At 41.8% G+C, this 57,671-nt stretch carries 58 protein-coding genes, 1 other RNA gene and 1 riboswitch (1 of these 60 running past the window's edge); of the genes, 14 read left to right on the forward strand and 45 right to left on the reverse strand.

The annotated features are described in order from the left end of the window. From NSS65_RS15970 to NSS65_RS16020, 11 genes are all read right to left on the reverse strand, one after another. Window positions 1–85: the 5' portion of an ABC transporter substrate-binding protein gene (locus NSS65_RS15970; RefSeq protein WP_326135288.1), read on the reverse strand. Its footprint begins 866 nt before the window's first position; only the first 85 of its 951 coding nucleotides appear in the window; the start codon lies at window positions 83–85; its stop codon lies off the left edge, out of view. 147 nt (window positions 86–232) lie between these two features. Continuing rightward, window positions 233–1,648 (reverse strand): glycoside hydrolase family 28 protein, encoded by a 1,416-nt coding sequence (locus NSS65_RS15975; RefSeq protein ID WP_326135287.1) that lies wholly within the window; start codon window positions 1,646–1,648, stop codon window positions 233–235. 20 nt (window positions 1,649–1,668) lie between these two features. Continuing rightward, window positions 1,669–3,162 carry an altronate dehydratase family protein gene (locus NSS65_RS15980; RefSeq protein ID WP_061110078.1) on the reverse strand — a complete coding sequence of 498 codons (1,494 nt, stop codon included), beginning with the start codon at window positions 3,160–3,162 and terminating at the stop codon, window positions 1,669–1,671. Beyond that, window positions 3,159–4,616: a tagaturonate reductase gene (locus NSS65_RS15985; RefSeq protein WP_070326019.1), complete on the reverse strand. Its 1,458-nt coding sequence runs from the start codon at window positions 4,614–4,616 to the stop codon at window positions 3,159–3,161. The genes NSS65_RS15980 and NSS65_RS15985 overlap by 4 nt, the downstream gene beginning before the upstream one ends. Before the next feature lie 58 nt (window positions 4,617–4,674). Beyond that, a complete protein-coding gene (locus tag NSS65_RS15990; RefSeq protein ID WP_034280892.1) occupies window positions 4,675–5,685 on the reverse strand; it encodes a LacI family DNA-binding transcriptional regulator in 1,011 nt (336 codons plus the stop codon). 57 nt (window positions 5,686–5,742) lie between these two features. Further along, the gene (uxaC, locus tag NSS65_RS15995) at window positions 5,743–7,182 is read right to left on the reverse strand and encodes a glucuronate isomerase (protein WP_176967220.1); all 1,440 of its coding nucleotides are present in this window, start codon (window positions 7,180–7,182) and stop codon (window positions 5,743–5,745) included. 135 nt (window positions 7,183–7,317) lie between these two features. Continuing rightward, window positions 7,318–9,072 (reverse strand): HAMP domain-containing sensor histidine kinase, encoded by a 1,755-nt coding sequence (locus NSS65_RS16000; protein ID WP_034280895.1) that lies wholly within the window; start codon window positions 9,070–9,072, stop codon window positions 7,318–7,320. A 3-nt stretch (window positions 9,073–9,075) separates the two neighbouring features. Beyond that, entirely contained in the window at window positions 9,076–9,798 is a 723-nt protein-coding gene (locus NSS65_RS16005) for a response regulator transcription factor (RefSeq protein ID WP_024423448.1), read from the reverse strand. Between the two features lie 175 nt (window positions 9,799–9,973). Beyond that, the gene (locus tag NSS65_RS16010; protein ID WP_041115691.1) at window positions 9,974–10,789 is read right to left on the reverse strand and encodes an ABC transporter ATP-binding protein; all 816 of its coding nucleotides are present in this window, start codon (window positions 10,787–10,789) and stop codon (window positions 9,974–9,976) included. 20 nt (window positions 10,790–10,809) lie between these two features. After that, window positions 10,810–11,832, reverse strand: a complete 1,023-nt coding sequence (locus NSS65_RS16015) for an iron ABC transporter permease (RefSeq protein ID WP_034280896.1) — start codon at window positions 11,830–11,832, stop codon at window positions 10,810–10,812. Continuing rightward, on the reverse strand, window positions 11,833–12,885 hold the full coding sequence (locus tag NSS65_RS16020; protein WP_034280897.1) for an iron ABC transporter permease: 1,053 nt from the start codon (window positions 12,883–12,885) through the stop codon (window positions 11,833–11,835). 258 nt (window positions 12,886–13,143) lie between these two features. Between NSS65_RS16020 and NSS65_RS16025 the strand changes: the two genes are divergently transcribed. Further along, a complete protein-coding gene (locus NSS65_RS16025) occupies window positions 13,144–14,082 on the forward strand; it encodes an iron-hydroxamate ABC transporter substrate-binding protein (protein WP_342467315.1) in 939 nt (312 codons plus the stop codon). 243 nt (window positions 14,083–14,325) lie between these two features. Here NSS65_RS16025 and NSS65_RS16030 read toward each other — a convergent pair whose 3' ends face one another. From NSS65_RS16030 to NSS65_RS16040, 3 genes are all read right to left on the reverse strand, one after another. Then, complete coding sequence (locus NSS65_RS16030; protein WP_034280899.1) at window positions 14,326–15,732, reverse strand: amino acid permease; 1,407 nt, start codon at window positions 15,730–15,732, stop codon at window positions 14,326–14,328. Between the two features lie 192 nt (window positions 15,733–15,924). Beyond that, a riboswitch (Lysine riboswitch) is annotated at window positions 15,925–16,103 on the reverse strand. Window positions 16,104–16,366: 263 nt separating this feature from the next. After that, a complete protein-coding gene (gene sspJ / locus NSS65_RS16035) occupies window positions 16,367–16,510 on the reverse strand; it encodes a small acid-soluble spore protein SspJ (protein WP_034280900.1) in 144 nt (47 codons plus the stop codon). Between the two features lie 81 nt (window positions 16,511–16,591). Continuing rightward, window positions 16,592–17,020, reverse strand: a complete 429-nt coding sequence (locus NSS65_RS16040) for a MarR family transcriptional regulator (protein ID WP_034280901.1) — start codon at window positions 17,018–17,020, stop codon at window positions 16,592–16,594. Window positions 17,021–17,191: 171 nt separating this feature from the next. Between NSS65_RS16040 and NSS65_RS16045 the strand changes: the two genes are divergently transcribed. The 4 genes from NSS65_RS16045 to modB all read left to right on the forward strand — a co-directional run bounded on the left by NSS65_RS16045 (window position 17,192) and on the right by modB (window position 21,211). Further along, window positions 17,192–17,677 carry a metal-dependent hydrolase gene (locus NSS65_RS16045; RefSeq protein ID WP_065215168.1) on the forward strand — a complete coding sequence of 162 codons (486 nt, stop codon included), beginning with the start codon at window positions 17,192–17,194 and terminating at the stop codon, window positions 17,675–17,677. A gap of 123 nt (window positions 17,678–17,800) precedes the next feature. After that, complete coding sequence (locus NSS65_RS16050) at window positions 17,801–19,651, forward strand: LTA synthase family protein (RefSeq protein WP_098677561.1); 1,851 nt, start codon at window positions 17,801–17,803, stop codon at window positions 19,649–19,651. A 115-nt stretch (window positions 19,652–19,766) separates the two neighbouring features. Further along, complete coding sequence (modA, locus tag NSS65_RS16055; RefSeq protein WP_326135286.1) at window positions 19,767–20,546, forward strand: molybdate ABC transporter substrate-binding protein; 780 nt, start codon at window positions 19,767–19,769, stop codon at window positions 20,544–20,546. Beyond that, a complete protein-coding gene (gene modB, locus NSS65_RS16060) occupies window positions 20,546–21,211 on the forward strand; it encodes a molybdate ABC transporter permease subunit (RefSeq protein ID WP_034280906.1) in 666 nt (221 codons plus the stop codon). Before modA ends, modB begins: the two co-directional genes overlap by 1 nt. Before the next feature lie 39 nt (window positions 21,212–21,250). Here modB and NSS65_RS16065 read toward each other — a convergent pair whose 3' ends face one another. From NSS65_RS16065 to NSS65_RS16095, 7 genes are all read right to left on the reverse strand, one after another. After that, on the reverse strand, window positions 21,251–22,096 hold the full coding sequence (locus NSS65_RS16065; protein ID WP_034280907.1) for an aldo/keto reductase: 846 nt from the start codon (window positions 22,094–22,096) through the stop codon (window positions 21,251–21,253). A gap of 69 nt (window positions 22,097–22,165) precedes the next feature. Next, complete coding sequence (locus NSS65_RS16070; RefSeq protein WP_326135285.1) at window positions 22,166–23,035, reverse strand: ROK family protein; 870 nt, start codon at window positions 23,033–23,035, stop codon at window positions 22,166–22,168. Between the two features lie 62 nt (window positions 23,036–23,097). After that, entirely contained in the window at window positions 23,098–25,113 is a 2,016-nt protein-coding gene (locus NSS65_RS16075; RefSeq protein WP_326135284.1) for a Na+/H+ antiporter, read from the reverse strand. Window positions 25,114–25,423: 310 nt separating this feature from the next. Further along, a complete protein-coding gene (locus NSS65_RS16080) occupies window positions 25,424–26,035 on the reverse strand; it encodes a trimeric intracellular cation channel family protein (protein ID WP_024423463.1) in 612 nt (203 codons plus the stop codon). Between the two features lie 149 nt (window positions 26,036–26,184). Further along, entirely contained in the window at window positions 26,185–26,598 is a 414-nt protein-coding gene (locus NSS65_RS16085) for a disulfide oxidoreductase (protein WP_024423464.1), read from the reverse strand. After that, window positions 26,595–27,281: a DsbA family protein gene (locus NSS65_RS16090; RefSeq protein ID WP_034280910.1), complete on the reverse strand. Its 687-nt coding sequence runs from the start codon at window positions 27,279–27,281 to the stop codon at window positions 26,595–26,597. Before NSS65_RS16090 ends, NSS65_RS16085 begins: the two co-directional genes overlap by 4 nt. 141 nt (window positions 27,282–27,422) lie before the next feature. Continuing rightward, the gene (locus NSS65_RS16095) at window positions 27,423–29,522 is read right to left on the reverse strand and encodes a heavy metal translocating P-type ATPase (RefSeq protein ID WP_326135283.1); all 2,100 of its coding nucleotides are present in this window, start codon (window positions 29,520–29,522) and stop codon (window positions 27,423–27,425) included. A 412-nt stretch (window positions 29,523–29,934) separates the two neighbouring features. Between NSS65_RS16095 and NSS65_RS16100 the strand changes: the two genes are divergently transcribed. The 3 genes from NSS65_RS16100 to NSS65_RS16110 are packed head-to-tail and all read left to right on the forward strand — an operon-like array spanning window position 29,935 to window position 32,502. Further along, the gene (locus NSS65_RS16100; protein WP_024423467.1) at window positions 29,935–30,678 is read left to right on the forward strand and encodes a metal ABC transporter ATP-binding protein; all 744 of its coding nucleotides are present in this window, start codon (window positions 29,935–29,937) and stop codon (window positions 30,676–30,678) included. Next, window positions 30,678–31,550, forward strand: coding sequence for a metal ABC transporter permease (locus tag NSS65_RS16105; RefSeq protein WP_024423468.1), 873 nt, complete (start codon window positions 30,678–30,680; stop codon window positions 31,548–31,550). Before NSS65_RS16100 ends, NSS65_RS16105 begins: the two co-directional genes overlap by 1 nt. Window positions 31,551–31,563: 13 nt before the next feature. Beyond that, on the forward strand, window positions 31,564–32,502 hold the full coding sequence (locus NSS65_RS16110) for a metal ABC transporter substrate-binding protein (protein WP_041115667.1): 939 nt from the start codon (window positions 31,564–31,566) through the stop codon (window positions 32,500–32,502). 37 nt (window positions 32,503–32,539) lie between these two features. On the opposite strand, the gene NSS65_RS16115 is transcribed toward NSS65_RS16110, so the two are convergent. After that, entirely contained in the window at window positions 32,540–33,088 is a 549-nt protein-coding gene (locus tag NSS65_RS16115; RefSeq protein ID WP_034280914.1) for a hypothetical protein, read from the reverse strand. An 88-nt stretch (window positions 33,089–33,176) separates the two neighbouring features. Here NSS65_RS16115 and NSS65_RS16120 point away from each other — a divergent pair, with 88 nt between their 5' ends. Then, a complete protein-coding gene (locus NSS65_RS16120; protein WP_034280915.1) occupies window positions 33,177–33,782 on the forward strand; it encodes a TetR/AcrR family transcriptional regulator in 606 nt (201 codons plus the stop codon). A gap of 19 nt (window positions 33,783–33,801) precedes the next feature. On the opposite strand, the gene NSS65_RS16125 is transcribed toward NSS65_RS16120, so the two are convergent. The 10 genes from NSS65_RS16125 to NSS65_RS16170 form a co-directional block, all read right to left on the reverse strand. Then, window positions 33,802–34,734, reverse strand: a complete 933-nt coding sequence (locus NSS65_RS16125) for a response regulator (RefSeq protein WP_034280916.1) — start codon at window positions 34,732–34,734, stop codon at window positions 33,802–33,804. Then, complete coding sequence (locus tag NSS65_RS16130) at window positions 34,731–36,047, reverse strand: sensor histidine kinase (RefSeq protein WP_034280917.1); 1,317 nt, start codon at window positions 36,045–36,047, stop codon at window positions 34,731–34,733. The genes NSS65_RS16125 and NSS65_RS16130 overlap by 4 nt, the downstream gene beginning before the upstream one ends. 116 nt (window positions 36,048–36,163) lie before the next feature. After that, entirely contained in the window at window positions 36,164–37,609 is a 1,446-nt protein-coding gene (gene aspA, locus NSS65_RS16135) for an aspartate ammonia-lyase (protein WP_024426050.1), read from the reverse strand. An 18-nt stretch (window positions 37,610–37,627) separates the two neighbouring features. Continuing rightward, on the reverse strand, window positions 37,628–38,905 hold the full coding sequence (locus NSS65_RS16140) for a cation:dicarboxylase symporter family transporter (RefSeq protein ID WP_024426051.1): 1,278 nt from the start codon (window positions 38,903–38,905) through the stop codon (window positions 37,628–37,630). A gap of 175 nt (window positions 38,906–39,080) precedes the next feature. Next, window positions 39,081–39,215 (reverse strand): hypothetical protein, encoded by a 135-nt coding sequence (locus NSS65_RS16145; protein ID WP_257788743.1) that lies wholly within the window; start codon window positions 39,213–39,215, stop codon window positions 39,081–39,083. Beyond that, a complete protein-coding gene (locus tag NSS65_RS16150; RefSeq protein WP_342467316.1) occupies window positions 39,212–41,647 on the reverse strand; it encodes a heavy metal translocating P-type ATPase in 2,436 nt (811 codons plus the stop codon). The genes NSS65_RS16145 and NSS65_RS16150 overlap by 4 nt, the downstream gene beginning before the upstream one ends. Before the next feature lie 80 nt (window positions 41,648–41,727). After that, entirely contained in the window at window positions 41,728–41,934 is a 207-nt protein-coding gene (gene copZ / locus NSS65_RS16155; RefSeq protein ID WP_024423475.1) for a copper chaperone CopZ, read from the reverse strand. A gap of 72 nt (window positions 41,935–42,006) precedes the next feature. Beyond that, a complete protein-coding gene (locus NSS65_RS16160) occupies window positions 42,007–42,312 on the reverse strand; it encodes a metal-sensing transcriptional repressor (RefSeq protein ID WP_012011272.1) in 306 nt (101 codons plus the stop codon). 104 nt (window positions 42,313–42,416) lie between these two features. Continuing rightward, complete coding sequence (locus tag NSS65_RS16165; protein WP_034280921.1) at window positions 42,417–42,872, reverse strand: DUF6376 family protein; 456 nt, start codon at window positions 42,870–42,872, stop codon at window positions 42,417–42,419. 257 nt (window positions 42,873–43,129) lie between these two features. After that, on the reverse strand, window positions 43,130–44,731 hold the full coding sequence (locus tag NSS65_RS16170) for a histidine kinase N-terminal 7TM domain-containing protein (RefSeq protein WP_070326024.1): 1,602 nt from the start codon (window positions 44,729–44,731) through the stop codon (window positions 43,130–43,132). Window positions 44,732–44,970: 239 nt separating this feature from the next. On the opposite strand from NSS65_RS16170, the gene NSS65_RS16175 reads away from it, so the two are divergent. Beyond that, the gene (locus NSS65_RS16175) at window positions 44,971–45,210 is read left to right on the forward strand and encodes a hypothetical protein (RefSeq protein ID WP_034280923.1); all 240 of its coding nucleotides are present in this window, start codon (window positions 44,971–44,973) and stop codon (window positions 45,208–45,210) included. A gap of 330 nt (window positions 45,211–45,540) precedes the next feature. After that, window positions 45,541–45,663 (forward strand): hypothetical protein, encoded by a 123-nt coding sequence (locus NSS65_RS16180; RefSeq protein ID WP_326135281.1) that lies wholly within the window; start codon window positions 45,541–45,543, stop codon window positions 45,661–45,663. A 45-nt stretch (window positions 45,664–45,708) separates the two neighbouring features. On the opposite strand, the gene NSS65_RS16185 is transcribed toward NSS65_RS16180, so the two are convergent. The 9 genes from NSS65_RS16185 to NSS65_RS16225 form a co-directional block, all read right to left on the reverse strand. Continuing rightward, complete coding sequence (locus NSS65_RS16185; protein ID WP_326135280.1) at window positions 45,709–46,209, reverse strand: hypothetical protein; 501 nt, start codon at window positions 46,207–46,209, stop codon at window positions 45,709–45,711. A gap of 109 nt (window positions 46,210–46,318) precedes the next feature. Beyond that, on the reverse strand, window positions 46,319–46,522 hold the full coding sequence (locus NSS65_RS16190; protein WP_075621765.1) for a hypothetical protein: 204 nt from the start codon (window positions 46,520–46,522) through the stop codon (window positions 46,319–46,321). A gap of 605 nt (window positions 46,523–47,127) precedes the next feature. Then, window positions 47,128–47,491, reverse strand: a transfer-messenger RNA (tmRNA) gene (gene ssrA / locus NSS65_RS16195). 174 nt (window positions 47,492–47,665) lie between these two features. Beyond that, window positions 47,666–48,136 (reverse strand): SsrA-binding protein SmpB, encoded by a 471-nt coding sequence (gene smpB / locus NSS65_RS16200; protein WP_012011279.1) that lies wholly within the window; start codon window positions 48,134–48,136, stop codon window positions 47,666–47,668. Window positions 48,137–48,275: 139 nt separating this feature from the next. After that, entirely contained in the window at window positions 48,276–50,618 is a 2,343-nt protein-coding gene (gene rnr, locus NSS65_RS16205; RefSeq protein ID WP_326135279.1) for a ribonuclease R, read from the reverse strand. A 19-nt stretch (window positions 50,619–50,637) separates the two neighbouring features. Further along, a complete protein-coding gene (locus NSS65_RS16210) occupies window positions 50,638–51,384 on the reverse strand; it encodes a carboxylesterase (RefSeq protein ID WP_034280925.1) in 747 nt (248 codons plus the stop codon). Between the two features lie 124 nt (window positions 51,385–51,508). Continuing rightward, window positions 51,509–51,742 carry a preprotein translocase subunit SecG gene (gene secG, locus NSS65_RS16215; protein ID WP_003212746.1) on the reverse strand — a complete coding sequence of 78 codons (234 nt, stop codon included), beginning with the start codon at window positions 51,740–51,742 and terminating at the stop codon, window positions 51,509–51,511. Window positions 51,743–51,928: 186 nt separating this feature from the next. After that, on the reverse strand, window positions 51,929–52,219 hold the full coding sequence (locus NSS65_RS16220; RefSeq protein ID WP_024423481.1) for an AbrB/MazE/SpoVT family DNA-binding domain-containing protein: 291 nt from the start codon (window positions 52,217–52,219) through the stop codon (window positions 51,929–51,931). A gap of 37 nt (window positions 52,220–52,256) precedes the next feature. Beyond that, window positions 52,257–52,490 (reverse strand): helix-turn-helix transcriptional regulator, encoded by a 234-nt coding sequence (locus NSS65_RS16225; RefSeq protein WP_024719830.1) that lies wholly within the window; start codon window positions 52,488–52,490, stop codon window positions 52,257–52,259. 154 nt (window positions 52,491–52,644) lie between these two features. On the opposite strand from NSS65_RS16225, the gene NSS65_RS16230 reads away from it, so the two are divergent. From NSS65_RS16230 to NSS65_RS16240, 3 genes are all read left to right on the forward strand, one after another. Next, on the forward strand, window positions 52,645–53,040 hold the full coding sequence (locus NSS65_RS16230; protein WP_034280928.1) for a helix-turn-helix transcriptional regulator: 396 nt from the start codon (window positions 52,645–52,647) through the stop codon (window positions 53,038–53,040). Between the two features lie 138 nt (window positions 53,041–53,178). Beyond that, window positions 53,179–53,580 carry a transcriptional regulator gene (locus NSS65_RS16235; protein ID WP_034280930.1) on the forward strand — a complete coding sequence of 134 codons (402 nt, stop codon included), beginning with the start codon at window positions 53,179–53,181 and terminating at the stop codon, window positions 53,578–53,580. A gap of 70 nt (window positions 53,581–53,650) precedes the next feature. After that, window positions 53,651–53,971 (forward strand): helix-turn-helix domain-containing protein, encoded by a 321-nt coding sequence (locus tag NSS65_RS16240; RefSeq protein ID WP_024423485.1) that lies wholly within the window; start codon window positions 53,651–53,653, stop codon window positions 53,969–53,971. 77 nt (window positions 53,972–54,048) lie between these two features. On the opposite strand, the gene NSS65_RS16245 is transcribed toward NSS65_RS16240, so the two are convergent. The 4 genes from NSS65_RS16245 to NSS65_RS16260 are packed head-to-tail and all read right to left on the reverse strand — an operon-like array spanning window position 54,049 to window position 57,506. Further along, window positions 54,049–54,738: an ABC transporter permease gene (locus NSS65_RS16245; protein ID WP_034280931.1), complete on the reverse strand. Its 690-nt coding sequence runs from the start codon at window positions 54,736–54,738 to the stop codon at window positions 54,049–54,051. 21 nt (window positions 54,739–54,759) lie between these two features. Continuing rightward, window positions 54,760–55,677 (reverse strand): osmoprotectant ABC transporter substrate-binding protein, encoded by a 918-nt coding sequence (locus NSS65_RS16250; RefSeq protein WP_120207697.1) that lies wholly within the window; start codon window positions 55,675–55,677, stop codon window positions 54,760–54,762. Window positions 55,678–55,690: 13 nt separating this feature from the next. Next, the gene (locus tag NSS65_RS16255) at window positions 55,691–56,344 is read right to left on the reverse strand and encodes an ABC transporter permease (protein ID WP_034280933.1); all 654 of its coding nucleotides are present in this window, start codon (window positions 56,342–56,344) and stop codon (window positions 55,691–55,693) included. A 13-nt stretch (window positions 56,345–56,357) separates the two neighbouring features. Next, on the reverse strand, window positions 56,358–57,506 hold the full coding sequence (locus NSS65_RS16260; RefSeq protein ID WP_025094044.1) for a betaine/proline/choline family ABC transporter ATP-binding protein: 1,149 nt from the start codon (window positions 57,504–57,506) through the stop codon (window positions 56,358–56,360). Window positions 57,507–57,671 lie beyond the last annotated feature (165 nt).

Below are 57,671 nucleotides of genomic sequence, written 5' to 3' on the forward strand. Positions count from 1 at the left end.
TGTGATCTGTCTCAGCGCCTGCACATCCTGCTAAAACACCCATCACAAGCAATAACGATAGCCAAATAGCTGTTAACTTTTTCATGAGTAACCCCCTGGTTTATGTACTGCTTAACGAAATCTCTTTCGTCAATTCTTTTCTAATTTCGGGAATATTATACTACAGTGCAGATAGGTTGTATATGTGATTTCTAAAAGCGTCTTTTCTGTTCATAAAACAAAAAAACAGCCTCTAAAAAGACTGTTTTTCACTCTTCAATGAATTAATTTGTTCTCCATTGATGACGACTTTCTGAAAAGCAGGAGAAACGGCATGCTCTAAAGATAATGGATACGCCACATCATCTATGACACAATCTTTCATTTTAAAGTGAGTCACAGGAGAATGTGCGTATGCGGCTATTTTCACACCATATCGTCCGCCGCTGCTTTTGAGTCCTTCCACTTCAATATGACGTACAACAGGACGATGCGGACCAGCATCTCCTTCCTCATACATCATGTCGATACAGACCACTTCATGCTTTAGACTTTTGACTGTATTGTTTTTAAAATAAATATGTTCAATGGTGCCGCCTCTGACAGAGTTGGTTTTAATACGCAGTGCCCGGTCAAGGTTAGGACTGTCCATGACATTATCTTCTGCATAAACATGCCTTACTCCGCCAGAGATTTCGCTCCCGATCGTCACACCGCCGTGTCCATCCCGCATCTCATTTCTACGAATGACAATGTTTTCAGATGGAATCCCTATTCTCCGTCCATCCTCGTTTCTGCCCGATTTGATGGCAATACAATCATCTCCGTTATCAAAATAACAATCTTCAATGAGCACATTCCGGCAAGATTCCGGATTGACACCATCTGTGTTTGGTCCATGCCCAATGATTTTAACGCCGCGGACGATGACGTTATCACTTAACACAGGATGAATTTGCCACATCGGTGAATCCTTCACTGTCACTCCTTCGATTAGCACATGCTGACATTGGTATGGCTGAATAAAGCTCGACCTTAAATAATGACCTTCTCCAAATACCCTTTCTTCTACCGGTATTCTCTTTTCCGCCATTTCAAACAAAAGCTGGCGATCCCGATCCTGAGAGGGCTGGCCATTTGTCCCATACTTCCAAGGCCACCAATGATGCTCATCCCCTCTGCCATCAAGGGTTCCGGCTCCAGTTATAGCGATGTTTTCTGCATGGTGTGCATAAATGAGAGGTGAATAATTATAAAGTTCAACCCCTTCATATCTTGTCAGTACAAGAGGCAAGTAATCCTTTGGGTCTTGGCTGAATGTCACATAGGCTTTCTCATGCAGATGAAGTTCTACATTGCTTTTCAATTCTAAAGCACCTGTCATAAATGTCCCTGCTGGGATCAGCACCCGTCCCCCTTTCAACCGGTGGGCATCATCAATGGCAGACTGAATAGCATTTGTAGAAAGCTCTTGCCCTTCCGCATCTGCTCCATAATGCACCACATTCAATTCACGATCTGGGAACTGCGGTGCTTTTATCTGCTTTAGCACTTGATCAATTCCGTTTACTTTTTTATCTTTCTTCCCTTGCTTTGCTAAACGAGCAATTCCAACTCCAGTTAGTACCGTTCCTGCTGCGATATACATCAAATCCCGTTTTTTAGACACGTACTCATCCCCCAGTCGCCTTAAAGTGTGACACCTGTTTTGAAAATAGCCAGCTCTCTAAAATTGTTTTTTTCATGATTTAACAGCTTCCCGCTCGCCACATCAATGACAGTTGAAATGAATTTTTCTAATACAACATCTTCCGGTACATCTTCAAGCAGTTCTCCGGCATTAAAGTCAATCCAGTGCTTTTTTGTTTCATATAAGGCTGTGTTGGTCGAGATTTTCATTGTTGGCACAAACGTACCAAAGGGTGTCCCCCTGCCTGTTGTAAAAAGCACCATTTGACAGCCAGAAGCAGCAAGTGCAGATGAAGCAACCAAATCATTACCAGGTGCACTTAATAGGTTCAATCCCTTTTGTTTCAGCAGCTCTCCATATTTCAATACATCTTTAATATCAGAAGTACCTGCTTTTTGTGTACAGCCAAGAGATTTATCCTCTAATGTCGAAATTCCACCTGCTTTATTTCCCGGGGAAGGATTTTCATATACCGGCTGTCGATGATCCATGAAGTATTGTTTAAAGTCATTGATCATTTGCACAATATTGTCGAAAGTCGCTTCTGATGCTGCTCTCTCCATTAAAATCGTTTCAGCACCAAACATTTCGGGCACTTCTGTTAACACTGTCGTGCCGCCTTGAGCGACAAGAAAATCGGACAGTCTGCCTAAAAGCGGATTTGCGGTAATACCAGAGAATCCATCTGATCCTCCGCACTTCAAGCCAATTTTCAGCTCAGATAACGGAATGTCTTCACGATGATCTTCTTTCGCCGCATCATAAATTTCCTTGAGTAAAGCGACTCCCGTCTCAATCTCATCTCCTACTTCTTGGCTTCTTAAAAATTTCACTCTCGTACGGTCATATTCACCTAATGTGGACTGAAAATCTTCAATGTCATTGTTTTCACAGCCAAGTCCAAGAACGAGTACTCCTCCAGCATTAGGGTGCTTCACCGCATTTTGTAAAATGGTTTTGGTATTTTCATGATCGTCCCCAAGCTGTGAGCAGCCATAATTGTGCTTTAATACAAGGGCTGTTTCAAAAGGATGGATGTTTCCACCCATTTCAGCGGTGAATATTTGGATCATTTGATCGGCGATGCCATTCACGCATCCAACGGTAGGAACAATCCAAAGCTCATTGCGGATTCCGCTTCCGCCATTTTTTCGTTTATACCCTTTAAATGTAAGATTCGTTTTTTCATAGGGGTTTTCTGATAATGAAGGCTGGTATTCGTATTCCAGCTTGCCAGATAGATTGGTTTTGATATTATGCGTATGCACCCATTCTCCAGCAGAAATGGCAGTCACTGCATGACCAATGGGATAGCCATATTTGATAATATTCTCTCTTTGCTTGATTTCAGCCAATGCAAACTTATGACCTTTGGCGACGGTCTCTTTTAAGATAATCGTATGTCCTTGATGCTGCAGCTCCTCCCCTTGCTCAAGTCCTTTTAAAGCAATACCGACATTATCTGAAGGGTGGATGACAATAAAGTCTTTCATGCTTTCTCCCCCTGACTTTCATATTGATGAAGCATCATTCGATGAACAGCTGCTCTCATCCCATGCGTCTGTATGAGGGTAAGCTGATCAGCTACAGCTTGACTCAATCCATTTATATCTGTTAAATCTCTGCCCCATAATGACTCGCATGAAAGAATTTTCGCTGCAACTCCTTCATTAGAATGGTTTTCCTCGTCCCATGCTTCCTTCATGAGCGTTAGCACAGTTTCATCATCCTTTACCCTTCCTGCATGTGCTCTGTAGAAATAAATGAGACTGCTAAGTGAAAACACAAGTTTCATTGGCAGCTGTTTCTTTCGCTCGACATAATCAAGCAATGACGGAAGATTACGGGTTCGGAATTTGGATACCCCATTCAGCGCAATATCCAGCAATTGATGCTTTACAAATGGATTGCAAAAACGATCCCAAACGGATTGTGTATAAAGAAGAAGCTCATCTTCAGGGAGTTCAAGCCCTGGCAATACTTCCTCCTCCAGCATACGCCGGATGAACGGACCAACATGCTCATCATCCACAGCTTCCTTTACAGTTTCTAAACCGCATGAATAGGCAATCGGCACCATCGCCGTATGTGCACCATTTAAAATTCGTACCTTGCTCATACGATAAGGCGCAATATCCTCTACAAAAAGTACATTTAATCCTGCTTCTTGAAAGGGGAGCTCCTTTTTCACAAAAGCGGGCGCTTCAATGACAAAAAGATGATAATATTCTGCCGTGACAAGCAATTCGTCGATATACCCTTCTTCCTTTCGTACGATGTCAGCCGCTTTCTTAGAGAATCCAGGGACAATCCGGTCCACAAGCGTATTACAAAACGTGTTGGCTTCCTTAATCCATGTAAAAAACGCAGGCGGCAGTTCCCACTCAGCTGCCATACTGATCACATATTCCTTCAATCGATCACCATTTTGTTCAACCAATTCACAAGGCAGAATGATCAGTCCTTTCTGCTCATCTCCAGCAAATGCTTTAAACCGGTGATACAAGAACGCTGTCAGCTTTCCTGGAAAACTGGCTTGCGGCCGATCCTCCAAACGATCCTCCTTTCTGAGCACAAGTCCTGCCTCTGTCGTGTTTGAGAAAACAAAGCGGAGATCCGGGTTTTCCGCTACGTGTAAAAATTCCTCGTAATCCGTATACGTACTAATTCCTCTGCTAATCGATTGGATGATCATACGTTCATTCATTTCTTGCTGGTCATGATATCCCTGAATACATAATGTGTACAAGCCATCTTGTTCATTTAATGCTGCTACTGATCCTTTTCGAGGAGGAACAACAACCGCTCTTCCTTTAAAATCTGTGCAGTCGTTCAGCTTCTGGATGTGCCAATTGATAAATCCTCGCATAAAATTTCCTTCACCAATCTGCAAAATCGTTTCCGGATACTCAGGTGCCGGGTATATGGCTTCTGATAATCGTTTCAAATGGATTCCCCTCTCCAAGTATTATGCACACGTGAACATTTTTCTGAGAAGGTGCTGATTACTGCACCTTTTTGACTGAATCTCTGATCATCAGCTCTGTGTGGACATACACTTTTTCCATATGATCTTCTTCTTGCTCTTCACCGTTTATCACTGAAAGGATAGCTTCTGCTCCAAGTGCACACATTTTTTCAATCGGTTTTTTCACCGTTGTCAATGCAGGTGTGGTATAGGATGAAAAGGCAATATCATCAAAACCAATAATAGAAATATCACCTGGACACGTTTTGCCTTTTGCAAATAATGCATTCATTGCACCAATCGCCATGTCATCGTTTGAGCAAAAGAGCGCTGTTGGCGGATCATCAAGGGCCAGCAGCGATTCCATTGATTCATAGCCGCTTTTCATGTGATAGTCGCCTTTCATCATATATTCTTTCTTCATAGGTATTTGGTGATCAATTAACGCTTGCAGGAAACCAGCTTTTCTTTCTTGAGTTGATTTAAAGCCTTCTTTCCCTTCAATGATGGCGATTTGTTCATGACCTTGCTGAATGAAATGGTGTGCAGCCTGGTAAGCTCCTTGACTATCATCTGCTAATATATTCATGACCTCATGACTTTCTACACGGCGATTCAGCACAATGATGGGAATGCCCTGTTTCTTCACATGATGGATAAATGCTTCATCGTGTTCGCTTTGACTCATGAGCAAAATGCCATCGTAGCGTTGTTTATGAATGGTTGTGTAATCGTGAAAGTCGTCAATTCCTCTTACAAAGAGATTATAATACTCTGTCATGACGCTGTTGACACCTTTTAACGCATCCACAAAGAAGCTTGAAGATGTGCCTTCTGTTAAACTCGTAAAAAACAGACCAATTGTGAATGATTTTTGTGATACTAGGCCTCTCGCATGGACATTCGGTGAATAATTCAGCTGTTTTGCAATCGACAAAATCTTTTGTTTTGTCTTCTCTTTAATAAAAGGACTGTTATTCAAAGCCCTTGATACCGTGGTATGAGAGACGTTTGCCAATTTTGCTATGTCTTTAATTGTGACTGTCATGCTATTCCGCCTTTTATGATTTTTTACCATCTTATCATAAAACCGCTTTCATTTTCTTTATGTCATTTTGTTTGGGTGATGCTTGAGCTGATTTGCCCGGTCAAATTGGAAATACTGTCTGGCATTTTCATAGCTGATTCCTTTCACGATTCCCCCTAACAGCTCAAGATCATAAGGGGCTTCTCCTTTTTCTACCCAATCTCCAATGATATCGCAAAGCAGTCTTCGAAAATATTCATGTCTTGTATACGACAAAAAGCTTCGTGAATCTGTCAGCATCCCAATGAAACGGCTGATCAGCCCAATACTGGATAGAGCCATCATCTGCTCTGTCATCCCTTGTTTCGTATCATTAAACCACCAAGCTGTGCCGTGCTGGATCTTCCCAGGTGTCGTCCCGTCTTGAAAGCTTCCAGCCAATGTGGAAATCACAACATGATCCCTAGGATTCAAGGAATAAAGAATGGTTTTTGGCAGTGCCTGTTCTTGTTCTAAACGGTCCAATATTCTGCAAAGCGGCTTGGCAATGTCTTCATCATTCATCGCATCATACCCTGTATCTGGCCCAAGCCGCTCAAACATTTTCGTATTGTTGTTCCTAAGCGCATTGATATGAAGCTGCATCGCCCAGCCCCGCTCATAGTAAGCCTGACCTAGCTTTATGAATGTTTGTGTTTTAAATTTGATCTTCTCTTTTTCCGTCAATGAATGCCCAGACATTCTTTTATGAAAGATGGCTTCCACTTCTTCTTCCGTCGTTTCTTCAAACGTCATTTCGTTAATGGCATGATCTGAGATCAGGCAGCCCTGTTTATGGAAAAAATCAATTCTTGTACGGAGTGCTTTCAAAAAGTCTTGGTAGGATTGGATTGGAGTAGATGAAGCCTCTGCCAGTTCGTGAACATACGCTATAAATAGGTGATTCGTTATATCAAGTGCCTTATCAGGCCGAAATCCGGGCAGTACTTGCACAGTGAATCCTTCTTCCCGCAGTTTTTGATGATAGCAAAGCGAGTCGACTGGATCATCTGTTGTCACGACTGTTTCAACGTTCGATTTCACAATGAAATCTCTTGCACCAAAACCCTCTCCTTGCAGCTTTTCATTTACTTTTTGCCAGATGATGTGTGCGGTTTTTTCGTTTAAAAGTTCTTCAACTCCAAAATATCGTCTCAGCTCTAAATGAGTCCAGTGATAGAGCGGGTTTCCAATGGTCATGGGAACGGTCTTCGCCCACGCCAGAAATTTCTCATAGTCTGAGGCATCCCCTGTGACGTGCGATTCGGGTATGCCATTTGCTCTCATGGCACGCCATTTGTAATGATCTCCGTAAAGCCATGCTTCGGTGATATTATGGAAGGTTTTATTTTCATAGATTTCTTTGGGGCTTAAATGACAATGGTAATCTATAATTGGAAGGTCCTTAGCAAACTCATGGTATAGCTTTTCCGCCGTCTGACTGTTGAGTAAAAACTGTTCATCTAAAAAGGCTTTCATCAAACTCCCCCATTTCTCTTATAGATAAAAATAATTTGTTCACGTTAACAATTTTATTGTAATCGTTTACAAAATTGATTTCAATCCTAAAACAGGAAAAAACGATCTCCTTTAGAAAAGAAAATCGTTTTTTGGCTATTTTACAGGTGATGATTTTTTTAGGATAATCGCAATAGTTGTTCCAGTGCCTAGTTCACTTTCAACTTGAATATCACCGTCATGCAGCAAGACGAGCTCTTTTGCTATCGCAAGCCCGAGACCTGTTCCGTTCGTTGGATCATTTGTATTTGTCCCTCTGTAATAGCGGTTAAATAGGTGATCCACCGTTTCCTGTGCCATTCCGCGGCCATTGTCTTTCATTTCGATCCGAACTTCTTCCTCTGTTTCAGATAAAACAGCTGTAATATGGGTGCCTTTTTCGTTATGCTTCACTGCATTCGCCAGCAGGTTCTCAATCACTCGTCTGAACCATGCTTTATCGATCTCAAATATGACACCATCTGTTTGATCTTCAAAGGAGCATGGATAATCCTCAGATGAAGAGCTTCTTGAAAACTCGTCCATAATGGAAGTTAAAAATTCACTGAGTTCAACCGGTTTCCGATTAATAGGCAGGGCACCATTCTTCAATCGGTACGTGAGGTTTAAATCCTCAATCAGTGTCGACATGTATTCTGATTTCTCACGAATCACCTGTCCCATTTCCATGACTTCTTCTTTGGACCATTGATATTGATCGGATTCAAGCATGAGTCCATAGCCGTAAATCGTACTTAGAGGCGTTTTCAAATCATGAGACAATCCTGCAATCCATTCTTCCCTTGTGGTTTGAATTTTTCTTCGGTTTGCTTCATTCTCTTTTAATGTAAGCGTGAGCTGATCCATTGTTTTTAGGATATCCTCAAATAATCGGTATTCCCGCTTAATACGGCCTTTTTTATTTTTACTGACTGGAATTCCCTTTCTATTTGTTGGTTCCTGCAATTTATTTTTTGATAAGAAAATCAGCCAGCGAATAATGTGATAAATTGGCAGCCCATAACGATACGAATACCACAATGTCATGACAATAATAATAGTGAGTGCAAGACCTGCAATTAAGATGGTTGTATATTGATTTAAAGCGTCCCTCTCTTTATCGTAAAGCTCGTCTGGGCTGTATACTTTATTTGGTACCGAGACGATGATATACAGGTTTTTATTCACCTTCATATAAGTGAGGTCACTTCTAAACTCCCAAGGCTTCGATTGATACTTGAGCAATTCAACATCTGTTACGTTATGTTTCAAACTAGTGTTGGCCCGAATGCCTTTTAAATATTTTCCTTCTTCATTGAACAAATGAACCGATCCATTCATTCTCTTCAAGAATTCTTTTGTTTCAACCGAATATTGAGATAATGCAGCCAAATTTTTCTCGTGCTGTTTCAGATAATTGGCTACCTTTGTGCTGTTCGTTTTGAACCCATATAACACAGTAAAACTTTCTTGATCAATCTCAATTGGCCAGAAGTACATCTTGTAATCTTTAAATTCTCTTTTTTCAAAGATCTTGATCATTTCATCCTTTTGATAAGACGTTGGAATTGATTTAGGGCGGTGATAGCTATAAACGGTATTCTTCTTTGAATCAATCACTTGCAGCCAGCCGTCTCTTTTTTCCACTGCTTGCTTGAGCTGATCGTCGGCTTCCATTTTTCCATCCTCGTTAAAATACAGCCAGCTCATGAGTGTATCTCCATCAGCTTTTGTTAAACCAGTTTCGGTCATGTTCTCATAGTATTTATTTAAATATAAGTTCTCAGAGAACGTATTGCCGATCGTCAGAATGGCAATCACAATAAACATTTGTCCGACAAAGTGAAAGAAAAGTTTTGCTCGTAAATTCATAAATTATTGAAGGACCTTTGCAGGGTGCGGTATAAATTTATATCCCATACCACGGATCGTCACAATATATTCTGGCTGACTCGGATCTAATTCAATCTTTTCCCTCAGCTTTCGAATATGAACCATGACAGTGTTGTTATCACCATATGATGGGACGCCCCATACTTTCTCATAGATTTGATCTTTTGAGAGAACCACATTTGGATGGTCACAAAAGTACTTCAGCAAAGAAAGAAGCTGAGCAGAACATGCCGTCACCTCTCCTCTTACTTTCAATTCGGCTGCATGAGGATGATAGGAGAAATGGGCATAATGATATTGGCTTTGAGTGTCTTCTTGCTCCTCCTGTAAGGAGATATAAGTTCGGTTTAGGTGAGCCTTAATTCTAGCCACTAGCTCAAGCGGGTTAAATGGCTTTGTGATGTAATCATCTGCCCCCTGTGCAAAGCCCGTCAGTTTATCGACATCAGACGTTCTTGCAGTTAAATAGAAAATAGGCACTTTCGTTAACTTTCTGATTTCAGGCAGAACGTCAAAGCCAGACTTACCGGGCATCATTACATCTAGAAGTAAGAGGTGGATGTCCTCGTTTTTGACAATATCTAATGCTTCATCTGCATGGTAGGCTTTATAAATATGCTTGAATCCTTCTTTTTTTAATACGCGTTCAACCATTTTCACAATTGCTTCTTCGTCATCTGCAATCAATATTTTTGCTGTTTCCACGCATCTCTTTCCTTTCTAGCTATGATCTCTAACCGTATATTACCATTGTCTAAAGTAAAAAAGTACCTCTTTTCCGCATAAAAGCGAAAAAATATCAACTGGAGAAAATGGCAGCACGAGGAAGTTTCAAACATGCAAAAAAACCCGGCAGCTGCACCGGGTTCCTTTACATCTATTATCCATTCACAGCTTCTAGCTTTCGTTCATGATTCATTAAGTCATAGGTTAAACAGATCGGCTTATTCGTTCTAGGATCAAGCACAATTTCTGCATCAATATGGAATACCCGACTGAGTACCTCTTTGGTCATGACCTCATGAGGCGTACCATCTTTTATGACTTTCCCTTGATTGAGGGCAATCATGTAATGTGAAAAACGCGCCGCATGATTCAAATCATGGATGACCATCAACACAGTTCGGCCCTGCTCTCTATTTAAGCGTTCTAACAGCTGAAGAATCTCGAGCTGATGTGCAAGATCCAAATACGTCGTAGGTTCATCTAATAGGAGCAGCTCTGTTTCCTGGGCAAGTGCCATCGCAATCCATACACGCTGACGCTGTCCGCCGGAAAGTGCTTCAATTGGCCGATCATGAAAAGCAATCATTCCCGTTTCCTCAAGTGCCCACCTAATGATTCGTTTATCTTCATTTGATAAACGGCCAAACCCATTTTGATGCGGGAAACGTCCATATGACACGAGCTCATACACTGTCAATCCACTTGGTGCTTCGGGCGTTTGCGGTAAGATCGCCATTTGTTTTGAAATTTCTTTTGTCGGCGTCTCATGGATAGCCTTGCCATTTAAGTAAACAGCTCCTCGATTGGACTTCATAATACGAGACATCGTTTTTAAAATGGTTGATTTCCCGCAGCCATTCGGTCCAATCAGTGTTGTCACCTTGCCTTTTGGGATGCTGACATTCAAATCTTCTACAATCAAACGGTCTTGATAACCGATACAAAGCTTTTCTGTTTCGAGCGATTTCATATGTTGTCTCTCCTTCCTCATTAGTTCGATTTCATCAATAAGTAAATGAAGTAAGGTGCGCCTAAAGCAGAAACGACAAGGCCAACTGGCACTTCTGATGGTGCAAGGATGACGCGGCCAATTGTATCTGCCAGTAATAATAACAGCGCGCCAATCAGCGCGGAGGCCGGTATCATTCCTTGATGCTTTGGCCCAACAAGCTTTCTAGCTAAGTGCGGTGCGGCTAATCCTAGGAAAGAGATACTTCCTGCAACAGCAACACTCGCACCTGCTAATGCAACGGCAATCAGCATGAGAAGACTTCTTTCTTTATGAACAGAAATGCCCAATCCATAGGACAGCTGATCACCTAAATTCATAATGTTTAAGTAGCGTGATCTGACAAGCGCTAATATAAGGAAAATCAGCATCCATGGCAGAACAGATAGGACATACGTCCAGCTCGAGCCATAAATGCTTCCAGATAACCACACGATAGCTTGGTTAAAATCATTTGGGCTCATTTTCAACTGGATGACCACAATTGCTGCTGAAAACGCAGCATTCACACCAATACCAGTTAAAATCAATCGAACAGGTGTGATGCCTTTTTTCCACGCTAACACATAGATGAGAAATGCAGCAAAGCCTGCACCTACGAACGCGAAAAGCGGCAGTATAAAAATCGTAAGATCACCTAAATTTGTCATCGTGCCTTGAAATGCAAAGATAAATAGCACAACGGCAAAGCCTGCACCGGCATTGACACCAAGAATACCTGGGTCAGCTAAACCATTTTGAGAAACACCTTGCCAAATCGCTCCTGATACAGCGATAGAAGCGCCGACAAGTAAAGCGATGACCATTCTTGGAAGCCTGAACTCGAATAATACGAGTTCATCCATTTCACTTCCGAATCCAAAAAGTGTTTTCAATGTATCCATCGGAGAAATCCGAATTTCTCCGGTATTTAAACTAATGAGAAACACAGCTACGATCGCGAAAAAAATCATGAGCATCGTTCGTTGATATTTCTTTTTCTTTGCTTGCTGCACCATTTCCATTTAAATCCCGCTCCTTTCACGTCTAGCTAAGTATAAGAAGAAAGGAACGCCTATAATCGCCGTAATGGCACCGACTGGCGTTTCAAACGGAGCATTGACCAGCCTTGCAGCAATGTCTGCATAAATTAACAATGTGGCCCCTAAGATAGCGGAGCATGGGATAATCCAGCGGTAGTCCACTCCGACCAAGAACCGAGTGACATGAGGGATCACAAGCCCAATAAAACCAATAGAGCCTGCTACCGACACGGCAGCACCCGTTAAAAGAATAACAACCACTATACCAAGCACCTTGACCGTTTTCGTATACTGTCCAAGCCCTTTCGCCAGTTCTTCACCTAAGCTTAAAACCGTGATCGAACGGGCAAGGATCATTGCAATGATTAGTCCTGCAATGGCAACTGGAATGATGATATGAATGTTACTCCAATTCACACCTGCCACTCCGCCAGCATACCAAAAGCTCATATCTTGAGCGACGTCAAAACGGATGGCAATGGCTGAGGAGATGGAGCTCAAAAGTGCTCCAACCGCTGTACCAGCTAGTGCGAGCTTTACAGGAGTCAGCCCACCTTTTGACATAGTACCAACACCAAATACAATAGAGGCACCGAGTGCGGCTCCAACAAATGACCAAAGAATTAATGTAAAAGAAGATTGGCCAGGGAAAAATGCTAATGCAATGGCAATCGCAAATGCGGAGCCATTTGTCACACCCATAATCTCAGGTGACGCAAGCGCGTTTCTCGTCATTCCTTGCATAATGGCACCTGATACGGCTAAAAAGGCACCGACGAGGGCAGCTCCAACTGTACGCGGCAGCCTCAATTCCCGAATGATTTGATGTGAAGTTTGATGTGAATCAAAATGAAAAACGGCTTCCCATACAGTCTGTAGATGAATGTTTGCCGCTCCTAATGATACTGATAAAAAAAGACCAAATGCTAAAGCGATCATTCCTATGATGATAACAGCTGCTGTTCCAAAAGGCTTCGTGACAATATCGATCGTATCATCTCTGGCTGGCAGCTGTTTATTCGATTGTGAGCCCAAAACCAGTCTCTTCCTTTCCGTTCATGTCTATTCTCTATTAGTGATAATGATTATCAATCTCGAAGTCTAGTATATCACTTTCTTTTCTTTTTGAAATCACTGTTCTGATAAATTTCTTTATTTTCCGCAAAAAATTGTGAGAATTTCATCATTTTTCTTTTGGTTCTAAATTAGCCGATGCATTTTTATTCCTATCATGGTACGATAAAATTGAAAATGAGAATCATTATCAAGTAAAGTGAATAGGAGAGAATTTTTGTGAAAAAACGAACTGGATTTCTTTTGATTTCTTTATCCATCCTTATGATCTTTACAGCCGCTTTCGGCAGCACTTCGAATAAACAATCTGCAGCGAAAAAGAATGACATGATCACATATCAGGATGCCAAAGGAGAAGTGAAGCTTCCGAAAAATCCGAAGCGAATAGTGCTTCTTGCAGAAAGCTATTACGGGGACCTCGTTACACTCGGCAAGACGCCGGTTGCTACGACATCACCCATCTTTAAAAACCCTTTTTATAAAGGGAAAACAGATGGAGTGAAGAATCTCGGAAGGACCCCATCAGTCGAAAAGGTAGCCGCTTTGAAGCCAGATATGATTATTGCATGGGGAGAAGACGAGAAGTTTGATCAATACAAAAAAATCGCCCCAACTGTAGCGGTTAAATACAACCAATATTCCTTCAAAGACCAGCTAAAAGAATTCGGTAAAATGACAGGTACACCAAAAAAAGCAACAGAATGGATCACGAAATGGGATACTAAAATTGCTGAGGTGAAACCAAAGGTAACAAAAGCTGTCGGCAGCAAAACGGTTTCGATCGTATCGCCATTTGATAAAGGTATTTATATCTTTGGAAACACCTTTGGCCGCGGGGGAGAAATCATTTATGACGAGCTGAAATTAAAAGCACCGAAAGTCGTCAAAAAAGAAGCGATCGACAGCGGTGTCGGCTATGCAAACATTTCTCTTGAGAAGCTGCCAGAATTCGCAGGCGACTATATTTTCACAGGTCCATGGAGCGGTTCAAAAAGTAATGGTGACCAAGTCTATCAAAGCAGCATTTGGTCATCACTTCCTGCCGTCAAAAATAAACGTGTATTTGAAATAGATCCAGTCGGTTACTTCTTTAATGACCCAGTGTCACTAGAAGGTCAGCTAGAGTTCATTGTGGACCGGTTGACATCTGCGTCATAAAAAAACGTTTCTCCAGAGATGGAGAAACGTCCAAATAATTGACAAAGGGATAAAATGAGCTTTATTTTAGCCCTTTGTCTTCTTTTCAGCGTGATAGAAAACCTTTGCAGTCTAGGAAGGACGAGTACCGGAGCGGAGCGAATTGAACATTCGTGAGCACCGGAGCGCAGACCTGACAAAGAATGCGAGGGTTTGTCTACACGCTGAACGTTTCTCCAGAGATGGAGAAACGTCTTCCTTATCTTATACCGTTTCTTTGGCAAATCCTTTTGACATGAATGGATAAAGCAAAATACCCACTAAGAATAGACCGATTCCAAGACCAAAAGTTTTCAAGTCGGCTGTTCCTGAAATAATGACCCAAGCCGAATACCCCATCGCAACAAGTGCAATGATGCCGTCTCTTGTTCGATTTCCTTTTTGAAGCTCATATGTGTCACCTTGCATGATGACCTTAAAGCTGTAGATGGAAGACACAATATACGGAATAAGATACGCAAGTGTCGCTGATGTGGTTAAAAAGGTAAAAGCTTCATTAATCGTACGTGACATCACAGAGAAGATAAACAGCTGTGACATAATATTTGTAACAGTCAAAGCGAAAGCAGGGCTTCCTTTTTTGTTTGTTTTTGCAAATACTGCTGGAAAATCACCAGCCTTTGCTGCTTGATACGGTACTTCTGAACCAAGTAAAATCCAGCCAAGCATCGAACCAAACAAACAAATAATCGCCAGCAGTGCCATGACAATTCCGCCAGCCGGCCCAATAATAAGCTGAAGCACATCCACGAATGGTTTGTCAGAGCCTTGCAGTTGATCATGCGGCAGAACGCCCATTGTAATCAATGTGATAATCATGTAGATCGAAAGTGCGATTAAAAGACCTGTAATCGTCGCACGTTTCACATCACGCTGTGAGGATGCTCTTCCTGATAAAATGACAGCTGATTCAATCCCAATAAATGCCCATAGTGTGGAAATAGCCGCATGATGAATTTGGCCTCCAAGTCCGAGCACTCCTTCCCCGCCTGTTTCAACCGGGAAGTAATAATGTTCAAATAATGCCGTTTGAAAAGCAAATAATCCCGCAACAATAAAAAGGACAAATCCAAGCACCTTCGAAAAGGTTGTAATAAAATTCAATTTACTCGCAGCACTTAAGCTTGTGATTAAAATGGTATGTGTTCCCCATAGAAGAAGAGTACATACGATAAACGTCATGAGCTGGCCAAGTGTGACCGCTTCTTTTCCAAAGGTAAAAACCTCAGTCTTCACGGTGAGAATAGGGAAAAAAGTCGTTAAATAACCAGCAAGGCTTGTAATAATCGCGACATTACTAATCCAGCTTGCCACCCAATATCCCCAAACCATTGTAAAACCGGCCGCTTTCCCTTTTTTCGGATCTTTAAAAAGCGCCCTTGCATAACTTTGTGGTCCAGCCGTCAGCTGCGGCTTATGAATGGACAAATGCCCAAATACAAGCGCAATCATCAGCACACCGCCGCCTGTGACAAGCCATGCCATCGTCACACCTAAAGGACTGGCGTGCTGGGCAAGCGTACTTGGCAGCATAAAGATGCCTGAACCTACCATATTTCCGACGACAAAGGCCGTCAATAACCAAAAACCCCATTTTTTTGTCTGTTCCATTTCCGTACCTCCGTTTTATTCACTTTGGACCAGACCCGGCAGTATCTTCATTGATATATTTGTGAAGCAATGACTTGCATTCTTTATGTTCATCATGGATTACCTTTTTAACAGCATACCCTTATTTTTGTTACTCAGAACATAAAAAAAAGCCTGAACAAAAGTCCATGCTTTTCAAAACATACACCTTGATCTCCGGATAGCCCTCCACGCTTTAAAGACGTGGCAGTCCTGCATTTATTCAATGCAGACCCAGCATAAAGAAAGTTGGAGCTCTCTTTACACTTCGGCGCTGATGCCTTTTTTCTCATGATCTACGATTCCATCTCTCCTATGAGTGACTCATCATCCGCGCAACCTCTACCTCACTGAGACATAGCGTGAGGATTTCTATTCATTTTTACTACACGAAGGTTATCAAACATTCTCACATCTGTCAAAGGGAAAAACATAGAAAAAAGGCAGAGAAGTGTTTCTCTGCCCCTGATTGTTGACAAAGGGCTAAAATAATCTTTATTTTAGTTCTTTGTCTTCCTTCTTTCAGCGTGATAGAAAACCTTTGCAGACCTGACACCGAATGCGAGGGTTTGTCCGCGCGCTGAGGCAGAGAACTGTTTCTCTGCCCTTTACCTGCTTATTGTTGGTTGTTTTTCTTCTTTTGTACAGCTTCCTGTAGCGGGTCGCCTGCTAGCTCTTTACTTGCTTCCTCTAACAGCTGATCTACCTGCTGATGGTCTTTCTCACTTTTCGCCTTTTTATCCTTTTGGAAAAATGACATCGCTGTTTCCTCCCTTTTCATAAAATGCGATTGCCTGTTTAATTTGTGCTACAGCGCTCAGACTTATTCAATGGAAGAGGCTCAATCATCATGAAAGGTCTGTCTCATTTTTTGCAAGTACGACAGAAAGGTTTTTAAATCTTCCTTTGTGAAGTCTGACATCATATGCTGAATCACTTTTCCGAAAAGACGTGTATGCTTTTCATAAATCGCCATCCCTTTTTCCGTGACTTCTAAACGAACAAGTGATGAATCGTCCTTGTCCCGTTCTCTCTGAATATAACCCTGCTCACATAATTTATTGAGCGCAATAGAGGCTGCACCAGGGTTTAAGGAGAGTCTTTGCTTCAGCTCTTCAGCATGTGATACTTTTCCTTGTATCAAAATAGAAAGAGCATATATCTGCGGGGGCGTGATGTCTTTCTCTAACTCAAGTAACTTGCGGTTTAATTTACGGCTGACTTCATAATGTACAAGAACAATTTCTTTTAAAATGTCTGCATTACCCATCCGAATCGCATCCTTATCGTTAGTATCAACATGACTTCCCCCTTATTATAGAATGTTTTTCCATTCAGCCAACCCTTTTGGCCTCTTTTTCTTTAGAAAATAAGCCTTGCTGAATGAATCCACCCTTGATATAGTGAGTACTTGAACTAAGATAGAACAGGAGTACGCATCATGACAGGAAAAACACACATCATGGGCGGAATTGCCGCCTCCACAGCCGTTGCCTACTATTATGGATTCGACCCAGTGACAATGGCTGCTGCTGGATCAGCGGGTGCCCTGATCCCTGACCTTTGCCATACAAAAAGTAAAATCGGCAGAAAATTCCCGCTGCTCTCGGCACTGATCAGCAGTGTGTTCGGTCATCGCACGTTTACACACAGTTTATTATTTTTGCTGATCATTTATTTTCTAGCGACCACATACATTCCAAATGACAGCCTAAGTACCGGTTTACTAGTCGGGATGGCAAGCCATCTCATCCTGGATGCAGGAACAGTGAACGGGATTAAATTTTTATTTCCAGCTTCCATTAAAGTGCGTCTTCCCTTCTATGTCAAAACAGGCAGCGCAGGAGAACAAGTCGTACTGGCTGCTCTTACCGTCGTTACCTGCTATTACATCGCTGTTATCTGCGGCATATCCATCCCATTCTAATGAATCAAAAAGAGATTTCCGAAAAACACAGGATATGAATTGATCATTCCTCATTTTTTTAGTAGGTTTAAGATAAGTGTTTTTGCCTTGCAGCTGAATACAGAATGGTGAGGAGCTACATAAATGAAAGCGTTTTTCAAAGATCACTGGTTTTTAGTGTACTCCATCCTCTTCATGTGGATGAAAACATACATCATTTATCAATTCGGATTTCACATACGAACAGCCAATCTGTTTCATGAATGGCTGCTTTTGATCAATCCACTTAGCTTTTTGCTCCCCTTGTTTGGGATTGCTCTTTTTTTAAATGAAACGAAGCAAAAGGTTTTTTTATTGACCGCAAATTTGATTTTGACGGCGATTCTCATATCGAATACGATTTTTTATGGATTTTATATTGATTTCATTACGATCCCTGTATTATTCCAAGCGAAAAACATGGGAGATATGGGCAGCAGTATGACGGAATTATTCCACCCGCTGTTCTTGCTGATGCTCATTGATTTCGTGGTGCTGGCTTGGCTGTTAAAGCGCAAACCTTTAGCGCCAAAAGCCTCCTTCAAGACGATCAAAACATATTATGCCGTGTGCTGCAGCTTTCTATTGTTTCATGTCAGTTCAGCCATGCTGGATCACCCTCGCTTTCTGACAAGCTCTTATGATCGAGAAGTGATTGTTCGAAACCTTGGGCTGTTCCAGTTCCACCTGTATGACGGCGCTGCCCAAACAGCGCGTATTGGACAAAAAGCCTTTGCAGATGAAGATACACTTTCAACCGTAGCAAACTACACAAAAGCTGATTACAGTGCACCAAACGAAGAGTATTTTGGACTTGCTAAAGGCAAGAACGTTGTGTTCATTTCACTCGAATCAACCCAGCAATTTGTCGTTGATCAAAAGGTGAATGGACAATACATCACCCCCTTTTTAAATCAACTCGCTAAAAAGAGTTTTTATTTTGATGAATTTTATCAGCAGACTGAGCAAGGAAAGACGTCGGATTCAGAGTTTATTGTCGCAAATTCCCTCTATCCATCTAGCAGCGGCGCTGTCTTTTTCACAGCTAGTGACAACGAATACGACACGTTATACAAGCAGTTGAAAAAAGAGAACTATCAATCCGTCCAATTTCATGCGAATAATAAAACGTTTTGGAATCGTGATGTGATGTATGAATCGTTTGGGATTGACCGCTTTTATGATGTCGATTCTTATCAAGTCAATGAACAGAATTCAACTGGCTGGGGCTTAAAGGATATCGACTTCTTTGACCAATCCATTGATTATTTAAAAAAGTTGAAGGCGCCTTATTACAGCACGTTCATTACCTTGACCAATCACTTTCCATTTGAAATTGATCCAAAGGATCAATTGATTGATGAATATGATTCGTCCAGCGCCATTTTAAACCGCTATGTGACGACCGTCCGCTATCAGGATGAAGCCATTAAGAACTTTTTTGACCGTATGAAAGAAGAAGGACTGTATGACAATACAATGTTTGTTCTCATGGGAGATCACTATGGCATCTCCGAGGCACATCATCAGGCAATGGCAGAGCTGCTCAAAAAAGATGAGATTACACCGTATGATGCTGTGAAATTGCAGCGTGTTCCCTTTTTGATTTACATTCCGGGAGTTACAGATCAAGCACCGCAGACAATCTCTGAAACAGCCGGGCAAATCGACGTGAAGCCGACACTCCTGCACTTACTCGGTATTGAAACGAAGGATGCCATTCAATTTGGCAATGATTTATTTTCAAACGAACGGACGCCTTTTGCTGTTTTGAGAAACGGGAACTTTATTACAGATGATTATCTCTATACAAAGAACACCTGCTATGATCAAAAAACAAAAGAACCTGTTGAACAGGATGAGGTGTGTCAGCCTTATATCGAAAAAGCCAATAAAGAGCTTTCCTTATCAGACAAAGTGATCAATGGGAATTTGCTCCGTTTTTATCAGCAATAAAAGCCGCCTTCTGGCGGCTTTTTCTTTTCTCTTTTTACTGAAAGCCTATGAATGGTCAAATAAGTTTGCTTATAATAAAGGATACAGATGATATTGAATAATAAGAGGTGTGAACATGAAGTATACGTTCTTCGCCTTCATCGCCATCTGTTTGCTCCTGAGCGGGTGTCAAACAGAGATGAAGTCATCGGATACAACAACCAAAAAAACAGAGCTTGTCATTTCAGCTGCGGCAAGTCTTCAGGATGCACTTAAAGAAATTGAATCTGCCTTTAACGATGAGCATCCGAATGTGACATTAACAAATAATTTCGGGTCATCCGGCGCATTGAAGCAGCAAATTGCGCAAGGGGCAAAGGCGGATCTCTTTTTCTCTGCAGCTGAAGCGCCCTTTGATGAGCTTGTGAAATCTGGAGACATCGATCAACATTTTATCAAGGATGCCATCCAAAATGAGCTTGTACTCATTGTGCCAAAAGATCACTCTTCCTCTATTAAAAGCTTTCAAGATATCGAGCACATAAAAGGAAAGGTTGCTCTTGGCACACCTGAATCCGTTCCTGCTGGTACATACGGCAAAGAGATTTTTACAAAACTGAACATCTGGGATCAAGTGAAAAAGAATACTGTGTACGGCAAGGATGTACGGCAGGTTTTAAGCTACGTAGAAACAGGAAATGTGGAAGCAGGTGTTGTGTATAAGACAGATGCCCTCGTTTCCAAAAAAGTAAAGATTGCGGCTGAAGCCAAACAGGACATGCATTCCCCGATCATTTACCCAGTAGGGATCGTAAAAGGGACAGAACATTTAGAGGAAGCCAAGTCCTTTTTTCAATTCCTTCAATCAAAAGCAGCCAAATCCATTTTTAAAAAGTACGGCTTTCAAGTGACATAATGCCCATGCTGACTGAAGAATTTCTATCTCCCATCTGGCTGTCCGTGCAAGTTGCCGTTGTGAGCGGGCTGCTGGCAACTGTTTTTGGTACAATGATTGGCTATTGGATGGCGCGAACATCATTTAAAGGGAAAATGATCGTAGAAACACTCCTGATGATGCCGCTTGTCCTCCCGCCAACGGTTGTAGGGTTCTTATTGCTCGTCATATTCGGAAGGCATAGCATGATCGGGGGCGCGATTGAATGGATCTTCCACCAGCCGGTCATTTTCACATGGTGGGCGGCGGTAATTGCATCAACGGTTGTGGCATTCCCGCTTATGTATCAATCAGCAAAAGCTGGATTTTCTACGATTGAGTCAGACATTGAAGGGGCTGCAAAAGTAGATGGTGCTCATTCATTCCAAGTCTTTGCCTATATTACAGTACCACTTGCCCTGCCTTCCCTCTTGTCAGGCAGCGTCCTCAGCTTTGCCAGAGCCCTTGGAGAATTTGGGGCGACCTTAATGTTTGCCGGCAACATCCCAGGAAAAACGCAAACTCTCCCAACCGCTATCTATGTAGCGATTGATTCTGGACGAATGGAGCTCGCTTGGGCCTGGACGATTTGTATTGTGATCTTATCTTTTATCATGCTCTTGGCTGTGCGCCGAAGCAGTACGTAAAAAATCCTCTTTCTCATATAAGAAAGAGGATTCTATTATTTATTCAAACCCAACCGTCATTGTCTCTGGATTTGAGCCGACGCGTTCGTTATTGTTTAATGCATCGATTTTTCCCATGTCTTCTTTGGAAAGCTCGAAGTCAAAGATGTCTGCATTTTGTTTAATGCGTTCTTCATTGATTGATTTAGGAATTGTCACAACACCGCTTTGTAGATCCCAGCGCAAGATGACTTGAGCAACAGATTTGTTGTAGCGTGCAGCAATGTCTTTCAATACGTCATGATCTAATAGCTTCCCTTGCATCAGCGGAGACCATGCCTCAATTTGAATGCCTTTTTCCTTTGCATATTGACGCAGTTCAACAAGTGTCAGTTTCGGATGAAATTCAACTTGGTTCACAGCTGGAACAACCTCAGCATCTTTTAACAGCTCTTCTAAATGCTGAATGTAGAAATTGCTGACTCCAATGGCTCTGACTCTCCCGTCTTTATAAAGCTTCTCAAGTGCGCGCCATGTGTCTTTAAATGTATCTGCATTTGGTCCAGGCCAATGAATCAAATAGAGGTCTAAGTAATCAAGACCTAATCGGTTTAAGCTTGCGTCAAACGCTTCAAGCGCTTTGTCATAGCCTTGATCTGTGTTCCATACTTTAGACGTAATAAATAAGTCTTCTCGTTTCACGCCAGATTCTTTAATCGCTTTTCCTACGCCTGTCTCATTTTTATAAACAGCTGCCGTATCAATGCTGCGATATCCGTTTCGTATGGCTGCTTTTACGGCATCTACCACTTGATTGCCGTCCTCCACTTTGAATACACCTAAACCAAACCAAGGCATTTCGACTCCGTTATTCAATGTTACGGTATCATTCAAGCTTTTGACCATTTTAACAACCACCTTTTTTATAGATTCCATCTCTTTCATTATCTCATGTAGTACTTCAAAACTCTATTATCAGGCGTTTCTCTTCGCTTCGATGGCTAAGAGCAGCGCACCTTTCATGCCAGCCTTGTCCTCAAGTCCAGGGGAGACAATGTATGTATCAAGCGGCGGCAGGTCCACATAATCATTGACATAAGCAGCCAGCTTCTCACGAATTAGTGGGAATAGCTGCTTTTGCTTCATGACGCCTCCGCCCATGATGATGCGCTCTGGGCTTAAAATGAGCGAGTACTGCATAAGCGCCTGCGCTAAATAATCCGCCTCAAGTGACCAAACCGCTTCTTCCTTCGTAAGCTCTTTGGCAGGTTTCCCCCACCTTTTCTCAATCGCTGGTCCAGCTGCCAGTCCTTCTAAACAATTTCCATGTGCCGGACAGATACCTGCAAACGAATCCGATTCATCCTGTCTGATAAGGATATGTCCCATCTCAGGATGTGAATGGCCATGTAGAAGCTCATTTTTCACAACAGCTCCCGCACCAATGCCTGTACCGACCGTGATATACAAACAGCTGCTTAGCCCTTTGGCTGCCCCCTTTGTTAATTCACCTAGTGCTGCGGCATTGACATCTGTTGTAAAGGATACTGGGACACCTAATTGCTTCTCAAGCTCAGGAATGAACGGATAATGCTTCCACTCCACTTTTGGCGTGTTCATGATATAACCGTATGAAGGATCATCCTTTTGAACACAAATGGGTCCAAAGGAGCCAACCCCTAATGCTGCAATGTCATGCTGCTCAAAAAATGGAATGAGTTTTTGTATTGTTTTCTCCGGGTGCTCTGTCGGAATCGTCATTTCCTCTAAGATGTCTCCATGCTCATTGCCGATTGCACAACAAAATTTTGTACCCCCAGCTTCAATTGCTCCATAATACGCCATCATTGATCCCCCCTGCTTGTTCTCTTTCTTCATCATAAAACATGGGGGAGAAGATGACAACATCACGTATTGGTGAGCAGAACAGCTTCCATGTCATTGATATACTCCCTTAAATGATGGGCAATATCACGATTGATCTCACCGTCTTCATATAAGGTTTGAATTTCATTTCGAATCGTCTGTACAGCTTGGAAGTTCAGCTCTTTTTTCTTCCGGTCAAATGAACGGTCTTTTTGCTGGAAGAAGCTTGGACCGTGTTCACAGCGGAAAATCACTTGATTGTAAAAACCAATGACTTGGTGGCACGTTTGTTGGTTTTCATCTGTCATATGATGTTTGATCGAATCTACTGCAGCTTCAGCGGTTTTCTTACGGATTTGTTTGTACGATTCCTCGTTTTCTAAAATGCCGCTTGAAATGTGCTGATTCGGCCGCCATAATTGCAGCCATTGAAGCAAGCGCAGAAACTTCACCTTTGAAAAGCGAATTTTGAAGGAGTTTGAATACAGCATTTCCAGCTCATGAAATCTTTCTTGCAGCTCATAGGCTTCTTCCTTGTCAATTTTCTCTTCCTCAATTAATTGTTGAAGTTTCATCTGTTCTGCTTTGATACCGTGCAGTCTGATTTTCCGCTCTTGTCTTCTCATCCCAAATTGGTATGGTTCACGCTGGATATTTCTCAGCTTCATTCTATAATCATTGATGAGTGAAAGAGACACTTCCCTGTTGTCCTCATTCATTCCTTCTTTTAAGGTTTTAATGGCACTTCTCAGCAGCTTTCGTTTTGCATGCTGAATCTTTGTATCCAAGTCCACGTCGACTTGCTTGTCTTTTTTCTCTGATAAAAGAGGCAGTAACACACTGGCTAAAATGAGCGTACATAAAATCACACCAGCTGCGAGGAAAATAATCAAGTGCCGCTCTGGAAATGGTGATCCGTCCGCAAGCGTAAATGGAATAGAGAAGGCACCGGCCAATGTCACAGCCCCGCGGACACCAGAGAATGTCATGAGCATCGAGGCGCGAAGCTTCGGCTTTTTCACATTTTGCTTTTTCGTTGCACTCCATTTTCCTGCCCAGAACAGCCATACCCATAAGAACCGCAGCACCATGAGACATAGTGTAATAATTAAGATGTAGCCAATCACCTGCATGTTGTTAAAGGCTTCATCCTGGAAAATAACTGTGGAAACATCCGGAATCTGCAGTCCAAGTATGACGAAAACAAGGCCGTTTAAAATAAATAAAATAATATTCCAGGTGTTTGATGAAGCAATTTGCAGCTTGGCTAAATTCGCTTCCATTCGGTCTTGCTCAATGGCATGTGTCACACCGCCAGCCACAACAGCTAAAATGCCGGATACACCGATTTCTTCCGCTACTAAATAAATCACAAATGGTGTAAGGATTTGCAGGATGATATGCATTGTGACATCGTCCATTCCTAAACGGCGGAGGAAATAGCGAAAACGAATGATAAAAAAGGATAGAATAAATCCAGTCAATAACCCGCCTGCTGCAATCAGTACAAAACTAAAGGATGCCTGAGCAATTGAAAAAGCTCCGGTCACCGTTGCAGCAATGGCAAATTTAAAGGCGACAAGTCCTGATGCATCGTTCATCAGCCCTTCGCCTTCCAGCAGTCTCATGATGCCCTTTGGCATATTCACACGGCTGGATAAAGCACTTACTGCCACCACATCTGTCGGTGATAAAATTGCTGCAAGCGCAAATGCGGCTGGAAGCGGTATGCTTGGAATCATCCAATGAATGGTATATCCCGCTACAATGACGGTCGCAAACACTAAACCAAGCGCTAAAAGAAGAATCGGTGCTCTTAATTTCCATAGCTCGTCCCTTGGGGTACGCTTCCCGTCATTAAATAACAGCGGCGCAATAAATAGAACGAAGAAGAGTTCAGGATTTAAAGAAATATGTAAACCTGAAGGAAAAGCTGCCACCAATATTCCTAAGCCCACTTGAATTAACGGAACGGGAATAAAGGGGACAAAACGATTGATAATATTAGATGCTGCAATGAGTGCCAGTAGTACGAGCACTGCCAAAAAAATCTCCACTAGTACATGTCCCTCCTATGTATATTTTTCGTCAAGTTTTGCTTACATGCAAAGATGTGTTCATTACATCCGTCCGCTCAGAAGTGCTTCTTTAGTATTCCGCAAAAAGTGAAACCAACACATAACAATCCATCTAGGCAAAAAAAGGCTGAATCCAGATATTCAGCCTGCTGACAAAATTTTCATCATATGTATTGTTCAAATGATGAACAAAAGACCCTGCTTTTATTTTACACGAAAACTCCATCATCTGCTGATATTCAGCTCTTATTAAACACAAAAAAAAAGAGCGGAATCGCCCTTTTTCGTTTTACCCTTTATTTAAAAAATAAGACCTGGCGGGAAGGCGCCATTTGAATAAGTAGGAACAAACCCTGCATACGACGAGGATGACAAACAGCAAATATAAAGCAAGCTCTCCTTGCGCTAAGCCGAGTCCAACGAATAAGCCGCCAAGGGCTGCCCATACGGCGTAAATCTCTGCTTTTAGCACAAGCGGCTTTCGCCCTGCTAATAAATCACGCACAATTCCGCCGCCGCTTCCAGTCAATATGGCTGCCACAATGACTGCACTGAGCGGGAGTTCTCTTTGCACAGCAAATAATGCGCCTTGAATCGCAAACGCTGCTAAACCGATCGCATCCGAGAAATTTCCCCATGTGCTCCAGTGCTTGAGCAAAAGCTTTGGAAAAAGAAACACAATCGTAATGGATACAAGGGCAATCGTAAACATTTTGCCCTGTGACCATAAAGCAGACACCGGAAGACCAATTAATAGATTCCGAATCGCTCCACCGCCAAATGCTGTCACAATCCCTAAAATGTACACACCAAGAATATCGTACTCTTCCTCCATTGCCACAATCGCACCACTAATAGCGAATGCGACAATGCCAATGATACTTAAGACTTCCCATGCCATTTTCCGCTTATCTCCTTACCTTTATCTGATCATCTAACACTACTCCCTTAATGTATATCTGACACAGGTGAAAAGCAATACAAATTTTCTTTAAATTTTATCTTTTTGCAAAAATAAAAAATAGCCCGCTTATAAGCAGGCTATCTCTTTCAATCTTCTTTTGCATTTAACAGCAGCATACTAATGATGATGAGAATAAATGCAATAAGGGCTAGCAGTGGAATGGTGATAAAACCAAACCAGTTCAAATAATCAACAGAACAAGGAATACCGCTCAGGCAAGGGCGGATCGATGCAAAGCCAGGTATCTTTTGTTCCATATAATGATAGATAGAAAAACAAGCGCCAATCACAGCCAGAGGCAGAACGTAATATTTCACTTTCACATCGCCTCTGAATGTCGCAATTCCAAGTAAAAGCACGAGCGGGTACATGAAAATGCGCTGAAACCAGCACATATCACATGGGATAAACTTCTTTACTTCACTTAAATACAGGCTGCTCATCGTCGCAACGATAGAAACGATCCAAGCACTGTATAAGTAAACAAGTTTATTCTTCATGATTTTTTCCCTTTGAGCTCTTGATCAATTAATTCTTTGATTTCATCATAGTCATAAAAGTTTTCGACTTGTTTATTGTTAATGAAAAGAGTTGGTGTTGCATTCACTTTATATTGGTTCACAAGCTGATCGTCTGTGTTCAGCTGCGGCTGATATGTTTTCTTTGATAGATGATCTTTAAGCTTGTCCGTATCTATTTTTGTTGTCTTTTTCGCTAGCTCTGTCAGCTTAGCAGGCGTGACCCATTCTGCTTCACTATCTGGCTGTGCTTGATAGACAGCTTCATGAAATGCCCAAAAGTTTTTCGGATCTTCTTTCCACACTTCTTCAGAAGCTAGTGCTGCCAGCACTGCGCCATCTCCATGAACAGGAAGTGGCAAGTTAATAAACGAAAATGATACATCGCCTTTATCTATGTAGTCCGCTTTCAGCTTTGGGAAAATGTCTGTTTCAAATGATTTACATGATGGACATTTATAATCCCCAAACTCGACAATTTGTACGGCTGCGTTTTTATCTCCCATGACAGGCTGTCCTTTAATAGAAGGCTTACTGTCAACCGTTTGTGCTTCTTTGCTGTTGTTATTTCCAATGACGACGAATAATCCGATGAGAAGAGCTGCGATAATGGTTAAAATGACAGCAAATTTAATGGATGATGATTGATTATTTTTTTTACTCACATAAGCACCTACCTTATCTTTTTCATTCCTTCAAAAGAAAAAGGATAATAGCTTAGAATAATGCCATTATCCAACTTCTTCTATTTTAACAAGAGGGGGTTCATTATGAAAGATGGTATTCATGAATTTTTCCTAACAATTTTATTTCATTACCCTCATGGCATTTAAAACAGCGAGTACAGTCACACCGACATCCGAGAAGACGGCTTCCCACATGGTCGCAATACCAAATGCTCCGAGTAATAGGAAAACCCCTTTAACTCCAAGAGCAAATGCAATGTTCTGCCATACAATTCTTCTTGTTCGTTTAGCGACAGCGATGGCTTCTGCTACTTTTGACGGCTGGTCTGTCATAATGACGATATCAGCCGCTTCTACCGCTGCATCTGAACCAAGTCCGCCCATCGCAATTCCTATGTCTGCTCTTGCTAATACCGGTGTATCATTAATGCCGTCCCCAACAAATAATAATTTTTCTTGAGGCGCTTTTTTCTGATCAATTTCTTCTAATTTCGTTACTTTATCCTGCGGTAATAATTCGGCATGTACTTCATCAATGCCAATTTGCTGGGCGACCGCTGTTCCAACTTGCTTGGCATCACCAGTCAGCATGACTGTTTGAATGCCAGATGCTTTTAGAGCTGAGACCGCTTCAATTGCATCATCCTTTAATTCATCTGCAATCAAGATCGATCCGGCAAACTCACCGTTAATGGCCATGTACACAACTGTTCCGCTTCGTTTTTCTTTTTCATACGAAATGCCTTCTCGTTCCATCAAGCGATGATTACCCGCTAACACTTGTGAACCACTGATGGTCGCTTTAATTCCATGTCCCGCAATATCCTCATAGGCTTCGATCTGGCTTTCATCAAGCGGCGAACCATATGCCGCTTTAATCGATTCAGCAATCGGATGTGAGGAGTGAGCTTCTGCTAAAGCTGCAAAAGAAAGCAGATCCTCTTCTGACCACTTGTCGCTCGTTGTCACGATATGGGTCACCGTAAAGTTCCCTTTTGTGAGTGTGCCCGTCTTATCAAATACAGCATAACTCACAGAGTTTAGTGCTTCTAAATAGTTACTGCCCTTTACTAAGATGCCTCGTTTAGAAGCTGCCCCAATTCCCCCGAAGAACCCTAATGGGATGGACACGACAAGCGCACAAGGACAAGAAATCACTAGGAAAACGAGTGCCCGGTAAACCCAGTCAGACAATTGTGCTGATGGAATGAGAAGCGGCGGCACAAAGGCAAGCAGCAATGCTAATACAACGACAGCCGGTGTATAGTATTTTGCAAACTTTGTGATAAAGTTTTCTGTCTGTGCTTTTCGGCTGCTCGCATTTTCAACCAAATCTAAAATTTTCGTCACGGCCGATTCACTTAGCCCTTTTTGCACTTCAATTTCAAGAATACCGTTTTGATTCACAAATCCTGCAAGAACTTCTTTCCCTGCTTCTACATCCCGCGGCACAGACTCACCTGTTAATGCAGAGGTATCCACAAGTGAAAATCCTTCAATGACAAGACCATCAAGTGGAATTTTTTCGCCCGGTTTTACGACGATACGGTCACCGACTTTTACTTCTTCCGGCTTCACTTTTTTTGTTTCATTTCCTACTTTGAGATTTGCATATTCAGGGCGAATATTCATTAATTCACTAATGGATCGTCTTGAACGATTCACTGCTGCCCCTTGGAACAGCTCTCCAATTTGGTAAAACAGCATCACTGCCAGTGCCTCTGGATATTGCTGAATCACAAAAGCGCCAGCTGTTGCAATGGTCATTAAGAAGTTCTCATCAAATACTTGGCCGCGCACGATATTTTTCAGCGCTTTAAAAACCACATCACCGCCGACTAGTAAATACGCTGCGAAAAACATGATAAATTTCAGTAAGCCATCTTCTGGTATAAAATAAGCTGCTGTTCCAATAACTGCACCGCCAATTAATTTCAGCACAATTGCTTTTAAATTCTTTGTCCCATGATCATGATCGTGGTGATGTCCCTCTTCTTTTGGTGATACACTCACATGAGGTTCGATGGACTGAACCGTTTTTTCAATACGCTTTGACATCGTTTCTTGCTTATCTGCATGTGTGACAGTCAATGTCCCTGTCGCAAAATTAACGGAACAAGCTTCAACGCCATCCATTTTGCTGACACCTGTTTCAATTTTACGTGCACAGTTTCCACAATCAAGACCGCTTAATACGTATTCATCCTTCATTTTTTTCATGTTCTCACCTTTTTTCTATATGATAAGTAACGTTCCCTGGATCGATGAAACCTATTAAAAATCAAAAACTTTATATATGAGCATATATTCATATATTAGATTACCTTTATTATATGAGGAGTTCTTGTCTTCTGTCAATCATTTCTGAAGAAATCATTGGTTTTTTGTGTCCAATTCTGTCACACGGATTTTCAATAAACCAAGCTCATGTCCCCCGCTCCCCGCATAACATAAAAACGATCATTTGCAGTTTTTCTCTTTACAAAAGAAGGACATAAGCTTAGAATAAAATAAAAGTTTCCCTAAGGAAACAAATTAGCGTTAGTGAATCATTTCATCCTTTAGTCAAAATTATTTAATGTATGCATATATCTTTAGGAAGTGCAATGATGATTGAAAGGGGCCGCAAGAGATGTCAAATGCTTTAACAATCGACCGTCTTCATGTCTCATATCACGGACAGGATGCATTAGAGAATGTCTCTCTTTCCATACAGGAAGGGACAATGACAGGAATCATCGGTCCAAATGGTGCTGGTAAATCGACGTTACTCAAGGCATGTTTGGATCTCATTGAAAAAGACCAAGGGGATATTCGTTTTTTTGAGCAGCCCTTTAAACAAGTCAGAAAACAGATCGCCTATGTACCGCAGAGAAATGATTTAGATTGGACGTTTCCGATTCATGTACTGGATACCGTACTACTTGGAACATATCCGAAGCTCGGACTAATCAAACGTCCAAAAAAAGAAGACCGGGCATATGCGTATCACTGTTTAGAAAAAGTCGGGATGCAGGACTTTGCCAAAAGACAAATCGGTGAGTTATCCGGCGGACAGCAGCAGCGTGTCTTCCTTGCAAGGGCACTTGCTCAAAACGCACAGCTCTTCTGTTTGGATGAACCATTTGTCGGGATTGATATGGCAAGTGAAGAAACGATGGTTCGCATTTTGAAGGAATTACGAGATGAAGGGAAAACCATTTTGGTTGTCCATCATGATTTGAGTAAGGCAGATGATTATTTCAGCCATCTTGTTCTGTTAAATAAAAAACTCATCAAAGCAGGGCCTGTACACGACATCCTTCGCCCAGAGATCATGCTGGAAGCATATGAAACACAGCTGCCATTCTTAAAATCAGCAGGAGGAGACGTGTAATGGAATTTTTAACCGGACTCTTTGAATATGCTTTTTTACAAAAAGCGCTATTTACATCCGTCATGGTAGGCATCATTTGCGGCGTTATCGGCTGCTTTATCATTTTACGCGGCATGGCCCTGATGGGAGACGCCATTTCACACGCCGTACTGCCAGGTGTCGCCATCTCTTATATGCTGGGAATTAACTTTTTCTTCGGGGCCGTTTTAACTGGGGTGTTAACAGCGATTGGGATCGGTTATGTGAGTCAAAACAGCCGCATAAAAAATGATTCTGCCATCGGCATTGTCTTCACAGCCTTTTTCTCAATCGGAATTATTTTGATCACATTTTTGAAAAGTTCAAGTGATCTATATCATATTCTATTTGGAAACGTTCTAGCTGTTCGATCATCTGATATGTGGATTACACTGGGAATCGGTATTTTTATTTTGCTAGCCGTCATAGTTTTCTACAAGGAACTGCTCATTAGTTCATTTGATCCGGTGATTTCTTCGGTTTACGGTTTGCCGAATCGTATGATTCATTATTTTCTCATGACCTTATTGACCCTTGTGACCGTTGCATCACTGCAAACCGTTGGGATTATTCTTGTTGTTGCCATGCTGATTACGCCGGCAGCCACCGCTTATCTCTTAACGGACCGGCTATGGATCATGATTTATTTATCTGCTTTTTTCGGTGCTGTTTCTGCTGTCGTAGGTCTAGGGCTTAGTTTTACGTATAACTTGTCATCAGGCGCTTCCATCGTGCTGGTCGCGACTATTTTATTCGGCAGTGCCTTTATCTTTTCACCAAAGCAAGGCATTCTATGGAGATCATTAAAATCTAAACGAAAACGAACGCACTTAAAAAAGGAAGCGTCTATGTAAAAGGAGGACATATATGAAGAAGGTATTTGCTATCCGTTTGACCGCAGTATTCATTGCCCTTATGATCATCGCAGGCTGTTCGACCCAGCAAAGTAATTCCGGTAAAGATGACGGCACATTAAAAGTTGTCACGACCTACTCCATTCTTTATGACATTGTGAAGGAAGTAGGCGGGCAGCATGTCTCTATTCACAGCATTGTTCCCATTGGTACAGATCCACACGAATTTGACCCGCTGCCAAAGGATGTTCAGTATACGACGGATGCAGACCTTGTTCTATATAATGGCTTGAACCTTGAAACAGGAAACGGCTGGTTTCAGAAGCTGCTTGAATCGAGCGGCAAGGACGGGGATGATGCACCTGTAGCCGAGCTGAGTAAAGGCGTCAAAGTGAAGCATTTGTCATCAAAAGGCCTTGAAAGCCAGCAGGATCCGCACGCATGGCTGAATGTCGAGAACGGGATCATTTATGCCCAAAATGCCCGAGATGCGCTCATTCAAGCAGACCCTGAACATAAAGAGGATTACGAAAAAAATGCAGAAGTCTACATCAAAAAGCTTCAAGCGCTTCACGATGAAGCAAAAGACAAGTTTGATCAGCTGCCAAAAGATAAAAAGCTCCTTGTCACAAGTGAAGGTGCATTCAAGTATTTTGCAGAGGCGTATGGATTGAAAGCCGGCTATATTTGGGAGATCAACACAGAAAGTGAAGGAACACCAGGACAAATGAAGCGCATTATTCATTTTGTCAAAGATCATCAAGTTCCTGCGCTCTTTCTTGAAACAAGTGTTGATAAACGCAGCCTTGAAAGCCTCTCTGAGGAAACCGGGGTTCCGATCAAAGGAAAAGTCTTCACTGACTCTATTGGAAAAGAAGGTGAAGATGGAGACAGCTACTATAAGATGATGAAATGGAATATCGACACCATTTACAAAGGGCTGTCATCATAAGAAAAGACAGGTGGAGTGAATCCGCCTGTCTTTTTTGTCAGCCTGTTATATTTTCTGGATGTTTTTTCGGCCAAATGACGTAGCTGATGCTAATGATGAAATCAATAGTTAAGATCATCCCCCATGTATTGACAAGCTGCATCAGTGCTTCCGTCCGCTCTGGTGCTTGGATAAGATAGGTTAATCCATATAACAGCCCCGCTCCAATAACATAAGAAATGAAATGCCGCGCCCAGCCGACCATTTCATACACAGACCGCTCTTTCCCGTACTTTGGTTTTCCCTTTGGCTTAGGACCTCCTGCAAATCGATAGGCAAACCTAGCATCTGCCCATTTCACCATTTGATGTCCGAAGGCAAGGCTCACACCAATATAAACAGCCGCAAGCCCGTGGATGACACTCGCCACAGCCCCTTGCCTTAAATCTATATAAGTTGCAGCAAGAAGGATTAAATCCAAAATCGGCGTACAGACAAGAAAGAAAGCACCCAACTTTTTCTGTTTAAACACATAACGCAGCGTTAAGCCCATTAGAATAAACAGCCAAAAACCAATTTCACATGCCACAATCAATAACCCGACCAATTTTTCCACATCCTTTTTAATACAATTGTATTAAATAAAAAATAACACAGATGTGTTAAAAAAACAATAGCTATGCTAAAATCAATGTATGCCAAAAATCGTCGATCACCATAAACAAAAACAAAAGGTCGCTCAAGCTGCAATGAGAGTGATTAAACAAGAGGGATTGGAAAGCGCTTCTGTACGAAAAATAGCAGTCGAAGCTGGAATTTCAGCCGGCTCTATGCGTCATTATTTTTCCACACAGCAAGAGTTATTTCTATTCTCTATGAATTTAATTCAAGAAAGAGTCAAGGAGCGGATTACAGGGCTTTCATTAAACGGTTCAACGGAGGAAAATGTCCTCACTTTATTGGAGCAGCTTCTTCCACTTGATGAAGAAAGAAAATTTGAAATGGAGGTGTGGCAGGCTTTTGCAGTCAAGGCGCTGACTGAACCAGATTTACAGCCGCTCAATGCAAAGATGTATGACGAGCTTTTCCAAACGGTCCAATATTGTTTAATGAAATTGAAAGAGGATGGGCTGCTGCTAAATGATATCGATCTTTTATTAGAAACCGAACGGCTTTATGCGGTCATCAATGGGCTTGCATTGAATGGAATCGTGCAGCCCGAACGTATACCGCCTCAGCTCATACGCTCCGTACTGCAGATGCACCTGCAATCCATCACAAAAAAAGACATGTCTCCTTAATTGGAGAGCATGTCTTTTTTTAATCTTCCATAAAAATACGTTTCGCTTCGTAGTAAAGCACCTGCACAAATTTCTTCACATTGATGCGGGTGTGTTCTTCTCTTCCGCTCATCTCTTTCGTCAATTCACTCATTTTCTTTCGTACGATGGTGAAATCGAAAAATTTAGATGCGTAATTTTCAAACGTTGGATGGGAAAAATCGGTAAGCCCAAGTGATGCGATGTGCTTTAATGATTGGTTGATCGCACGTCTTACCCGCTGTTCGGCTGCCTTTGCTTCTCTTGCGATGTCTGCCGATGTGTAGGGCTCACTTAACTTATCCTCCGTAATCCCAGTAAAAATGATCTTTAAAGAAGGAAAGGAATCATGATGATCAGCATGCAGCGCTAAATACTGGTCTGTAAACAGAATCATATCTAATAAATCTTTAGACCCCTTCTCACCAACAATACCAAGCTCCGCCAGCAAAAACTGACCTGCCTCTGCAAGACTTTTCCCCCGCTGCTTCGTTTTCGTCTGACCGCGCTGCTGAAATTGCATGACCGATTTGAGTGAGTGCTGAATATTTTCAATTGAATGCTCTAAATGAAGACGTTCAATCATCAGATGAAGGACACTTAAGACCTCTACACGATTGATCGGCTTTGTCACATAATATTCGACGCCAAGCGTATACGCCTGTCCGATTAATTCCTTTGTTTCAACCTGTGACAGCATTAAGTATTTCCCATGAAACTCATCCTTGATCGCTCGAATCGTTTCAAGCCCGTCCCTTTCCGGCATCAATAGATCAATACATAAGATATCAATGTGCAAATCATTTAAGTAGCTGGCGGTTAACTCTGCGCCATCCTCTGCTTCCCCGGCCACAATGCCAAGCTCTTCATCTTCAATGAGCTGAGCCAGTGAAGAACGAACGGCTTCATCATCATCAACTATAAAAAATCTCATCTCCCAATCCCCTCTTTTCTACTGACTTGATCTACTGGTATCGTTAATGTGAAAATCGTTTGTTTATTTGGGATACTCTTCATCTCAACACTTCCGCCAAGCTTCTCCGCTGTATCCTTTACATAGGCAAGCCCGATACCGCTAGATGGATTCCCAGCCTGGTCGTATTTCAAAGTGAAGCCCGGTTTAAAAATCACATGATGATTACGTTCTTTTATGCCAGGCCCGTTGTCGCTGATCTGAAAAATCACGTGGTTTTCTTTCTGTGAAATAGAAAGTGACACCTCTCCATCTACAGGAATGGCTTCAACAGCGTTGGATACGATGTTATTTAACAAAGATAGAATGGTATACACGTGATAGGCGGGATGCTTCCCATCTTCATCATAATGAAAGACGATGTTTTTTTTAAGAGATTCTGCGTAATTTTCATGAATGCGAATGACAAGCCCAGCGATATGAGAAGGACTCTCATAAGCCTGGAAGTTTTCTTCATGAATCAGCTTTGATAAGGCAGAAAAAATCCGCTGGTTATCCTTTTTGATTTCATGCACCTCTCCTGCAATTTGCAAGGCGGTTTTACCGAGCTTTTTCAAATCCAATGATTCCGCATCCTTTGCGTGGTGAAGGGATTGATACAATTGATAGGATGTAGCCGTAATGTGCTCGGCATGTGCGAGTGTTTTATGAAAATATGTAGATTCCGTGTAAAGGTTGGACAGGAGCATCAGCAAATGTTCCTTTTCCTTTTTCATCTGACGCTCTCTCGCCTGCTCTTCATATAAGCGAATCATTGTATAACAAGCCAACACGAAAAAGCTTCTGAAAATCGCTAAAACAAATAATTGAAACAGCGTCCGCACCGTTAACATTTCATCCATCGTGCCTCGAAGTGCGATGATCTCAACAACGCTTGCGCACAGCTCCATGACGATGCCTGTTGCGCCAATCAGCCATGGCTGATCGCGGAAACGTCTGACCTTCAATAAATAAAAGAGTGTGCCATAGACAACATAATAAAGCAGGGAAGGAAATCTTAATGAAACTGCCTCTTCAAGCGGAAGATGCCCTGTCACAGCTGTATCAAGCAGCACGCGAAACGCAAAAACAGATATCCCAGCGATGATGCCGCTTGCCCATGCCGGAAATCTTTTCATTTGAAGCAGGATAAAGAAAAAGACAACGGTTCCAAAGCTGACCCGAAAGCTGTCCTCAAATGGATAAAATTTAAACTCTCCGCCAATCGGCGTCAGTACAATGAGCAGCACAATTAAATAAGGCTCTGTATTCAGCCATTTTTTCAGTAGATTCAAACGCAGTCACATCCCTAATAATTGACGATAGTATACTATGTGAGCTAAAGAAAAACAAACCTCCATGAAAAAGCGCACACCGGAACTTTGCCGGTGTGCGCTTCTCATGATGCCGCTTAATCTTCTAAACGATCCTTTTCTAAAAGTGATGCACCAGCAATACCTGGTTTTGTCATTTCAAAAGGATTTAAGATGACATCAAGCTCTTCCTCTGTTAACACATCATTTTGCAGACAAAGCTCACGTACAGATGCACCTGTAAGGATGGCTTCTCTTGCAATTCGTGCAGCCGCTTCATAACCAATGTGCGGGTTCACCGCCGTCATGACACCGGCACTCTTTTCTACATATTCTTTTAATCTAGATTCATCTGCTTTTAGGTCACGCAAGCAGTTGTCCACGAAGGACTCGAATACATTTTTCATCATGCTGAGAGATTGAAGCAGGTTGAACACTAACACTGGTTCCATAACGTTTAGTTCAAGCTGGCCAGCCTCTGATGCAAGACAGATTGTGTGATCGTTCCCAATAACTTGGAATGCCACTTGGTTCATGACCTCAGGCATAACTGGGTTGACTTTTCCTGGCATGATGGATGAACCTGGCTGTCTCGGCGGCAGGTGCAGCTCACCAAAGCCCGCTCTTGGACCTGAAGCCATTAGACGAATATCGTTCGCCATTTTGGACATGTTCATCATACATACTTTAAGCGCAGCCGATACTTCTGTATAAGCATCCGTATTTTGCGTTGCATCGACTAAGTCTTCAGCACCAACTAACGGTAATCCGCTAATGTCAGATAGGTAGCCAACCACTTGGCGAATATACTTAGGATCTGCATTCAATCCAGTTCCGACTGCTGTTGCACCCATATTGACTTCATATAAATGCTGTCTAGACTGCTTGATACGTTTAATATCACGAGCAAGAACTTTTGCATAAGCACTAAACTCTTGTCCAAGTCTGATTGGAACAGCGTCCTGAAGATGCGTGCGTCCCATTTTGATGACATGATCGAATTCCTGCGCTTTTTCGGTCATGACTTGATGCATGTTTTCCATCGTATAAAGTAGTTTTTCAATCATATTCAATGTTGAAATATGAATCGCTGTTGGGAAAACGTCGTTTGTTGACTGCGACATGTTCACATGCGTGTTTGGACTTAGCTCAGTATAAGCGCCTTTTTCTTTTCCTAGTAGTTCAAGCGCTCTGTTTGCAATGACTTCATTGGCATTCATATTCATTGAAGTGCCAGCCCCGCCTTGAATTGGATCGACAATAAATTGATTGTTCCATTTTCCTTCGATGACCTCATCTGCGGCTTGAACAATTTTTTCTCCAAGACCAGAATATAGTCGCTGTGTATCCATATTTGCAAGTGCGGCTGCCTTTTTGACAATCCCTAATGCTTTGATGAGTTCCTCATGAATACGGTAGCCTGTAATTGGAAAGTTCTCCACTGCACGTAATGTTTGAATTCCATAATATGCTTGAGTGTCTACTTCCTTTTCACCTAGAAAGTCTCGTTCGATTCGAACTTGCTTGTCCTGTAGCTTCGTCATTTGAAAAGATCTCCTTTTTTACGCTGCTTTTGTTTGTTGTTTTAATTCCTCAATATACTTCTTCGATTTCTCTTGATCAAATACTTTTTCCCACTTAGACATGACAATGGCTGCAAGTGAGTTACCAAATACGTTCACTGTTGTACGAACCATGTCAAGAAGTCGGTCGATCCCAACGATGAAGGCAAGTCCTTCAAGCGGCAGTCCCATGGCACCAAGAGTTGTGATGACAACAACGATCGATGCACCTGGTACACCAGCCATTCCTTTAGATGTCAGCATTAAAATTAATAGTAACGTAATTTGCTCATAGATGGAAAGCGGCATGCCGTACATTTGCGCAACAAATATCGCAGCAATGGATTGATAGATGGCACTTCCATCTAAGTTAAAGGTGTAGCCTGTTGGAATAACGAACGACGTGATCGCTTTCGGGCAGCCGAACTTCTCCATTTTGTCCATTAATCTAGGCAGTACAGCTTCTGAACTTGCTGTTGAGAATGCAAGAATGATTTCTTCTTTTAATACTTTAAATAGTGTAAAGACGCTTGTTCCAGCCATTTTCGCAATAATGCCAAGTACAACAATGACGAAGAATGCCATTGTACCGTAAACGACAAGTACCAGTTTGCCTAGCGGGAGAAGCGCTCCGACCCCGAATTTGATCACCGTCACACTGATGAGCGCGAATACACCAAATGGTGCAAACTTCATCACTTTATTGGTTACCCAGAACATGGCTTCGAGTATACCCTCAAAGAATCCTAATACTGGTTTTCCTTTGTCTCCAACTGCGGCAATTCCTAATCCGAATAAGACTGTAAAGAAGATGGTTGGTAATAGATCACCTTCTGCAATGGATTGGAAAACGTTTGTCGGTACAAGATGCACCAACGTTTCTGAGAAAGTCGCTTTTTCAGAAGAAGCCTTAGATGTCTCTTCATATTTAGAGATATCGCCTTTCTCCATGTTGCTCATATCAATTCCTGTACCAGGATGGAACAAGTTTGCTGCAAGCAGTCCAACTGCTAATGCAATCGTTGTCACAATCTCGAAGTAAAGAATGGTTTTTCCGCCGAGTCTTCCGATCGTTTTCATATCTCCAACACCTGCAACTGCTACAATCAATGCAGCAATAACAATTGGAAGAACGATCATTTTAATTAAATGGATGAATATATCGCCAATCGGCGTTAACACATTAATAACGGTTTCATTTTGATAAAACAGCGCTCCCACGACAACACCCAGAACAAGTGCAATGAGTATTTGAGAAGCTAACCCTAACTTTTTCATACGTGAACCCCCTTTTATTGATAACGCTTTCTTTGTTGCTTAATCGCATCTTAACGACGAACCTACAAAAAACGACAAAAAAGAACAAAAAGAAGTGAATTTTTTATGAAAAATCTTTAAAAAGGTGGGTTTTTCCACAATATTGTTAAAAAAAGACTTCGCTTTTGGCGAAGTCTTAATGATTTTGCATCTGTTCACTTGGTGTAAGTTGATTTGAAAAAAATTCATCATAAATCGTATATCCAATGAGCACAAGAGCAACATAGAGCAATGCACTAACGGTCCAAATCCATTTGACATTCATCTTCATTCTGCCACTCCCTCTCTGACTGGCTTCAATCGCTGCAATCTGAGCGCATTCAGCACAACGGACACGGAACTAAAGGCCATTGCTGCTCCTGCAAGCCATGGCGCAAGGAAACCAAATGCAGCAATCGGTATCCCAATACAGTTATAGGCAAGCGCCCAAAATAGGTTTTGTTTAATGTTTCTCATTGTTTTTTTACTAAATTCCAGCGCATCTGCAATGGCATGGAGATCTCCCGTCATGAGCGTAATATCTGCTGCTTCCATGGCAACGTCTGTCCCTGTTCCCACAGCCATCCCAATATTCGCTGTTGCCAGGGCTGGGGCATCATTGATACCGTCTCCGACCATGGCGACTTTCTTTCCCTGTTCCTGAAGCGCTGCAATGTGAGCCGCTTTTTCTTCAGGCAGCACTTCAGCAATGACATGATCAATGCCCGCCTGTTTCGCAATCGCCTCTGCTGTTAGTTTATTATCACCTGTCATCATCACAACGTGAATCCCCTGCTCTTTTAGACGAGCGATGGCTTGTGGAGAGGATGATTTGATTGTATCTGCGACCGCGACAATGCCGGCGACTTCACCGTCAATCGCAACAAGCATAGCCGTTTTTCCTTGCTCATCCAGTGTTGTGACAGAAGCTTCAATTTGCTCATATTGGATATGATGTTTCTGTAATAGCTTACGCGTTCCAATCAAAAGCTTGTGTCCTGCTGCCTTTACTTCAATTCCATGACCTGGATCTGCTTGGAACGCTTCAACCTCGACCGCTTCAAGACCTCGTTCCTTCATACCGTCTGTGATCGCCCGGGCAAGCGGGTGTTCCGACTGCTGTTCTGCCGAGCCTGCTAGCTGCAGCAGCGTATCTTCTGTCCAGTTGGCATATGCCAGTACATCTGTCAGACTAGGCTCTCCTTTTGTTACAGTCCCTGTTTTATCTAACACGACCGTGTCGAGTGATTGAGTCACTTCTAAATGCTCTCCGCCTTTAAACAGAATGCCTGATTCAGCCGCACGGCCGCTGCCAGCCATAATAGAGGTTGGTGTCGCAAGGCCGAGCGCACACGGACATGCAATGACAATGACGGCTATAAAGGTTTCAAGTGCTGACGTCACATTTCCTGGGTCAACAAAGAAAAACCATATGAGGAATGTGAGCACAGCAATTCCTACAACAATGGGAACAAATATTCCTGATATTTGATCTGCCATTCTTTGAATTGGTGCTTTTGAGCCCTGCGCTTGTTCTACGACTCGGATAATCTGTGAAAGAGCGGTCTCTTTCCCGACTTTAGTCGCTTTTATTTTGATGAATCCATTTTTATTGATCGTTGCCCCGATGACCATATCTCCTGCTGTTTTATCAACAGGCAGACTTTCTCCTGTAATCATGGACTCATCTATTGCGGTTGTCCCCTCTATGATCTCCCCATCTACCGGTACTTTTTCCCCCGGTTTGACAAACACAAGGTCATTCACTTTCACGTCAGAAATAGTCACAGTCATCTGTTTGCCATCTCGCTCGATAACCGCTTCTTTCGCTTGTAAGCCTATGAGCTTTTGAATCGCTTCTGATGATCTTCCTTTTGCTCTAGCTTCCATTAATTTTCCGAGCACGATTAACGTAATGAGGACAGCACTTGTTTCATAATAGAGGGCTGCCTCATGTGTGCCTTGAACCGCTGACTGAATGCTTTCATATAAACTATAGAAAAACGCGGCAGATGTCCCAAGAGCGACAAGAACATCCATATTGGCACTTTTATTTCTTAAAGCCTTATACGCCCCTACATAAAAGGGCCAGCCGACAATGAACTGCACAGGCGCTGCCAACGCCAGCTGTACCCATGGATTCATAAACGCTTCAGGCAGCCAAATAAAGGACGTAAAAGAAAAATGACTGACCATTGCCCAAAGAAGCGGCAGTGACAAAATCATCGAGAATAAAAAGCGTGCCGTTTGCTTCTCTATTGCTGCTTGGCGGTGATCTTTCTTTCCTTCCTCTGCTTGATCTGCGGCTGGTTCAATTAGAGAATACCCAATAGACTGCACCGCATCTTTTATGTCATTTGTAGACGTTTGGCCCGGATGATATGTGACCTGAAGTGTCTCAAGCGCAAAATTTACAGACCCGTGATCGACACCGTCCATTCGGTTAATTTTTTTCTCGATTCGGTTTGCACAAGCCGCACACGTCATTCCCTCTATATCAAATTCTGCTTGCTCCATCACCACATCATAGCCAAGCGATTGAACTTTTCGCTTTAAATCATCTGGTGTTAGTTTCTCTGTTTCATAGACAATATGGGAAGTGTCAAGCGCCAAATTCACACTGGCATCCTCCACACCTTCCAGCCTGTTCAATCCCTTTTCGATACGGCCTGCACAAGCAGCACAGGTCATCCCCGTAATTTGAAAGTCAATTTCCTTTTTCATTGATCTCACCTCTCCATATACTCCATGGGGGTATTATTTTTTGAAAAAAATACGTGCTGTACTGCAGCACGTATACTTATTTATACGACATCATATCCCTGTTCTTCAATCACATCAGAAATACGGTGTAACGTGACTTGATCCGGATGAAATGAAACCTCCACCTGTCCTTTGTCTAAATGGACTTTCACAGATTCCACACCTGCTAATTCTCCTACATTTCCTTCGACTGCTTTCACGCAATGTCCGCAAGACATGCCCTGCACTTGAAGTGTTGCTTGTTCCACTTCTCATCGCCTCCATCAATCATTTTCTACAATTTACTATACCCTAGTAGGGTATGGATGTAAACATAAATGCTACGATTTTGTCAGTTTCGTAAAGACCGTCATTAACTCTTCAATGGCTTCATCCCCATTGCCGCTCTTGATAGCATCTGCAACACAATGATGTGTATGCTTTTCCATCAAATGAAGACTGACTTTTTTCAAAGCCGCATTGACTGCAGAGATTTGATTCACAACATCTATACAGTAACGATCGTTTTCAATCATTTGCTGGATCCCGCGAACTTGTCCTTCCACTCGTTTCAAGCGATTGATCAATTGGTCTTTTTCCTTTTCGGCTCTAGGCGAAGCCATATGTCTTTCTTCATGTTCTGTCATGTGATCACCTTTTTTTCATTATGACTTGTCTTTACCTAAATTAAAGCATATCTCCACCGAAAAAGGCAAAGATATGCTGAGCACCGCATATAAAGCTGTTTGTCCTAATTTGTTAATTGTTCGATATCCTGCAAAAGATTGACGGATTGCTGAAGCTGTTTCATCAATCCCTGCTGATCCTCCAGTATGGCGGCAACATCGATATCGCCTGCTTTCAATTGCTGTATATATGTTTGGATCTCCTCTGACAGCACTTTATTTTTTTCAATGATTTGTGCATGAAGGTCTTCTGCCATTTTTGGCGCTGTGACTTCATTAAAATCTTGAATGTCTGCCTTCAACGATTCAAGCTGCTGCGTTAATTCCGCCTTTTTGGCGGCGTTTTGCACAGCTTCTTCAGCGAGCTTTGGAAATTCCTCTGTAAATTGCTGAATGTCCGTCACATAGTCATTTGCCTCAGTGACATATGTCGTTGTATCGTTGACCTGATCAAGCAAGCCGGAGCAACCGCTTAATACAAGCGTGCCTGAAAATAGACAAGCCATCACGTATTTTTTCAAGATCGATCATCCTTTCATCTGTAGGATTAAAAGCATCATTTGTTCCGCTTCCCTATCACACAGATGCAAAAAGACCTTAAAAATAGCCAGACCTTTGCCTCATGTGTGATAGGCAAAGGTCTGGCTAACATTGTTCATGCCGGAATGGCCGAGAAACAACGAATGTTTCTGTAGTGACGACCAAAACCGTAAAAGCTACTCCCCTTTAGGAAACCGTTCAAATGTTATGTTTATCATATCGAATGTCAGGACAACAGTCAATGAGGAAGATCCTGCTCTTGATACAGCACATGGCCCTTACCAGTGGATGCATAAATCCGGTTCCGTCCTTGGCGTTTTGACATATACAAGGCCTGATCCGCTTCAAATAGAAGTGTCTCTAATACACAAGGATCATTGGCTGTGTGAGCAATTCCAAAGCTCGCTGTCACTCGCACTTTTTCCTTATCATTCGTAAAGAAACTTGCTTCAAACGAATGTCTTATTTGTTCCGCGATATGACATGCCTCTTTAAATGACTGATGAGGCAGACAAATGGCAAACTCTTCTCCCCCATATCGTCCAAATAAATCATCCATTTGTAAATGCTCCTGACAAATAGAGACAACATGACGCAGCGCTTCATCCCCGATATGATGTCCGTGTGTGTCATTGATTTGTTTAAAGAAATCAATATCAAACAGCATAACAGCGGTATCCTGCGCATCTTCTTCAAGGATCAACTGCGTTCGTTCGATGAAAGAAGATCGATTGAAAATATTCGTCAAACCATCGATATACGCACGACGCTCCAGCTCTTCCTGCAGCAAACGCTGCTCTGTAACATCACTGATCACTATTTGCCTTCCCTCAATCTCTCCTCTTCTATTAAATAGAGACGAAGCGGTCAGATGATAATAATAGGACTGGTCTTTTTCTTTTTTCCACATTAAATCATATTGCGAATGATCCTGCGGAGAGCGCAGCCATTGAATGAACGCTGAATCTTTGATGATTGCTGAGAAAATATCGTCGATCTTATAGCCAATTCCCTTTTTATTCGCAAGTGCTGGAATGATCGATGCAGCAGCGGGATTGTAATCAATGAGTGTCCGATATCGATCTAAAATCAAAACCCCTTCAGACATATGCTCAAACACACGCTCCATTGCGATGGGAGACAGCTTAAACAGCTGGAACGACATAATTGCCCATAAATAGAGTGCGTTGGTAATAAACATCACCACAGGAACCGGATCAATATGCAGGGGTGTAACGCCTAGTAAATAAATAAAAGAAGTCAAAATTGGTAAGGACATTCCCACTAACAGTATCAGAATCTGCTTTAAATATTCTTTTTTTGTGACACGTAAAAACCAAAGCAGCATAAAAATAGCAAGCATCGAACAGCCAAACGTATAAACGCCATGAATGATATACCAATAGCCAATCGTAAAATCAGCCAATAAAAACCCATCTACTGGATTCATCGTGATGCTTCGATAAAAGAGTGAATGTAAAGAGTTGGTGAACACCATAATGGTTGTGAGAGTTGGAATCAATAAGATGAGAAGCACGCGGCGCTTTGTGAAATATTGATGGAACCCCGTAAATTGCAGCACAATCAGCAGACTGAGCGGTGCGATAAACGGAAGACCTATGTATTGAAAACAAACCCAGAACATGATTTCTTCAGGGGTACGAGCCAATAATTCAAACGTATGCCCAAAGATATAAATCGCAGTTGCTCCAGACATGTACATAAACAATTGACAGCCAATATACCGGTGGCGGTTCGCATGAGCAATGATTGATAATATCACGGACAGAATGCCAGAAACACTCATGATCACAATAAAATGTAAAACAATCGAATCCATGTAAACGCCCCAATTTCAGTTATTTAGAACTAGTCTAATCTTACTATATATGAGGACGTCAAAAATGGGAAGATGTGATTTTGAATTGGTTGGAGGTTTTTTGTAAAATTTCAGGCGTTATCTGTTTGTGATCCCTTATATTTTCACTACTTTTTGCTTAATTTGAGGGAGAAGTATGTTGCGTCTGTAGAAATATCTGTACAATGTGGAGATCAATGGAGAGGAGACTCGAAAGGAATATGACTTTTTGGATGATTATGACGGGGCTGTTTATGTTGATTCTTTTAGAAAAACCGTTTGAAAAGAGAAGTTCTGGATTGTTATTTTTGATCAGTTATTTACTGCTGATTGCGGTTTATGTGATTCAGACAACGTTTGTGGAACTTGTGCCGGATGGATTTTTGATGATGCTTGCGGTGGTTGTCGTTTTTCCTTTGTTTGTTCGGTTGGTGCAGTCTTCTTTGAGAAACCGTACATAAGAAAAGAGATGCCAGATGCGGCATCTCTTTTTCTGCTGTGAACCAAGTTCGGTGTATTCCCCTTAAAAGTTTCAGCATTATTTTTCTAAATCAAGGTTTTGATTTGTCCTTTGGTATATCTTTAGCTTTCTCATCTTCAATTTTACTAACTTCTGTTTTTGCATGGTCCATTTCTTCTAATTCTTTCTTCATTCTAGAATTTATAAAATTTAAATCTTTATCTACAACTTTAATTTGCTTTGTAACCTTTAAGATATCTTTTAAAAGCGGTTCGGCGTGACTGATCTTGAAAGGAAGCTTACCGAATCATCTATAGTTTGAGGCAGTTAGATGGATGAACTAAAACGGAAAACTGGTAAGGATGAGCCGACGATCCTAAAGGTGTTAAAAATCTTGTGTCAAGAAATGAATTTAGAATGGGATAAAGAGAAGAAGGAATGGTGGCTTAAGTAATGTAAAAAAGCCGCCCAGGTTGACGGCCAATTTCACATAATAATTTTATTCATATTGAGCAGGAGCAATTTTGGCTACTGGTGCACCACAAAACAGCATGAACGCGAATAATACGGGCGGCTTAATTGCAATATTCATAACTGCAAGAGCACCTAATACAGCTATCCAATCTCCTTTTTCAATTGATTTTTGTAGGTGCTTTAATGTGCCCTTAGCGACACCAATTGCATCCTCGACACAGCGAGTTACCGTGTTACTTTTCGTGGTCACTTCTTGATTCATTAATTTTGCAAAAACGATCATTCCATCTTTCACTTCAGCCGAATAAGGTGACTTCGCAAGCTCTTTCTCATTAATGACGAAACCTTTTTTTTCAGAAACAATAATCTTTGTGAAGATATATTCAATTTCTTTTAATGACTTCTCAATTTGCTCTTCTGTCAAACCTTCTAATCCCTTTGTGCTTTGTGTCTTTGCAGCAGCAGCTGGCGCAAATGCAGTTACAGCCAAGACTAATGCTAACATTAAAAATAATAATCTCTTCATTTTAAAACCCCCTTTAAGTTTTCAAAATAACTTTATCATACAAATATAGAAAATAAAGGGTTTTAAGTGAGAGTTAAAGTCTTCTTACAAATATCGACATATTGTGACACTAACCCCACATAAATAGAAGGAAAAATGATAGCGCCCAAGCATATATACCAAGCATTACAAAAACTTTCAGGAAACTCTCGTACTTTGTAAGAGGACGTTCCTTTTTTAATTTCGACAATCGCCGGTGAAGAGCATAACCAGAGAACAAAAGAATTAATTGACCAATTCTTGATACGTTTTCTAATATATCTATACCATTCATTATAGTTCACCTCCCAAATCAGAGAAAAATCAAACATTCTACACATCTACTTTTCATGTATATCTAAGGTAATTTCAATTTATTATCTCAAATTTCCTTTCACCTTCCAACATTTATGTAAAAATAAGTAATAAGAAGCATTAAACAAGATAGATGTCTCTACGTGTTTTTTTATATTCTAAAAATACGGATGATAAATAGGTGGACATGAAGTAACTGAATTAACACAAAAAAGCCCCTCCAAAAATATGGAGGAGTTCTCATTTTACTTTTGTTTTACCTGAACATATTTTGATGAAGCAGTGATGAATAATCCTGATTTAAGTTTAAACATTTTCGATCCGTTAACCGTCACAGTCTTATCAATCTGTGTTTCGCTGATCAATTGGACTTATCGTAAACCATGTGTAATATTTAATAAATAAAAAATACAAGGCACTCAGGTGTTGCAGAAACACTAAACACTTATAGCCACCTATACACTTCCAAACAAAAGGAAGTTGTAGCTTTCATGGAAGAAGAAATTTTCTAAAATGATGCCAAAATGTTGCCAGACACGCACCAAGGGCTTTCAAACCCTTGATACGACTGCATTCTAAAAGTTTTGATGGAGACGGTGGGAGTCGAACCCACGTCCAGAGACATCGATTACTTAAGCGTCTACGAGCGTAGTCAACATATTTACGTGTTCACTCATCCTCATGCCTGCTGACGGGCGCTTGGAGAGCTAGTCTGATGGATCTCTTCTTACGTCCTCAGACGGAAACGTAAGCGTAGCCTACTTCATTGGGCTCCTCACAGACACATAGGCGATGTCAGGAAGAGCTCGCTGCGCTTATTAGGCAGCTAGTGCTAAGTTTTGGTTAAAACTTTTAGTTTTGCCAGTTACATTTAAGTGCGTGTTAACGAGATCGCCTCTCGGCTCGCAGCCTAAGCTCGAACCATCCCTGTCGAATCCGTAACGTCCCCTTGTAAAAGGGATATACGGGATGGAAGTTCAGCTTCACTGCTTCCGTATATAACTATTATAACAATCTCATCGCTCGAAACAACTGGTGGTTTCTGTCAAAACAGCGATGATTGTTTACTGCATAACATATTGTAGCATAATGCTTCCGCTCTCAGCAAGCCATCTGCATTAGGCTAGAATTGCTTTTGACGATCGCGGAAGGCACGTTCAATTTCACGTTTTGCATCTTTTTTCTTCAGATCTTCACGTTTATCGTATTTCTTCTTCCCTTTTCCGATTCCGATCAGCACTTTGGCAAAGCCATTTTTCAAATAAAGTTTCAGAGGCACAAGTGAGTAGCCTTCTTCCTTTGTCGCACCAATCAATTTGCTGATTTGCTTGCGATGAAGCAGCAGCTTTCTCGTTCTCAGCGGATCATGGTTATAACGGTTCCCCTGTTCGTATGGGCTCACGTGCATATTATGAAGAAACACTTCTCCTCGCTCGATTTTGGCAAAGGAATCTTTTAAATTCACTTTTCCAGCACGAATCGATTTGATTTCAGTTCCTTGTAATACTAGGCCGGCTTCGTATGTTTCTTCTATAAAGTAATCATGATTTGCTTTTTTGTTTTGGGAAACAACTTTTCCCTCTCCCTTTGGCATTGGCGTACACCCTCCTTTTGACACAAACACGGTCCAAATCGTACGGATTATTTTATCAAACAATCCAGCTTTCGACAATGCTGACGCCATGTGGTCAAAAAGCAAATAGAGCGGGATGCCCTATTTGCTTTTTGGCACGTTACTTTTTCTTTTTGCGTTTTTGTTTCGGTGCGTTTTCAAATACGCGTTTTTTCTTTTTCTTCTTTTTACGGTTTGTGAACCAGTCACTTCCGCTTTTATCCTCTTTGCCTTTTTCCCCAGAGGCTTTTTGACCTCCACGCCCTTTTTTCGCTGGTGGATCTGTCCGTTTTTTGAACTTGAAATCTTTTGGAGATTTACGGCGAGTGCCTTTCATCCCGACGATTTCAAAATCAATTGAGTGCTCATCTTTATTAACATTAACAACTTTGACAGTGATTTCGTCACCGATACGGTAGACATTCCCTGTACGTTCACCGATCATGGCAAAGTGCTGTTCATCAAAGCGATAATAGTCGTCTGTCATGTAGCTGACATGGACAAGACCTTCTATCGTATTCGGCAGTTCAACGAATAGTCCAAAGTTCGTCACAGAACTAATCATGCCATCAAACTCTTCACCGATTTTATCTAGCATAAACTCTGCCTTTTTCAGATCATCTGTTTCACGCTCTGCATCGACTGAGCGGCGCTCCATCGTGGACGCATGATCTGCGATTTCAGGAAGCAGCTGGCCCCACTTTTCTAGAGTCGCTTCATCTGTCTTTTTCTTAATCAAATAGGTTCTAATCAGTCTATGCACGATTAAATCCGGATAACGGCGGATCGGTGATGTGAAGTGTGTATAGAATTCCGTTGATAACCCAAAATGGCCAATGCTTTCTGGATCATACTTCGCCTGTTTCATAGAGCGAAGCATCACAGTTTGAATGACAACTTCTTCTGGTTGATCCCTGACAGCATCGAGGACACTTTGAAGTGCGCGCGGGTGAATGTTCGTTGACGTCCCTTTCACAATGTAACCAAACGTCGTTACGAACTCTAAAAAGCGCTGAAGCTTCTCAGGGTTTGGTTCTTCGTGAATTCGGTAAATGAACGGAACATTCATCCAGTGGAAATGCTCTGCAACCGTTTCGTTTGCAACAAGCATGAATTCTTCAATTAATTTCTCTGCAACGGAACGCTCACGAATGACAACGTCTTTCGCTGCGCCTTCATCATCTACAAGTACTTTTGCTTCCTTGAAATCAAAGTCTACAGCTCCGCGCTCCATTCGTTTGTCACGAAGAATCTCTGCAAGCTTCTCCATCTCTTGAAACATCGGCACTAGCGGCTCATATTTGTTTAAAAGCTCTTCGTCTTGGTCGACTAAAATCTTATTCACATCAGAATAGGTCATTCTCTCCGTCGTTTTGATCACACTTTGGAAAATCTCGTGTTTGACGACTTTTCCGTTTCGATCAATGACCATTTCACAAGACAGTGTGAGACGATCGACCTTTGGATTTAATGAACAAATACCGTTTGACAAACGATGCGGAATCATTGGGATGACGCGGTCGACGAGATACACACTCGTTCCACGTTCATAAGCTTCCTGATCAATCGGCGAATTCTCTGTGACATAATGAGAAACGTCTGCAATGTGCACGCCAAGCTTATATTTGCCATCATCCAGCTTTTGCACAGTTACAGCATCATCTAAGTCCTTCGCATCTGCACCGTCAATCGTCACAATCGTTTCATTGCGCAAGTCGCGTCTGCCTTCAAGGTCTTTTTCATCAATCGTTTCAGGTGTGTCTGCTGCCTGCTGAAGTGCTTCTTCTGGGAACTCACCTGGCAGACCGTGTTTATGAATGATCGACAAAATATCAATGCCAGGGTCATTTTTATGACCGAGGATTTCAGTCACTTCACCTTCTGCACTCATTCTTCCTTCAGGGTAGCTTGTCAGCGTCACAACGACTTTATGACCTTCGACCGCACCGTTTTTAGCGGATTTCGGAATGAAGATATCGTTTGTGATTTTTTTATCATCAGGAATGACAAAGCCAAAGCTTTTCGTTTCTGTGTAGGTACCGACAACCGTCTGAGTATTACGCTCGAGAATGCGGATAACAGTTCCTTCCTTTTTCGTGCCATTTGATTTGTGGCTGACACGAACCATGACGGTATCTCCATTCATCGCTGTGCCTAACTCATTTGGCGGAATGAAAATATCATCCTGTCCAAACTCTTCAGGCGTTACAAATGCAAATCCTTTTGCATGAGCAGACAGCTTTCCTTTTACCAAATTCATTTTTTCGGGTACTCCGTAACGGTCGCTGCGCGTGCGAACGATGAGTCCTTGATCCTCCAGCGTCACAAGTGCTTTGACGAGCTCTTTATAATCATCAGGATTGGTAATCTCCATCATGACTTCCAGCTCTTGAACGGTTAACGGTTTATACGCTTCTTCTTTCATAAAAGCGAGTAATTCATCCATAAATTCTTCTTTTTGCACACTCTAACCCCCTATATATTTAAATTGACCAATCAAGTGATTCTAAGAATGCATAGACATCCTGATGAACCTTCTCCCGCTCTTTATCAAGCGTGATGACATGGCCTGATTCTTCATACCATTTCAAATGCTTATCATCTGTCTCTACTTCGTTATAAATGATATTCGCACTGTCTGTATTAATCATATGATCGTGACGTGCCTGCACAACAAAAGTAGGTGAATAGATCATGTCGACATTGTTTCTAACATCTGCAATCAGTTCTTGCAGGCTCCTCAGTGTATCCATTGGTGTTTTCTTGAACGATTCCATTTCTTGTTCAATTTGGTCCTCTGACTTACCCTCAAATTTCTTATAGTTACGGGCATAATCTAGTACACCCTGGTACATGACTTCTTCACTTTTTATGTACATAGGTGCACACATAGGTACAATTCCCTTTACAGGTACAGTGTAACCTAATTTCAATGAAAAAACTCCTCCGAGGGATAGTCCGCAAACTGCAATCTCCTCATAACCCTCATCTTTTAAGAATTGATAGCCTTCTTCAACGTCTTTCCACCAGTCAGCCGGGCCTGTATGGACAAGCTCTTCTGGCGGCACACCGTGTCCTTTATATTGAGGTGCATGGCATGTATATCCTCTATCGTTCAAATAACGGCCAAGCATTCGAACATCGGCTGTATTCCCAGTAAAACCGTGAAGAAGAAGCACCGCCTTTTCTCCACCTTTAAACGTAAATGGTTTTGGTGTAACAACTTTCATGATGTGACTTCCTTTCCTTCTGGTATGGTTTATATTTTCCACTTGTATGTATGAAACAAACACAAAAGAGTGCTGATAATAAAAAAAGGTCTGAAAAAAGATCAGACCTTCTGTTACTCGCGCTTTACACGCCTAAATATGCCAATGCAAGTGTTAAGATGAAGAAAAGCACTGACAAAATAACCGTTAAACGGTGAAGAATCAAGTCAAGGCCTCTCGCTTTTTGCTTACCGAAAAGCTGCTCGGCTCCACCTGAAATAGCGCCTGACAGTCCAGCACTTTTACTTGATTGTAGTAATACAACGATGATAAGTGCGATACTGACAATTACGAGTAATGTGATAACAAATGCGTGCATGAAAACACCTCCAGACATACTGGTACACATAACTTTATTTTACATGAAAACAAGGTGCATGTCACGAAACATCAAAATAAAGATTTCCTATATATTGTCGACTTGATTCGTTATTTTGATACAATTTCGTTCCAAAGTGCTGGCTGCAGCATTTTTATATGCAATTTTTCGGTTAAAAACACATTTTTAATGAGTTGCTTCTTCCTTCAATAGCTGTTTTAATTCTACTAACAAACGTTCAGCTCCTTCAGGACTCAGCATCACGTTCCCATTTCCATAGCTTTTGTTGTACTTCGTCACTTGTCCCGTCAGCAGGCAGCTCTTATCTGCATCATATTTTTTCAGCATAATGGTTTGATCTTCAATGAAAATTTCTAACAGCTGCTCTTCTTTAATATTGAGTACCTTGCGCATTTCTGAGGGCAGAACAATTCTGCCGAGAGAATCAATATGTCTGACCATCCCAGTCCTTTTCAATGACATTTCCTCCTTGATGATGATATGATGATATCACTCATTGACTTTTGTCAACATTTTCATAGTAAAATAGATCTTCAAATTTTTTATCAAAGTAATGAATCATTTTGCCAATGACAAGCTGTCCCGGTTTTCGGTGACCATTTAATACCCTGCTAAGTGTGGCAGGAGAGATGCCAATTTCATCAGCGAGCTGATTTAACGACATATCGTTCTCGATCATATACTGCATGACAAAAGCCCGCCTGATCTGAATCTTTTCGACCATCATTACAACCTCCTATGGAATCATTATGTACAACATGTAAGACTCTCACATCAAGCAGATTCATTAACTTATGTCAACACTTTTACCCCTCTGCTATTTCCTTTGGTCAATGATCATACTAAAATAAGTCATATACTGAAATGTGAGGTTCGATGTCATGAATCACTTTGGTGAACAATTACGCATTTTAAGAGAAAATAGAAAAATGTCGGTCAATCAGCTTGCCATGTATTCAGGTGTAAGCGCTGCTGGTATTTCTCGTATTGAAAATGGAAAGCGCGGTGTGCCAAAGCCTTTAACCATAAAAAAATTAGCACACGCCTTGAAGGTGCCTTATGAGGATTTAATGCTGCTTGCCGGTCATATTGAACAGGAACAAGTTCATGAAATGAAACCGAAATATGAGTCCATGTTAAAAATCTATCAAACGGCGCTTCAAAAGGATGTAGAACATCTCCCCATTTTTGACGGGGACAAATGGGAAAGGCTCTCCGCACAAGACATCAGCCAGCTGAATGAATACTTTCTCACGCTCATCAACCAAAAAAGGTGAACAAATAGCGGGGCATAAACCTAATGTACATCCACCATTAACTAATGTCAATATTTTCATGGTGTACTTATTGCCAATAGTCAACAAATCAAGTAAAATAGACATATCTAATCTATAACCATGTGAGGTTTTGCGTTAATGAACTTTGGTGCATATTTAAGAGCATTACGAGAGGAAAAGAAGCTGTCGGTGAACCAATTAGCGATGTATTCTGAGGTCAGCGCTGCCGGTATATCTCGTATTGAAAACGGGAAACGCGGCATTCCGAAACCTCCTACGATTAAAAAGCTAGCTGGTGCGTTAAAGGTACCTTATGAAGACATGATGCAGGCTGCGGGCTATATTGAGGAAGCCGCTTCTGTCCAACAGCTTAGGGAAGATGATCTTGCTTTATCCAAAATAAAGGAAGCCGCAGCGCAATATGAACTTGGTGATCTCGAAATATTTGATGGTGACATATGGTCAACCCTTTCGAAAAAAGAAATAGAGGACCTCAACCGCTATTTGTTATTTATGTTAAACAGCCGTTCGTCCTCATAAATGTTTAAGCTTTTTGCGCCGATTTATAACAGATTTACGGTATAATGGGTTCAGATTGGAGTGAAGAAAGATGAATCAATCTGACATGTGCCCGCGGTTTGAAAAAGCAGTTGAGTTATTGAGTAAACGCTGGGTGGCACTGATTGTTTTTCAGCTTCTCTCAGGTCAGCAGCGCTTTAGTGAAATTGAGGCGGCTCTGACAAATTTAAGCGGAAGAGTATTATCTGAGAGATTAAAAGAGCTGGAAGCAGCAGGTATTGTAAAACGGGAGGTTTTTGCTGAAACACCCGTGCGCATTGAGTATTCTTTAACAGATATGGGGCGTTCACTTGCACCCGTTTTTGAGGAAATTGCGAAGTGGTCCTCTGAATGGATCACGCTTGAATCATAAACCAGCATTCGAACCACCTGATCTTCATAAAACAACCTCCCTTACAGATGTAAGGGAGGTTTTGTCTTTTCAACAGCTTAAGCAGATGTGATGTTTTTTTCAGCTAACGCTTTTCTTTCTTTTTTCTTGTTTGTCGGGCTTAAATAGCGTTCGAGCCAGCCCATGACAAGGTCAGCGATAATAGCCATAAGTGCAGTTGGAATCGCACCTGCTAAAATGATGGCTGTTCCGTTTGTTGCGTTTGACCCTCTGATGATGATATCACCAAGACCTCCCGCGCCCACAAATGTTCCAATCGCTGTAATTCCGATGGCAATGACCAGTGCGGTTCTTAAACCAGCCATAATGACTGATAAAGCAAGCGGTAGTTCAACCATTCTCAGCACTTGCCATTTCGTCATGCCCATCGCTTTACCTGATTCTAAATAGGCATGTTCAATGCTGACAATGCCTGTATACGTGTTTCTGATGATCGGCAGAAGCGAATACAGAAAGAGTGATAGGATGACTGTATTTGCGCCAAGTCCTAATACAAGCATCAACACGGAAAGCATCGCTAATGCCGGTATCGTTTGGATGACGTTGGTAATGGCAAAGACCCAATTGCTCAGCTTGCGGTAATGCGCGACAAAGATGCCTACTGGAATCCCGACAATCGCCGCAAACAACACCCCATACGCCGACATGAGAAAATGCCGATAAAATTCTTCTAACACATATGACCCGTTCTGCTGATAATACGTCCATAATTGCTGCAGTGTGTCCATCAGCCGTGACACCTCCCCATCTTACTCAAAGTAATTGTGTTTTTTCAGGAAATTCTTCGCAACGGTTGCTGGTTCTTGAAGCTCTCCGTCGACTTGATAGTTCAGCTCTTGCATTTGTTCTGTATCGATTTTTCCGATCAGCCTGTTGATCACCTTATCAAGCCCTGGATTTTCTTTTAAGACTTTCTCCGGGACTACTGGCGATGCATCATATGGCGGGAAGAACCGTTTATCATCTTTTAAGATTTTGAGATTATAGGCTTTGATTCGTCCATCTGTTGAATAGGCAAGTACAATATCCATTTTTTCATTTTTTAATGCATCATAGACTAAACCAATCTGCATCGGATATGTGCTGCCAAATTTGATTCCGTATGTTTTCACAAATCCGTCATAGCCGTCGCCTTTCTTTTTGAGCCATATGTTATCGACCCCAAATCGGTAATTGGTCGCATTCTTTTTCAAATCAGAGACCGTTTCTAAATTATTTTCCTTCGCCATCTTCTGCGTTACGGCAAAGGCATACGTATTATCAAATCCATAAGAATCAAACCATTTGTAATCATAGCGTTTTTTAAATTCTTTTTGGACGATCTCCATCGCCCGCTCCGGGTCTTTTTCCGCATCCATTCCAAGCGTGCTTGTTAAATCTGTGCCTGAATATCTTGTGGCAGAAATGTCGACATCTCCGTTTTCCATTGCTTTCTGCTGCACAGTGTTGGAGCCTAGGTTTTTCACAATGGTCGTCTTTTTATCTGTGTAATGTTCAATCATATCGCCAACCATATAGGCCATAATTTCTGATTCGGTAAAGTTTTGTGCTCCAATTCGCAGTGTGCCCCCTGAGGAGCCGGCTAGTCCAGGAAGTGAACAGCCGCTTATCAATAGCAAGCATCCGGCAAGCAGTGCACTGATCCATTTTGTTTTTCGATTCTTCACATAAGCCAACTCCTTATGAAACTTCCTTCAATCCTTTTAAGCCTTCAGGTGTTACTTTTTTCTCCAGCTTCATTAATGATAGGTCGATGATGACTGCTAAAATTGTGACTGGGATCGCACCCGCAATAATGAATTCCGGCTGATACAGCTGAAGTCCAATCAAAATGTAGTCACCTAGACCGCCTCCACCAATAAAGGCTGCAAGTGTTGTCCAGCCAATCAAATAAATCGTTGACGTTCTAACACCTGCCATAATGACCGGTACAGCAAGCGGGAGTTCAACAAGACGAATTTGTTCCCATGTTGTCATCCCGATTCCTTTACCGGATTCAAGCAAGTTTTTGTTCACACCTTGTACCCCGGCATACGTATTTCTTAAAATAGGTAAAACCGAATAGAAAAAGAGAGCAACGATTGCAGGTATTTTCCCAACCCCCAAAATAGGAATAAAAAAGGCAAGAATCGCTAAACTAGGGAGTGTTTGAAAGATATTCACGATACCGATGATAAAACCTGCGCCTCGCTTCATTCGTGTGAGTACCACGCCTAAAGGAACGGCAACAAGAATACCGAGCACAACTGCAATTAAGGAAATATATAAATGCTCCCACATTTTTGTGAGGAGTTCCCCGCCATTTTTCTCTAGAAAGTCGATGATTTGATCCATGTGTACACCTCCCTTACTTCATTTCAGTGACAGCTGCTGGCGTATCGTCTCCCCAAATGGAGTCGTACACAACATCTACAAGACTTGCACGTGTCACAATGCCTTTTAAGTGCCCTTCTGCATCCACAACCGGTACATATTTAATGCCGCGTATTAAGATTTTCCGGACAGTGTCTCTTAGAAGTGCGCCTTCTTGTACGGTATAGAACTCTGTATTTAAAATATCACCAACAAAAGCTGCTTTTCTGCGGTTCGCATCGATTGTTTCAATATCGATATAGCCTTTTAGCACATGATGTTCATCTACTACAAGCAAGGAATCGACCCGCTTTTCTCTCATGATGTAGATGGCATCTGTTAATGTTTTTTCAACTGTAACGGTGACTGGTGACGTGTTCATCATTTGTTCTACACGTTCCATATTCGGATTTGATTGAAGCAGACGTTCTTTGCCGATGAATTCTTCTACGAATTCATTGGCTGGGTTTCGCAGAATATCGTCAGGCGTACCTACTTGGACAATCTCTCCATCTTTTAAAATCACAATTCGATCAGCTAGTTTAATAGCTTCGTCCATGTCATGTGTGACGAATACGATGGTTTTATTTAACGTTTTTTGCAGTTTCTTAAATTCTTCCTGCAATGAATCTCGTGTGATTGGATCAAGTGCGCCAAACGGTTCATCCATGAGGATCAGAGGGGGTTCCGCTGCTAGTGCGCGAAGAACACCAATACGCTGCTGCTGTCCTCCGCTGAGTTCATGAGGATAGCGCTCTAAATATTCCGGTCCCATGTCGACAAGCTTCAGCAGTTCACGCGCCCGTTCTTTTCGTTTTTCTTCCGGCCATTTTAACAGCTTCGGAACAAGTGAAATGTTTTGTGCGATGGTCATATGGGGGAACAGTCCAATTTGCTGAATCACATAGCCAATTTCTCTTCTTAATTGAACTGGATCTTTTTTCATAATGTTTTCTCCCTCGATGAAGATTTTTCCTGAGGAAGGTTCGATGAGTCGGTTGATCATCTTCATGGTTGTTGTCTTACCACAGCCACTCGGTCCAATAAAACAAATAAATTCTCCTTTTGCTATTTCTAAATCAATATTTTTGACAGCTTTTTTTCCGCCTTTATACGTCTTAGATACATTCTCTAGTTTCAGCAAATGAGACACCTCCAATTAGTCGGATCAATATTTTCAGAAAATTTACACCTTATTTATTATAGTGCAAACTTTATAAAATAAAAAGTTTATGATGTGTTTGTATTGCATAACATTTATTTAAAATTTTCAGTTAACGGCCCAATAGATAGAGATCTCTCCTTTTTC

The organism is Bacillus sp. FSL K6-1006, assembly GCF_038593175.1.
Taxonomy (GTDB): domain Bacteria; phylum Bacillota; class Bacilli; order Bacillales; family Bacillaceae; genus Bacillus; species Bacillus safensis.

What these genes read in the sequence shown, in the direction of transcription:
- NSS65_RS16145 (WP_257788743.1), bottom strand. Translation starts at nt 39,215, where the DNA reads ATGAAGATGAATGTCAAATGGATTTGGACCGTTAGTGCATTGCTCTAT.
- NSS65_RS16245 (WP_034280931.1), bottom strand. Translation starts at nt 54,738, where the DNA reads ATGGACACACTGCAGCAATTATGGACGTATTATCAGCAGAACGGGTCA.
- NSS65_RS16120 (WP_034280915.1), top strand. Translation starts at nt 33,177, where the DNA reads ATGCCAAAAATCGTCGATCACCATAAACAAAAACAAAAGGTCGCTCAA.
- uxaC (WP_176967220.1), bottom strand. Translation starts at nt 7,182, where the DNA reads ATGAAAGCCTTTTTAGATGAACAGTTTTTACTCAACAGTCAGACGGCG.
- NSS65_RS16050 (WP_098677561.1), top strand. Translation starts at nt 17,801, where the DNA reads ATGAAAGCGTTTTTCAAAGATCACTGGTTTTTAGTGTACTCCATCCTC.
- NSS65_RS16255 (WP_034280933.1), bottom strand. Translation starts at nt 56,344, where the DNA reads ATGGATCAAATCATCGACTTTCTAGAGAAAAATGGCGGGGAACTCCTC.
- NSS65_RS16080 (WP_024423463.1), bottom strand. Translation starts at nt 26,035, where the DNA reads ATGGCATGGGAAGTCTTAAGTATCATTGGCATTGTCGCATTCGCTATT.
- secG (WP_003212746.1), bottom strand. Translation starts at nt 51,742, where the DNA reads ATGCACGCATTTGTTATCACATTACTCGTAATTGTCAGTATCGCACTT.
- NSS65_RS16100 (WP_024423467.1), top strand. Translation starts at nt 29,935, where the DNA reads ATGTCAAATGCTTTAACAATCGACCGTCTTCATGTCTCATATCACGGA.
- NSS65_RS16000 (WP_034280895.1), bottom strand. Translation starts at nt 9,072, where the DNA reads ATGAATTTACGAGCAAAACTTTTCTTTCACTTTGTCGGACAAATGTTT.
- NSS65_RS16010 (WP_041115691.1), bottom strand. Translation starts at nt 10,789, where the DNA reads ATGAAATCGCTCGAAACAGAAAAGCTTTGTATCGGTTATCAAGACCGT.
- NSS65_RS16110 (WP_041115667.1), top strand. Translation starts at nt 31,564, where the DNA reads ATGAAGAAGGTATTTGCTATCCGTTTGACCGCAGTATTCATTGCCCTT.
- NSS65_RS16040 (WP_034280901.1), bottom strand. Translation starts at nt 17,020, where the DNA reads ATGGGTAATGCAGACATTTTAAAAGAAATTGTTCTTGTACATTATGAA.
- NSS65_RS16240 (WP_024423485.1), top strand. Translation starts at nt 53,651, where the DNA reads ATGAATCAATCTGACATGTGCCCGCGGTTTGAAAAAGCAGTTGAGTTA.
- NSS65_RS16105 (WP_024423468.1), top strand. Translation starts at nt 30,678, where the DNA reads ATGGAATTTTTAACCGGACTCTTTGAATATGCTTTTTTACAAAAAGCG.
- NSS65_RS16125 (WP_034280916.1), bottom strand. Translation starts at nt 34,734, where the DNA reads ATGAGATTTTTTATAGTTGATGATGATGAAGCCGTTCGTTCTTCACTG.
- sspJ (WP_034280900.1), bottom strand. Translation starts at nt 16,510, where the DNA reads ATGTCATTTTTCCAAAAGGATAAAAAGGCGAAAAGTGAGAAAGACCAT.
- NSS65_RS16015 (WP_034280896.1), bottom strand. Translation starts at nt 11,832, where the DNA reads ATGGAAATGGTGCAGCAAGCAAAGAAAAAGAAATATCAACGAACGATG.
- NSS65_RS15980 (WP_061110078.1), bottom strand. Translation starts at nt 3,162, where the DNA reads ATGAAAGACTTTATTGTCATCCACCCTTCAGATAATGTCGGTATTGCT.
- smpB (WP_012011279.1), bottom strand. Translation starts at nt 48,136, where the DNA reads ATGCCAAAGGGAGAGGGAAAAGTTGTTTCCCAAAACAAAAAAGCAAAT.
- NSS65_RS16160 (WP_012011272.1), bottom strand. Translation starts at nt 42,312, where the DNA reads ATGACAGAACATGAAGAAAGACATATGGCTTCGCCTAGAGCCGAAAAG.
- NSS65_RS16225 (WP_024719830.1), bottom strand. Translation starts at nt 52,490, where the DNA reads ATGATGGTCGAAAAGATTCAGATCAGGCGGGCTTTTGTCATGCAGTAT.
- NSS65_RS16065 (WP_034280907.1), bottom strand. Translation starts at nt 22,096, where the DNA reads ATGGTCAAAAGCTTGAATGATACCGTAACATTGAATAACGGAGTCGAA.
- NSS65_RS15990 (WP_034280892.1), bottom strand. Translation starts at nt 5,685, where the DNA reads ATGACAGTCACAATTAAAGACATAGCAAAATTGGCAAACGTCTCTCAT.
- NSS65_RS16070 (WP_326135285.1), bottom strand. Translation starts at nt 23,035, where the DNA reads ATGGCGTATTATGGAGCAATTGAAGCTGGGGGTACAAAATTTTGTTGT.
- NSS65_RS16030 (WP_034280899.1), bottom strand. Translation starts at nt 15,732, where the DNA reads ATGGAACAGACAAAAAAATGGGGTTTTTGGTTATTGACGGCCTTTGTC.
- NSS65_RS16235 (WP_034280930.1), top strand. Translation starts at nt 53,179, where the DNA reads ATGAACTTTGGTGCATATTTAAGAGCATTACGAGAGGAAAAGAAGCTG.
- NSS65_RS16230 (WP_034280928.1), top strand. Translation starts at nt 52,645, where the DNA reads ATGAATCACTTTGGTGAACAATTACGCATTTTAAGAGAAAATAGAAAA.
- NSS65_RS16140 (WP_024426051.1), bottom strand. Translation starts at nt 38,905, where the DNA reads ATGAAAAAGTTAGGGTTAGCTTCTCAAATACTCATTGCACTTGTTCTG.
- aspA (WP_024426050.1), bottom strand. Translation starts at nt 37,609, where the DNA reads ATGACGAAGCTACAGGACAAGCAAGTTCGAATCGAACGAGACTTTCTA.
- NSS65_RS16045 (WP_065215168.1), top strand. Translation starts at nt 17,192, where the DNA reads ATGACAGGAAAAACACACATCATGGGCGGAATTGCCGCCTCCACAGCC.
- NSS65_RS16180 (WP_326135281.1), top strand. Translation starts at nt 45,541, where the DNA reads ATGGATGAACTAAAACGGAAAACTGGTAAGGATGAGCCGACGATCCTA.
- modA (WP_326135286.1), top strand. Translation starts at nt 19,767, where the DNA reads ATGAAGTATACGTTCTTCGCCTTCATCGCCATCTGTTTGCTCCTGAGC.
- NSS65_RS16150 (WP_342467316.1), bottom strand. Translation starts at nt 41,647, where the DNA reads ATGAAAAAGGAAATTGACTTTCAAATTACGGGGATGACCTGTGCTGCT.
- NSS65_RS16170 (WP_070326024.1), bottom strand. Translation starts at nt 44,731, where the DNA reads ATGGATTCGATTGTTTTACATTTTATTGTGATCATGAGTGTTTCTGGC.
- NSS65_RS16190 (WP_075621765.1), bottom strand. Translation starts at nt 46,522, where the DNA reads ATGAATGGTATAGATATATTAGAAAACGTATCAAGAATTGGTCAATTA.
- NSS65_RS16085 (WP_024423464.1), bottom strand. Translation starts at nt 26,598, where the DNA reads ATGAAGAATAAACTTGTTTACTTATACAGTGCTTGGATCGTTTCTATC.
- NSS65_RS16185 (WP_326135280.1), bottom strand. Translation starts at nt 46,209, where the DNA reads ATGAAGAGATTATTATTTTTAATGTTAGCATTAGTCTTGGCTGTAACT.
- NSS65_RS16095 (WP_326135283.1), bottom strand. Translation starts at nt 29,522, where the DNA reads ATGAAAAAAATGAAGGATGAATACGTATTAAGCGGTCTTGATTGTGGA.
- NSS65_RS16210 (WP_034280925.1), bottom strand. Translation starts at nt 51,384, where the DNA reads ATGAAAGTTGTTACACCAAAACCATTTACGTTTAAAGGTGGAGAAAAG.
- NSS65_RS16175 (WP_034280923.1), top strand. Translation starts at nt 44,971, where the DNA reads ATGACTTTTTGGATGATTATGACGGGGCTGTTTATGTTGATTCTTTTA.
- modB (WP_034280906.1), top strand. Translation starts at nt 20,546, where the DNA reads ATGCCCATGCTGACTGAAGAATTTCTATCTCCCATCTGGCTGTCCGTG.